The 56,660-nt window shown below is 61.2% G+C and carries 57 protein-coding genes and 1 pseudogene; 31 read left to right on the top strand and 27 right to left on the bottom strand.

The genetic code is table 11. The annotated features are described in order from the left end of the window. Positions 1–639 precede the first annotated feature (639 nt). Entirely contained in the window at positions 640–975 is a 336-nt protein-coding gene (locus tag ACLRGI_RS16460; protein ID WP_207597849.1) for a hypothetical protein, read from the bottom strand. A 225-nt stretch (positions 976–1,200) separates the two neighbouring features. On the opposite strand from ACLRGI_RS16460, the gene mobC reads away from it, so the two are divergent. From mobC to ACLRGI_RS16440, 4 genes are all read left to right on the top strand, one after another. After that, entirely contained in the window at positions 1,201–1,596 is a 396-nt protein-coding gene (gene mobC, locus ACLRGI_RS16455; RefSeq protein ID WP_419202642.1) for a plasmid mobilization relaxosome protein MobC, read from the top strand. Positions 1,597–1,600: 4 nt separating this feature from the next. After that, positions 1,601–3,229 (top strand): relaxase/mobilization nuclease domain-containing protein, encoded by a 1,629-nt coding sequence (locus ACLRGI_RS16450; protein WP_419202641.1) that lies wholly within the window; start codon positions 1,601–1,603, stop codon positions 3,227–3,229. A 27-nt stretch (positions 3,230–3,256) separates the two neighbouring features. Then, entirely contained in the window at positions 3,257–4,489 is a 1,233-nt protein-coding gene (locus tag ACLRGI_RS16445; RefSeq protein ID WP_207597850.1) for a hypothetical protein, read from the top strand. Between the two features lie 447 nt (positions 4,490–4,936). Next, a complete protein-coding gene (locus ACLRGI_RS16440; RefSeq protein WP_137320645.1) occupies positions 4,937–5,113 on the top strand; it encodes a CsbD family protein in 177 nt (58 codons plus the stop codon). Between the two features lie 344 nt (positions 5,114–5,457). On the opposite strand, the gene ACLRGI_RS16435 is transcribed toward ACLRGI_RS16440, so the two are convergent. The 4 genes from ACLRGI_RS16435 to ACLRGI_RS16420 form a co-directional block, all read right to left on the bottom strand. Then, positions 5,458–6,030, bottom strand: a complete 573-nt coding sequence (locus ACLRGI_RS16435; RefSeq protein WP_419202640.1) for an MFS transporter — start codon at positions 6,028–6,030, stop codon at positions 5,458–5,460. Between the two features lie 21 nt (positions 6,031–6,051). Next, positions 6,052–6,831: an MBL fold metallo-hydrolase gene (locus tag ACLRGI_RS16430; protein WP_079598570.1), complete on the bottom strand. Its 780-nt coding sequence runs from the start codon at positions 6,829–6,831 to the stop codon at positions 6,052–6,054. Between the two features lie 41 nt (positions 6,832–6,872). Further along, complete coding sequence (locus tag ACLRGI_RS16425; RefSeq protein WP_159636051.1) at positions 6,873–7,295, bottom strand: PAS domain S-box protein; 423 nt, start codon at positions 7,293–7,295, stop codon at positions 6,873–6,875. A 171-nt stretch (positions 7,296–7,466) separates the two neighbouring features. Then, a complete protein-coding gene (locus tag ACLRGI_RS16420) occupies positions 7,467–7,952 on the bottom strand; it encodes an Lrp/AsnC family transcriptional regulator (protein ID WP_166843131.1) in 486 nt (161 codons plus the stop codon). Positions 7,953–8,085: 133 nt separating this feature from the next. On the opposite strand from ACLRGI_RS16420, the gene ald reads away from it, so the two are divergent. From ald to ACLRGI_RS16405, 3 genes are all read left to right on the top strand, one after another. Further along, the gene (gene ald / locus ACLRGI_RS16415; RefSeq protein WP_159636054.1) at positions 8,086–9,201 is read left to right on the top strand and encodes an alanine dehydrogenase; all 1,116 of its coding nucleotides are present in this window, start codon (positions 8,086–8,088) and stop codon (positions 9,199–9,201) included. Between the two features lie 72 nt (positions 9,202–9,273). Continuing rightward, positions 9,274–9,531 carry a hypothetical protein gene (locus ACLRGI_RS16410; RefSeq protein WP_159636057.1) on the top strand — a complete coding sequence of 86 codons (258 nt, stop codon included), beginning with the start codon at positions 9,274–9,276 and terminating at the stop codon, positions 9,529–9,531. 528 nt (positions 9,532–10,059) lie between these two features. Beyond that, positions 10,060–10,557, top strand: coding sequence for an HtaA domain-containing protein (locus ACLRGI_RS16405; protein ID WP_207597852.1), 498 nt, complete (start codon positions 10,060–10,062; stop codon positions 10,555–10,557). Positions 10,558–10,780: 223 nt separating this feature from the next. Here the strand turns inward: ACLRGI_RS16405 and ACLRGI_RS16400 are convergent, their stop codons facing one another. The 10 genes from ACLRGI_RS16400 to ACLRGI_RS16355 all read right to left on the bottom strand — a co-directional run bounded on the left by ACLRGI_RS16400 (position 10,781) and on the right by ACLRGI_RS16355 (position 22,493). Continuing rightward, positions 10,781–11,545, bottom strand: coding sequence for a type 1 glutamine amidotransferase (locus ACLRGI_RS16400; protein ID WP_419202639.1), 765 nt, complete (start codon positions 11,543–11,545; stop codon positions 10,781–10,783). A gap of 264 nt (positions 11,546–11,809) precedes the next feature. Continuing rightward, positions 11,810–13,594 (bottom strand): helix-turn-helix domain-containing protein, encoded by a 1,785-nt coding sequence (locus ACLRGI_RS16395; RefSeq protein ID WP_419202638.1) that lies wholly within the window; start codon positions 13,592–13,594, stop codon positions 11,810–11,812. A gap of 4 nt (positions 13,595–13,598) precedes the next feature. Then, positions 13,599–14,759 (bottom strand): NAD(P)/FAD-dependent oxidoreductase, encoded by a 1,161-nt coding sequence (locus ACLRGI_RS16390; protein WP_419202637.1) that lies wholly within the window; start codon positions 14,757–14,759, stop codon positions 13,599–13,601. Beyond that, entirely contained in the window at positions 14,756–14,992 is a 237-nt protein-coding gene (locus tag ACLRGI_RS16385; RefSeq protein ID WP_142059642.1) for a ferredoxin, read from the bottom strand. Before ACLRGI_RS16385 ends, ACLRGI_RS16390 begins: the two co-directional genes overlap by 4 nt. A 5-nt stretch (positions 14,993–14,997) precedes the next feature. Beyond that, positions 14,998–16,191 (bottom strand): cytochrome P450, encoded by a 1,194-nt coding sequence (locus ACLRGI_RS16380; RefSeq protein ID WP_056331965.1) that lies wholly within the window; start codon positions 16,189–16,191, stop codon positions 14,998–15,000. Further along, positions 16,188–16,928 carry a gamma-glutamyl-gamma-aminobutyrate hydrolase family protein gene (locus ACLRGI_RS16375; protein ID WP_419202636.1) on the bottom strand — a complete coding sequence of 247 codons (741 nt, stop codon included), beginning with the start codon at positions 16,926–16,928 and terminating at the stop codon, positions 16,188–16,190. Before ACLRGI_RS16375 ends, ACLRGI_RS16380 begins: the two co-directional genes overlap by 4 nt. 1 nt (position 16,929) lies before the next feature. Continuing rightward, complete coding sequence (locus ACLRGI_RS16370; RefSeq protein ID WP_011777266.1) at positions 16,930–17,703, bottom strand: SDR family NAD(P)-dependent oxidoreductase; 774 nt, start codon at positions 17,701–17,703, stop codon at positions 16,930–16,932. Positions 17,704–17,764: 61 nt separating this feature from the next. After that, a complete protein-coding gene (locus tag ACLRGI_RS16365) occupies positions 17,765–19,210 on the bottom strand; it encodes a glutamine synthetase family protein (RefSeq protein WP_235008782.1) in 1,446 nt (481 codons plus the stop codon). Positions 19,211–19,422: 212 nt separating this feature from the next. Beyond that, entirely contained in the window at positions 19,423–21,129 is a 1,707-nt protein-coding gene (locus ACLRGI_RS16360; RefSeq protein ID WP_056331969.1) for a diflavin oxidoreductase, read from the bottom strand. After that, a complete protein-coding gene (locus ACLRGI_RS16355; RefSeq protein WP_419202635.1) occupies positions 21,126–22,493 on the bottom strand; it encodes an aldehyde dehydrogenase family protein in 1,368 nt (455 codons plus the stop codon). Before ACLRGI_RS16355 ends, ACLRGI_RS16360 begins: the two co-directional genes overlap by 4 nt. Positions 22,494–22,718: 225 nt before the next feature. On the opposite strand from ACLRGI_RS16355, the gene ACLRGI_RS16350 reads away from it, so the two are divergent. The 5 genes from ACLRGI_RS16350 (at position 22,719) to ACLRGI_RS16330 (ending at position 30,403) form a co-directional block, all read left to right on the top strand. Further along, positions 22,719–24,401, top strand: a complete 1,683-nt coding sequence (locus ACLRGI_RS16350) for an APC family permease (protein WP_419202634.1) — start codon at positions 22,719–22,721, stop codon at positions 24,399–24,401. Positions 24,402–24,605: 204 nt separating this feature from the next. Next, positions 24,606–25,970, top strand: coding sequence for an aminotransferase family protein (locus ACLRGI_RS16345; RefSeq protein WP_419202633.1), 1,365 nt, complete (start codon positions 24,606–24,608; stop codon positions 25,968–25,970). 151 nt (positions 25,971–26,121) lie between these two features. Next, complete coding sequence (locus tag ACLRGI_RS16340) at positions 26,122–27,237, top strand: Zn-dependent alcohol dehydrogenase (RefSeq protein ID WP_419202632.1); 1,116 nt, start codon at positions 26,122–26,124, stop codon at positions 27,235–27,237. Positions 27,238–27,444: 207 nt separating this feature from the next. Then, entirely contained in the window at positions 27,445–28,941 is a 1,497-nt protein-coding gene (locus tag ACLRGI_RS16335) for an aldehyde dehydrogenase family protein (RefSeq protein ID WP_419202631.1), read from the top strand. A 154-nt stretch (positions 28,942–29,095) separates the two neighbouring features. Further along, positions 29,096–30,403 carry a M20 metallopeptidase family protein gene (locus ACLRGI_RS16330; protein WP_419202630.1) on the top strand — a complete coding sequence of 436 codons (1,308 nt, stop codon included), beginning with the start codon at positions 29,096–29,098 and terminating at the stop codon, positions 30,401–30,403. Between the two features lie 1,059 nt (positions 30,404–31,462). Here ACLRGI_RS16330 and ACLRGI_RS16325 read toward each other — a convergent pair. Genes ACLRGI_RS16325 through ACLRGI_RS16275 form a run of 11 tightly spaced genes read right to left on the bottom strand, consistent with a single transcriptional unit; the run spans position 31,463 to position 42,866 of the window. Next, positions 31,463–31,891 (bottom strand): DUF4913 domain-containing protein, encoded by a 429-nt coding sequence (locus ACLRGI_RS16325; RefSeq protein WP_207597861.1) that lies wholly within the window; start codon positions 31,889–31,891, stop codon positions 31,463–31,465. Positions 31,892–31,906: 15 nt separating this feature from the next. Beyond that, positions 31,907–33,676: a type IV secretory system conjugative DNA transfer family protein gene (locus ACLRGI_RS16320; protein WP_207597862.1), complete on the bottom strand. Its 1,770-nt coding sequence runs from the start codon at positions 33,674–33,676 to the stop codon at positions 31,907–31,909. Next, the gene (locus tag ACLRGI_RS16315) at positions 33,673–35,268 is read right to left on the bottom strand and encodes a putative type IV secretion/conjugal transfer ATPase (RefSeq protein ID WP_207597818.1); all 1,596 of its coding nucleotides are present in this window, start codon (positions 35,266–35,268) and stop codon (positions 33,673–33,675) included. Before ACLRGI_RS16315 ends, ACLRGI_RS16320 begins: the two co-directional genes overlap by 4 nt. Further along, positions 35,268–36,776 (bottom strand): SCO6880 family protein, encoded by a 1,509-nt coding sequence (locus tag ACLRGI_RS16310; RefSeq protein ID WP_419202629.1) that lies wholly within the window; start codon positions 36,774–36,776, stop codon positions 35,268–35,270. The genes ACLRGI_RS16315 and ACLRGI_RS16310 overlap by 1 nt, the downstream gene beginning before the upstream one ends. Next, positions 36,763–38,100 carry a TrbL/VirB6 family protein gene (locus ACLRGI_RS16305; RefSeq protein WP_207597820.1) on the bottom strand — a complete coding sequence of 446 codons (1,338 nt, stop codon included), beginning with the start codon at positions 38,098–38,100 and terminating at the stop codon, positions 36,763–36,765. The genes ACLRGI_RS16310 and ACLRGI_RS16305 overlap by 14 nt, the downstream gene beginning before the upstream one ends. 1 nt (position 38,101) lies before the next feature. Continuing rightward, a complete protein-coding gene (locus ACLRGI_RS16300) occupies positions 38,102–38,839 on the bottom strand; it encodes a DUF8175 domain-containg protein (RefSeq protein ID WP_207597821.1) in 738 nt (245 codons plus the stop codon). Between the two features lie 27 nt (positions 38,840–38,866). Then, positions 38,867–39,136 carry a hypothetical protein gene (locus ACLRGI_RS16295; RefSeq protein WP_207597822.1) on the bottom strand — a complete coding sequence of 90 codons (270 nt, stop codon included), beginning with the start codon at positions 39,134–39,136 and terminating at the stop codon, positions 38,867–38,869. A gap of 18 nt (positions 39,137–39,154) precedes the next feature. Next, positions 39,155–39,757, bottom strand: a complete 603-nt coding sequence (locus ACLRGI_RS16290; RefSeq protein ID WP_207597823.1) for a DUF6668 family protein — start codon at positions 39,755–39,757, stop codon at positions 39,155–39,157. 33 nt (positions 39,758–39,790) lie between these two features. Further along, positions 39,791–41,236: a chromosome partitioning protein ParA gene (locus ACLRGI_RS16285; RefSeq protein WP_207597824.1), complete on the bottom strand. Its 1,446-nt coding sequence runs from the start codon at positions 41,234–41,236 to the stop codon at positions 39,791–39,793. Positions 41,237–41,280: 44 nt separating this feature from the next. Further along, a complete protein-coding gene (locus ACLRGI_RS16280; protein ID WP_207597825.1) occupies positions 41,281–41,790 on the bottom strand; it encodes a hypothetical protein in 510 nt (169 codons plus the stop codon). After that, positions 41,787–42,866, bottom strand: a complete 1,080-nt coding sequence (locus tag ACLRGI_RS16275) for a CHAP domain-containing protein (RefSeq protein ID WP_207597826.1) — start codon at positions 42,864–42,866, stop codon at positions 41,787–41,789. Before ACLRGI_RS16275 ends, ACLRGI_RS16280 begins: the two co-directional genes overlap by 4 nt. 264 nt (positions 42,867–43,130) lie before the next feature. Between ACLRGI_RS16275 and ACLRGI_RS16270 the strand changes: the two genes are divergently transcribed. From ACLRGI_RS16270 to ACLRGI_RS16210, 13 genes are all read left to right on the top strand, one after another. Further along, positions 43,131–43,868 (top strand): hypothetical protein, encoded by a 738-nt coding sequence (locus tag ACLRGI_RS16270; RefSeq protein ID WP_207597827.1) that lies wholly within the window; start codon positions 43,131–43,133, stop codon positions 43,866–43,868. Beyond that, entirely contained in the window at positions 43,865–44,626 is a 762-nt protein-coding gene (locus ACLRGI_RS16265; protein ID WP_207597828.1) for a hypothetical protein, read from the top strand. The genes ACLRGI_RS16270 and ACLRGI_RS16265 overlap by 4 nt, the downstream gene beginning before the upstream one ends. A gap of 9 nt (positions 44,627–44,635) precedes the next feature. Beyond that, entirely contained in the window at positions 44,636–44,935 is a 300-nt protein-coding gene (locus ACLRGI_RS16260; protein ID WP_207597829.1) for a hypothetical protein, read from the top strand. Between the two features lie 177 nt (positions 44,936–45,112). Continuing rightward, positions 45,113–45,349 carry a hypothetical protein gene (locus ACLRGI_RS16255; RefSeq protein WP_156784058.1) on the top strand — a complete coding sequence of 79 codons (237 nt, stop codon included), beginning with the start codon at positions 45,113–45,115 and terminating at the stop codon, positions 45,347–45,349. A gap of 148 nt (positions 45,350–45,497) precedes the next feature. Beyond that, positions 45,498–46,847, top strand: a complete 1,350-nt coding sequence (locus tag ACLRGI_RS16250; protein WP_207597830.1) for a hypothetical protein — start codon at positions 45,498–45,500, stop codon at positions 46,845–46,847. 366 nt (positions 46,848–47,213) lie between these two features. Continuing rightward, positions 47,214–47,411, top strand: a complete 198-nt coding sequence (locus ACLRGI_RS16245; protein ID WP_207597831.1) for a hypothetical protein — start codon at positions 47,214–47,216, stop codon at positions 47,409–47,411. Between the two features lie 12 nt (positions 47,412–47,423). Further along, complete coding sequence (locus ACLRGI_RS16240) at positions 47,424–47,774, top strand: hypothetical protein (protein WP_419202628.1); 351 nt, start codon at positions 47,424–47,426, stop codon at positions 47,772–47,774. A gap of 53 nt (positions 47,775–47,827) precedes the next feature. Then, positions 47,828–48,058, top strand: coding sequence for a glutaredoxin domain-containing protein (locus ACLRGI_RS16235; protein ID WP_207597833.1), 231 nt, complete (start codon positions 47,828–47,830; stop codon positions 48,056–48,058). A gap of 172 nt (positions 48,059–48,230) precedes the next feature. Then, positions 48,231–48,626: a sigma-70 family RNA polymerase sigma factor gene (locus tag ACLRGI_RS16230; RefSeq protein WP_207597834.1), complete on the top strand. Its 396-nt coding sequence runs from the start codon at positions 48,231–48,233 to the stop codon at positions 48,624–48,626. Positions 48,627–48,696: 70 nt separating this feature from the next. Then, positions 48,697–49,062, top strand: coding sequence for a hypothetical protein (locus ACLRGI_RS16225; RefSeq protein ID WP_207597835.1), 366 nt, complete (start codon positions 48,697–48,699; stop codon positions 49,060–49,062). Positions 49,063–49,155: 93 nt separating this feature from the next. Continuing rightward, positions 49,156–49,788: a ParA family partition ATPase gene (gene parA, locus ACLRGI_RS16220; protein WP_069695459.1), complete on the top strand. Its 633-nt coding sequence runs from the start codon at positions 49,156–49,158 to the stop codon at positions 49,786–49,788. Positions 49,789–49,800: 12 nt separating this feature from the next. Then, positions 49,801–50,028 carry a hypothetical protein gene (locus ACLRGI_RS16215; protein ID WP_045732620.1) on the top strand — a complete coding sequence of 76 codons (228 nt, stop codon included), beginning with the start codon at positions 49,801–49,803 and terminating at the stop codon, positions 50,026–50,028. Between the two features lie 89 nt (positions 50,029–50,117). Next, entirely contained in the window at positions 50,118–51,023 is a 906-nt protein-coding gene (locus tag ACLRGI_RS16210) for a hypothetical protein (RefSeq protein ID WP_207597836.1), read from the top strand. A gap of 13 nt (positions 51,024–51,036) precedes the next feature. On the opposite strand, the gene ACLRGI_RS16205 is transcribed toward ACLRGI_RS16210, so the two are convergent. Continuing rightward, positions 51,037–51,615: a recombinase family protein gene (locus ACLRGI_RS16205; protein WP_207597837.1), complete on the bottom strand. Its 579-nt coding sequence runs from the start codon at positions 51,613–51,615 to the stop codon at positions 51,037–51,039. A 207-nt stretch (positions 51,616–51,822) separates the two neighbouring features. Between ACLRGI_RS16205 and ACLRGI_RS16200 the strand changes: the two genes are divergently transcribed. The 6 genes and pseudogenes from ACLRGI_RS16200 to ACLRGI_RS16175 form a co-directional block, all read left to right on the top strand. Continuing rightward, positions 51,823–53,115: an abortive infection family protein gene (locus ACLRGI_RS16200; protein WP_207597838.1), complete on the top strand. Its 1,293-nt coding sequence runs from the start codon at positions 51,823–51,825 to the stop codon at positions 53,113–53,115. Positions 53,116–53,235: 120 nt separating this feature from the next. Further along, positions 53,236–54,177: a hypothetical protein gene (locus ACLRGI_RS16195; RefSeq protein WP_207597839.1), complete on the top strand. Its 942-nt coding sequence runs from the start codon at positions 53,236–53,238 to the stop codon at positions 54,175–54,177. Between the two features lie 356 nt (positions 54,178–54,533). Continuing rightward, entirely contained in the window at positions 54,534–55,265 is a 732-nt protein-coding gene (locus tag ACLRGI_RS16190; protein ID WP_242703680.1) for a hypothetical protein, read from the top strand. 112 nt (positions 55,266–55,377) lie between these two features. Beyond that, the gene (locus ACLRGI_RS16185; RefSeq protein ID WP_207597840.1) at positions 55,378–55,860 is read left to right on the top strand and encodes a hypothetical protein; all 483 of its coding nucleotides are present in this window, start codon (positions 55,378–55,380) and stop codon (positions 55,858–55,860) included. 91 nt (positions 55,861–55,951) lie between these two features. Then, a complete protein-coding gene (locus ACLRGI_RS16180; protein WP_207597841.1) occupies positions 55,952–56,278 on the top strand; it encodes a hypothetical protein in 327 nt (108 codons plus the stop codon). A gap of 162 nt (positions 56,279–56,440) precedes the next feature. Further along, a pseudogene (locus tag ACLRGI_RS16175) lies at positions 56,441–56,660 on the top strand (site-specific DNA-methyltransferase); the annotation flags it as partial.

Below are 56,660 nucleotides of genomic sequence, written 5' to 3'. Positions count from 1 at the left end.
GGCGGGCGGTCCGCCGCCCATGACGAACCAAGTTGCCACTCACCAGCGGCGGACCGCCATAAACGCGCCCACCCATCCTGAAAGTAAGTGCCGCGACTTCACGACAGTCCAACAACTTGTTCAGTTGTAATCATGCGTATGGCTTCAGCTAAGCTGAAGCCATAGATTTCCTTTTTTGCCGAAGGACACGAAGGGCCGGCTAACAAGCCGGCCCTTCGTGTTTAAGTCCGTCTTTCAAGAAAGTGGACCCTGCGCCGTTCCTGGTTGTGGTGATCCCCGCCAGTAGCTCGCTGGGAGCCCCCCTGTGCCTAAGAAGCCGGCCACACGGCCCCGGTTCCTGTGCCCTCCCACTCGCGGCCCGCACGGTAGATATGTGTCGTCCCGGCCGAAAAAGTCCCAACCGAGACGGTAGGGGAGACGGCAACGCCCAGGCCTGGACCATGGGAAACTTCGCCGGTATTTTCCCGCCCCTTATGGATGGAGGCTGTGCACGGCCACCGCTCGCGAAGGGCAAGGTGTGGAAGGTTGGTGACGTGGTGGTTGTGTGCAGCCGGTTCGGTGGGTCCTGTCGTCCACATGTGTGCGGGGCAAGCCCGGAGGAAATAGCTTGCGCCGTGCACATGCGGGCGAGGGGTGACGCTACCAGTTTTCGCTGGTTGTCCCGATCAGTTCCTTCTCACGTGCGGCATCATTAGCAGGCCTTGACTGGCGCGTCGTCCTAGTGCCCTTGGGACGCCCGCCGGCCTTCCTGGACGGTGCGTCCAACCCGAAGCCCCGCAGGTCAGATTCGGTCCAGTCGGCCCTGAGGGCTGCCTGGTAGTCCTTGGCATACTTCTGCTCTGCGGCTGTGAGCAACTGCACAGCTTCTTGCAGTTCAACGCTGCTGGCAGCAGCGGTCTTCACTGCATTGACTCTTGCGTCCCTGACGGCATCAATTTTCGCGGCCGCCTTTGCGGCAATGTTGTCGATATCCATGCGGACAGCCTAGTGGCTGAACGTGGCACCAGAAGCAAGGTTTTCCGGCGAGTTGCACAATTGGTGCCAAAACAGCCCAACGAAACCATGCGGAGCAAGCTATACATTTACACGGGTGTAAATGGTGTGTCGCTCACGGACCCTGCCGGGTTGGTGGGCGACACTGGCTTGTGGGTCCCCGGATATCGGGGTCGCTGCGCTAGGCCTTTTGGGAGGGGGATTGGAATGCCGGAAGAAGAAGGAAATACTGGCCGTCCGAACCTGTCCCGGCGGCGCCGGGCGAACAGTCCGGCCGGGTCGAAGAAGCGCCGTGACGTGTGGGTCACGGCGGAGGAAGAAGCAGCGCTCGTTGCCCGTGCCGAGCGGGAGAAAGTGACGGTCCCGAACCTGTTGGTGTCGACCGCTCTGGCGGAGGGTACTGATTCGCCGACGGAGCGGCGGGCCATCGGTGCCGAGTTGATGCAGTTGCATAACTTGTTGGCGCGTTCGTCGAACAACATCAACCAGCTCGCACGTCAGGCGAACGCGACGGGGGAGTTCCCCGTTGAGGCCCGTGAAGCGTTGAAGCATATCCGGTCGGTGGCGATGCGCATTGACCGGGCTATTGAGGGGTTGATGTGAGCGAATGATCCCGAACATCACCCGCGGTTCGCGGATGGCCGGCCTGATGGTTTATCTGGCCTCGACGGATACGGACAAGACGAAGAACGCGCACACCGACCCGCACTTGGTGGCCGGGGACGCGGCGGTCATGGCGTGGTACGACGACGGGGTCCTGGACCATGAGGATGCGGTCGCGATCGCGAAGCATTTGGATCAGCCACGGAAACTGTTCAGCGTTGAGGTCAGGGTCAAAGATTTTGGTTGGGATGCGGCGAAGAAGGAACGCGTTCACGTCGGGTACAAGGACGCGTCCGTGTGGCATTGCTCGCTGAGTTTGCGCGCCGAAGAGGGCGCCCTGACGGACCAGCAGTGGGGCGACATCGCCAACGACTTTGTCGACGCGATGGGCTTCACCGCGGCCAGCGGAAAAGCGCAGTGCCGGTGGGCGGCGATCAACCACGGCACGAGTGAGAACGGCAACCACCACATCCACATCGCCGTGTCCCTGGTTCGGGAAGACGGCACCAAAGCCTCCACCCACGGGGACTACAAACGAGCCCAGCAGACCTGCCGTGAGCTGGAGGTCAAGTACGGCCTCGAGCAACTGTCGGCCGTGTACGCGACCCGTGGTTATGACCGGGCCGAGAAGGCCACCGCTACCCGGGATGAGCGGGAGATGCATAGGGCGTCTTTGGCGCGGAAGGTCCGTGCCAGTGCCAGCGCCTCGGCCACCGAGGGGGAGTTCGTCCGCCGCGCCCGGGACACGGGCATGTTGCTCCGTCCGCGGTATGCGAAGAACACCACGGATGTCATCGTTGGGTACTCCGTTGCCGAACGGCCCAGGCCGGGGGAGCGGCCCATCTGGTTTGGTGGCGGCACACTCGCATCCGACCTGACACTGGGTGCGCTGCGGCAAGGTTGGATGGACTCGCCGCACGCCGCGAGTGAGGCCGCGGCCGAGTGGAACGCCGCGGCACGCAACAAGCGCACCGTCACCAGGACCGGACCCGAGAGGGCAACGCCGTCGCCGCAGGTGTGGGTGGAATACACCCGCAACGCGACCGCCCTGGCGGAGCAACTGCGCTCGGTCCCGCTAGATGATCACGCGACCTGGGCGAAAGCTGCGCGGGACGTTTCCGGGGCGTTCGCTGCGTGGTCCCACCGTCTCGAGCCCACGCCCGGGCCGTTGGCGGCCACCGCGGCTGAACTGTCCCGTACCGCGCAGCTCCGCGCACCACAGGTGCACACCAAGCCCGTGGCGTTGCCGTCCATTGCCGGCACGGCCATGCTGTTCCTGGCCGCCTCGTCCAAGAACAAGACAGCCGCGCAGGCTGCACTGATGGTGCAGCTGGCGAATATGGCGCACGCCATCTACCAGATGCATCAGCAATCCGGCCGGACACGGGAAGCTGAGAGGATCCGCGCCGTTGTCGCGACGCAGCTGAAGCCCTTTGCGGCCACCATGCCACGACCGGTTACCGTGGGCGGGCCGGCCCAGGCTCCGGAGCGTGGCCAGGACCGCAACCCCGTGGAGCTTGGCTTGCGTGGTCTGGCTCCGATCCGTCCCGGCTCCGCCGTTCCCGCGACGGCCATACCCGCCAAGACACCCACCGGGACAGGACGGGAATCCGGACCTGTACTTGACCGATAGAAACACCACTAGTGCGAGGGGAACACCATGAGTGAATCGGACGGAATGGACGACCTGCTGGACGGCGGACTGCGGCAATCGCTACTGATCGCGGCCCGTATTGCCGAAACACTGGCCCGACACCGGCAGGAAGCACAACGCCAACAGGAACACCACGACACCCAGGCGGCACACGAAGCCCAGGCACGCCTGGCAGCTGAGCGCAGCGCCGCCCACGCGGTGCTTGTCCCGGTGGAAAAGGACCAGTGGTGGGACAAGGCCCAGCCGTCCGATATCGCTACCGCGTACACCGTCGCTGAATCGTGGAAGGAGCACGACCCGACAGCACTTGCCGCATCGGAGAGGATCCATCAGGAAGTCCTGACACGCTACGGCATCGACACCCACGACGTCGGCCCCGACACCGAGTACCTGGAATCAGGTATCCATACCATCGCCACCGAAAAAGCACGCCAGGAAGCTCTGGCCCGCAGCCAGGAACAGACCCGTAAAGCTGCCGCCGAACACGAAAAAGCCATGCAGCTGCTCGCCGCCGCCCGCGCCGAAGAACTCCGTGCCCAGGCCGCGAAACTCGCACCCGAAATGGAACGGCACCATGTGCCAGTGGAATACCTTGCCAACCCCGAACTGGCACAAGCGCTCCAGCGGGCACACAACGCGAAAACCCCAAAAGCGCTGGAAGCCGCAGACGGCGCAATCAAAGAGCGCCTGTTCCTCATCAGCAAGGACGGAATCAACGGCCCCGACATCGACCAACTCCGTCGCGAAACCACCGCGAACGTCAACGGGGCACGGGAGGAACACTTCAAGGATCCTGCCTTCGTGGACGCCGCCAAGAACCTCCACGAGGCGAGACTCCTGGCCGAGGGCGGCTTCACTGGTGACAAGTGGGCGACCCAGGAGCAGCGGTACGGGCGGGCAGAGAAGGAACTCTTTGCCCGCATGGAAGGCGTAGGCCGAGAGATTGAAGAGCGCGTCACCGGCAACGACAGCGGCCGGCTCACAGACCGAGGGCTAAAGGCTGAGACGAGGTCGGCCGCCGGTTACGGCTCGGCCGAACGCCACAGCGCGTTTGCCGCATCACTGGCCACCACCGGCGCTAACGAGGGTCAGGTACGCGGACGGGTAGCAGCGGAACGCAGTGAAGCCACGCACCCCCGTGCAGGCCTCACCATAGGCAAAAAGGCCGCCAAAGCACGAAAGGCACCCACTGGGGCATCAAGAGGCGCCGAGCGAAGCAAGAACGGCCTGGGCCGGTAGCACTGCTGGCCGTCGTTCGATGGCTACGGGTACAAACCAGCCGTGGTCGCGGTGCTTGGGCTCCCGTGGCTCTGGCGTCTCGCGACCGTAAGCCTCGTTGGCGCCGGTGGTGGCCAGTCGCAGCGCGTCGGGCGAGCGGCTGGGTCCCGCCGCCACACCCGTGACAACTCCGCCGAACCAGGTTGACGGAATATAAGCTATCGGCTCTTTAATCCGATAGCAGAAGGGGCTATGGAAGCTCCCGATTCCACGGGGAAAGCCAGGGTTCTTCAGACGGAATCTGTGCCTACCGTGCGCGATACTTCCTGGTAATGCTGAGGCGCTGCAGTCAGCTGACGCATGATCCCACGCACTAGAACCAGGCGTGGACTTGAAAACAAGATCCTAAGCATGCTTATGCTGCTTGTAGCCGCGTGCGAACGGCTGCCAACCAGAGGAGGAAACACCATGGGATTGGGCGACAAGATTGAGAACGCCGCCGAGAAGGCCGGCGGTAAGGGCAAGGAAGCGGCAGGCGCTGCCACAGGCGATGAGAGCCTGCGGACCGAGGGCCAGGCCGACCAGGCCAAAGGCGATCTGAAGCAGGCCGGCGAGAAGGTCAAGGACGCCTTCAAGAAGGACTGACGAGACCACAGAGAAGGACGCGCCCAGCGAACGGGGCGCGTCCTTTTGTTTGCCCCGAACAGGAGCGGGTACGCGCCATTTCCGCCGTGTCAGCCGGAAGGCCCGGGCACCGGATGACGCCCACCCGAGGGTACTCCCCCTGGCTTATAGCGGCGAGTACCTAAACCCGAGGCGTGGCTCCGACCATAAGGCAGTAATTCACTCTGGCTTCGATGGCAGTTGACGAAATCCTTATATTATCGGCGTTTGAACGATCTGTGGGAGACGCGCGCATTAGCCCAGTAGGCGCTGGCGTTTGACAACGCCAGCGCCTACCAAAGGTTGTTATGTAGAGAAAGTGGCTCTCAGACTGTTAGTTCGTCAGTGCTTGTGTCGGAGTTTTGGGTTTCGGGTGTTGGGTGTCCATTGAGCGTTGTTAGGGCCAGTACTCCAGCGATGACGAGAATAGCGGCGGCGCCTAGCAACGCTGTACTGTATCCCGCTGTGAGGGCTGCCCCGGGGCTGACGCCGGCGTGTTCCTGCGGCACTGAGATGGTGGCCGCGACAGCGGCCAGTACGGCTAGGCCGAGAGCGACGCCGATCTGCTGGGCTGAGTTGAGCAGTGCCGAGGCGATGCCTGCCTTGTCCTGGTCAACGAGGTAAACGGCGGCCTGTGTGAGCGCAATGACGCCCAGGCCGAATCCGAGGGCGAGCACGAACATGGCTGGAGCCAAGTGGAGCCAGTAGCTGGCGTTCTCGGCGATGGCGGAAAACCAGAGCGCCGCGACGGCGCTGAGGAGTGCCCCGGTTGCAGCGACGAGGCGCGGCGCTATCTTCAGCAGAAGCTTCGGGGCGCTACCGGCGCCCAGTATGAGTCCGGCAGCGAATGGCAGCCAGGCGGCACCGGTCTGGAGCGGGTTGGGCTGCCAACCGCCCAACCTTCGATTCCATTCCTCCTGTTAGAGCCGGATGTCGGCAGACTCCCCCGGTTTCAGGGCGATGAGCAGATCGCTCAGCCCAGCGTCTGCAAAGAGTTTGCTGATCTGGTCCGCATTTTGGCTGAAATGTGCCCACGAATCCTCGTGCACTGGAACGACCTTTTTGGCTCCCATGATCTTGGCCGCTTCGAGGGCACGGTCATTGCTGAGAGTGATATACGCCCCGTCAGCAATCACATCGAATTTAGCGCCGCCGACGAAGAGCACAGCGATATCAATGGTTGGAAAACGGTCCGCGATTTCGCGCACGATATCGAGCTCGGAGTTGTCACCGCTGATGTACACCGTCGGCATGCCCTCCGCTTCGAGAACAAAGCCGATGACCGGACCAAGCGCGTCCCACACGCCCTCCGGGCCATGATGCGCCGGCACTGCCGTGATCTTCATCTGCCTGCCATCGGGAAGCGCCACGGTATGAACGTCGTAGTCGCTGATCCCCAGGACGTTGGGGCCAAAGCTCTCCGCGGCCTCCGTCGTTGTGAGGGCAAGCGGCACCATCGTGAGAAAACCCCGACCGGCCACGTCCAGATTGTCGATGTGCTCGTGGGAAGCGAGAGCCAGGTCAACTTGACCAAGCTCCTCGGGGGTGGCGCTCGGGCCGAGCTTCTTGGTAACGGGCCCGGCAATTGGGTGGTGGTAGACCTGGGGAGAATCAAAGGTCGGGTCAGTGATCATCCGGTAGCCGGCGATCTCGAGGAGCAGGGTCGGTCCTCCAACGAGGGTTACTTTGACGTCGTCCATAATTTCAGTCCTATCGGTTGGTGCGCCTGATTACGAGAAGTTCAGCTTTTGCTCATCATCTGAGCCGTGATGTCTTCCGCCCCGTGCAGGACGTAGACGAGCTTGCCCTCATCGTCGAACGCCGGGGCGTTCAGGGGCTGGAACCAGCGGGGCTCGAAAATTCCGTCCGAGTTCTCAATGTCATAGCGAACAGGCGGAAGAATGTCGATTTCTCCGGTCTCGACAACACGCTCGATGGAGCTTCGCAGAATCTCTGTTCCCTTCGCATCAGGGTTGTCCGGGTTGTCCGGAAAAGCGTCAAGGATATCCATGCCGACGATTCCCTCACGGCTCTTTCCCGTAGATGCAAGGAACGAGTCAGTGGCGGCGACAATCGTCCTGTCAGGGGCGACGATGATGTATTGGTTCGGCAGACTTTCGAAGATTCTCTGGAAGTCGGGGTTACGTGCATCTGAGGATGACACTTTCGGTTCCTTTCCTGATAAGCGACGTTTTCGCGTCTCGTAATGCCATTGGAGCAGCTGGCCGCGCCCCTAACTAGTGCAAGACATGGACCGGAACGTCCAGTTGCCTCGACCACGAAGCCGCGGGTGACCGTCAGCCTGGGCCATCTACGGCGAGGTGTCCCAGGCCAACTAGAGGCCGAAGGCGGTTCCGTGACCGTGTTCGAACACGAGGTTGGTCTGGGTGCCTGCGACGGCAGGATTCGAAGACAAGTGGTCCAGCACGAATTGACGGATGTGCTCAGTGTTTTTGGCCGTGATGTGGATCAAGAAATCGTCGGCACCGCCCAGTACGAAGAACTGCTTAATTTCGGGAAGGTCCCGCAACTCGTTACCGAAGGCGTTCATGAGGTGACGGGCACCAGGCCTAAGCCGCACGCTCACCAGGGCCTGGAGAGGCAAACCCATGGCTTCGGGTGCGACTTCGACGGTGAACCGCTTGATCACCCCCGACTCCTTGAGCGCCTTAAGGCGCGCAAGACAGGTTGACGGCGCAAGCCCCAGGGCTTCCGACAACGACTGATTGGTACGCCTCGAATTCTTGGACAACAGACCCAGAAGCCTCTGGTCGACTTCGTCCAGAGTCACCTGCTGCAGTTTCTGCGGGTCGGACACCATGTAACGCTCCTCACAACGCAGGAAGTGGCCAATAACTCCTATTTTGCCGCAGATTCTGCACGCAAAGTTGGATGTTTCGCAGTTTCTGTCATTCTTTTGCTCACAAACGTCAATCCCCTCAGAAAGCGTGAGCATGATCATCTCCGTCCCCAAGGAAATCAAGAACAACGAGTTCCGCGTGGCCATCACGGCTGCCGGCGTGCATGAATTCAAAGCAAACGGCCACGACGTGCTCGTGGAAACCGGTGCCGGCGCCGGTTCCGGCATTAGCGATCAGGAGTACGCACTCGCCGGAGCTGAGATCGTTCAGACTGCAGACGAGGTCTGGGCCCGAGCCGACATGGTGATGAAGGTTAAGGAACCCGTGGCGTCCGAATACCGCCACTTCCGCGAGGGACTGCTCCTTTTCACCTACCTTCACCTTGCCGCGGAGCCGGCACTCACTCAGGCGCTTGTCGACTCCGGCGTCACGGCCATCGCTTATGAGACGGTCCAGGAAGGCCGGGCGCTGCCGCTGCTCGCACCCATGTCCGAAGTGGCCGGCCGGCTCTCCGTTCAGGTCGGCGCGACCTCCCTTATGGCGCCCGCCGGCGGCAAAGGCGTGCTGCTCGGCGGCGTACCCGGCGTCCGCCCCGCGAAAGTGGTGGTCCTCGGTGCAGGTGTTGCCGGCACCAACGCCGCCGCCATGGCGCTGGGCCTCGGTGCCGACGTCACCATCCTGGACATCAACATCAACCGCCTGCGCGAACTCGACGCCCAGTACCAGGGCCGGCTCAAAACCGTGGCGTCGAACTCGTACGAGATCGAAAAGTCAGTGATCGATGCTGATCTCGTCATCGGCTCCGTTCTGATTCCGGGAGCGAAGGCTCCCAAGCTCGTCACCAACGACCTCGTGGCCCGGATGAAGCCCGGCTCGGTCCTGGTGGACATCGCGGTGGACCAGGGCGGCTGCTTCGAGGACACGCACCCCACCACGCATCAGGAACCCACGTACAAGGTTCACGAGACGATCTTCTACTGCGTGGCCAACATGCCCGGCGCTGTCCCGAACACCTCCACCTACGCGCTGACCAACGTCACGCTCCGCTACGCGGTTGCTTTGGCCAACTACGGCGTCAAGGGTGCTTTCGACCGGCTCCCCGCTTTGGCGGGCGGTCTGAACGTGGCGGCGGGAAAGGTCACCCACAAGTCTGTCAGCGATGCCCATGGACATGACCTCGCCGACTGGCAGGACCTCGTAACGGTTTAAAACAACGGCTGTGCCTGCCCGAGAGAAGGCAGGCACAGCCCGCTCCGCTCCATAGGAAGGGGACAGCATCAAATGGCATTTCACCTGCAACCCAAATGGCAGCCGCTGGTTGGCCAACTGGTCATCGTGAAACTTCTGGATAAGGAGATCCGCCGCGGAGTTGTCGATGCAGTAACCGACGATGATCAAATCCTGTGGCTCGACAGTGACGGCGCCGAGCCCCGCCGTCTCTTTCACCGGGCAGACGGTTTCAGGGTATGGGTCGACTATAGATGGGAAACCGACAGGGCCAGCCTCTGCCCTGGCTTCCAGCATGCTGCTGCACCATGAGGTGCGAACACTCCGCTGCGCCTGGACGCGTACAGCTTCCGGAACAGCTGCATGACGATAATGACTTAGCAAGAGCGATTACTCGGCTGCGCTCTGAAACAGTCCAGGATGAAGCGTCAGGCGTTCTTGTCACCTGGCACGGCCCCTGGTCCTACACCCTTGAGCTCAGCCACCAGATTCCTCCTGGACTCGTCTACGAGTGCGTCGCCCCTGAACAACTGAACTTCTCAGACTGATTCAGGACTCGTCTGACTGATCGAGCCCATCAGCGCCCCTCCCCTGGCGTTGGCGCGCCGACGGCGCCTCCAGCAGGCTGTCAACCTCAATGACGAGCCGACCGCGGTGTCCATCGTCCCCTCACGGATGGGCGCCAGGCACACAGCCGGCGCGAACGCTGTGCCAGCGGTACATGTCGATCATCTGTGCCGGCGCGAAAATGGTGGAAGAGGCGGTAAGCCGCTCCCATTCCTGGTGTGTCGGGAGCGGGACCCCGCCGGCCGTGTGCAACCTGGCAACGCGAAGGAACCCATGATGTCCGAACCTACTGTGGAAAGAGCAGATCTCGGCATGGCCTGGGCGGTGAAAGAGAGCTTTGTACAGTACGTGCAGTCTATGCGCGATGGACGCATACTCGTGCGCGAGGGTGCTGCCGTGACAAATACCCGGCAGTTCTATTTCCCGTTCAGAAGCCTGGATCATTCTGACGGGCACAACTTTGTGCTCCAGTTCGGTGGAGAGGCCCGCTTCCTCGCCCATCACGGGCTTATGTCGGTCTCGATTTGCAACCCAAAAATAATAGTCGGGCCCGACGGGGCATGCTTGTCCATCGAACAAGGAAACGAGATTGTGCACCTCGCCCATCTCGACTTGCCGGCGGTGTCCGTGGAAGACGGCATCAATATGTGGGCAAATGTCCCGGTAGCTCTGACCAGCGCAGGAGCGGCTGTTTTCGCAGATAGCTATTCAGCCGGAGAAACACTGGCTCCGCTGACCATGAGGGCACCATCCTTTGTGGAGGTATCCTGAACCCGTTCTGGGGTGAACTGGCGGTACCAGCTGGGACAAGGTCCTGGGCCTAGACATGAAGACGCCGTGCTTTGCCCCCGCTCCGTGCTGGTGGATCCGGGCACGAGGTACTGGCAAGGACCTGTTCCTGCCCGCAGACTCAATGAGTCCAGGGGCAGGAATCGCTGCATTGGCTAGTGTCCAACGTCCACCCCGCGGCCGCAGCGCCACCACGCACTGTTGGTTACTGAGTAGCCACCGTTGCCGTGGTTCGGACCAGGTGGGCGAAGCGTCGCGCCATCGCCTCGGTATGCTCCCTCACGATCTGGTCTTGTTTCTCGAATGCTTTCATTCCGCGGCCGGCCCGCTCCACGGCAACCGTGTCATTCTCATTGACTAGGGACAACCACTGGCGGTAGACCACCGGCGAGATCTCCGGGTGAAACTGAACTCCCCATGACATCTCGCCTACTCGAAAAGCCTGATGCGGATACTGGGCCGTCATCCCGAGCCATACTGCTGACGGCGGGAGTTGGTCGATCATGTCCCCATGCATGGCGCCTGCGAAGAAGGGATCCGGCAATCCGGCCATCAAGGGATCCTCGGCAGCATCGGGCCGTAATGCCACCTCGACGACCCCCGCTTCGAGGCCTTGGTCTCCTCTGGCCACGGTCCCGCCGAACGTCTGTGCCATCAACTGAGCTCCAAGGCAGATCCCTAGTGTCGGTTTCCTCTGGGTGGCGGCGGCCGCCATGAGGCGCCGGATGTCGGTAAGCCAGTGATAGGCATGGTCGTCCAATGAGCTCATGTCTCCGCCAAGAACCACCAGGGCGTCCTCCTGAATCACGTCCGGGATCACGTCACCACTGAAAGGCTGGATAATTCTGGTGGTTATTCCCTCATCGTGCAGCCAAACACCGAGCCGGTCCAGTGGGCAGTGGAAATCTGGCTGTATGACGAGTGCCTGCAGGGTACCGGTACCTCGGGGCAGGTTTGGCTGATTGGTCATTCTCGAATTCCTTATCGGGCGGTCAGGGTTTCAGCATGCGAAACCTGGGTTGTGAAGGGACGGTGGCATCCTGTGTGGTTAAGCCGGACACCGAAGCCCCATGGCCTTTAGTCCCCGGACCCAGGCGGACAACTTCAACGTAGCGAACAGCATGGCCGGGGTCGCAGTGCCGGTTGCACATTAAGATCCGAATGTGTGTGCCACAGCCTGGTGATCTTGGGATCATCCGAATATTTCCTCAGCGGACCCCGGCCGCTGTTGCCGTCATTGAAGAACAGTGCGGTGGCCTTCGCGCATAGCCAGTCGCGCAGCGATGCCCGTGGGCAGCCAGTCGCCGGCTTCTTCGAATGAATGACCGATGAGCTGCTCTACGCGCTGGAGCCGTTGCCGGAGTGTGTTGCGGTGGATGTGCAGCTTGGAGACCGTGTCGGCAATGGATCCTTTATTGGACAGGAGCATGGCGACGGTTTCGGCCAGCTGGGTTCCATTTTCCGCGTCGTAGCGCATGAGGGACCTGAGTTCGGCGAGCACGTCCCTGATCTCTGCAGACATCCCCTCCCCAACAAGGGGCAGTTCCTGCAGGTGTTCTATGTCGCTGAAAGAGGTGACCCGTCTCCCGGATGTCCTGCCTACCAGTTCTGTCCAGGCCAGTGCGGTTTCGGCGTCTGAGAGCGCTGGATGCAGAGAGGCGACGTCCCGCGCCAGGGGACCTACGCCGGCGAAAGCTGAGACGCCACGGTGTTCGTCGAGGTCAGAAAGAGTCGTCTCCAGCTTCGCCTTGATCTCTTCTCCGGAGCCGGAAGGGGTATCGATAAAGAGCAGGCTGAGGGGGCCTTCCGTGAAGACCAGGGATCGGGGGCCGGCCAGTTCCTGAAGGTAGGGGGCGATGCGTCTGGACACCGCGTCAGAGTCGAATTTCAGCCGTTTCACTCGCACCAGGACCGGCAGAGTGCGGCCCTTTGACCAGCCTGATTCCTCGAGAATGCGGGCGAATGTGCTCGTGCCGACGCTTCGGAGCAGGCGTGAAGCATGGGATGAGCCGACGGACTCCAGTTCTACTGCTTCAAAGAGGGCGGCCAGCTGAGAGCAAATGGCGCTGAGCCGATCGAGCTCTCTGGTGGAATAGCGGCGTGGACGATAGCACGTGACGATGCCCCGGGTGCTCGTCAGGCCAAAGGAGACAGATATCCGCTCGTGTCCGGCGAAGTTGGATTCAATGAATTCGGACGTTGCTGTTCGTGAGTGAGTGGTTCTAACTACGATTCCGCTTCGCTCGCCCTTGTCCATTGCGATGGCGGTGGGCGGCGATGTGGCTGCACCTCGCCCGAAATATTCAATGACGCAGCCGTCGGAGCTCATGTGCTTAAGAATCGCCTGGGTGGCCACTTGGGCGCATTGCAGGACGGAAGTGGCGGAGTTGATCGGGAAATCGACAAGGAAGTGCGCTGCTGCGGATTGGCGCCGCAAGTCATCAACTGTCTCAGCCTGCAGCAGGCCGCTGGCAAGCAGCACTCCCACCTCGTCAGCAATCAGCTTTGACTCCCAGGTGAAGGTTTCCTCCTCATATGACCAGAGGCTGAACACGCCAAGGAGGGTCCCGGTCGGTGCCACGATCGGGACAACCAGCATCGAATTGAAATCGTCTTCCTGCAGTTCGCTGATGCTGGCGAACCTCGGGTCCTGCTGAATGTTCTTGTTTAGGACAACCGACTGTTTGGTGAGCCCTGCCCAGCCAGTTACACCTTCGCCGAGGCGAAGGGTGATTCGTCCCATTTGCTGGCTTTGCACTCCAGGGGTGCCTGCGCGCATGACAAGGACTTGTTCCTGTTCATCCCACAGGTAGACGAAAACCCCTGCTGAGTTTGTTGCCCTGGCTACCAAGTCCACTGCTCTTTGAGCAAGCGCGAGTGGATCGGGTCCTTCCATCATGAGCTGCGTGAGCTCGGACAGGGTGTCTGCGCGAAGCTCTGCTATTTGGAGTTTGTGGCGATAGCCAGCGGGCAGGACCTCACTCGGTTGCGGGGCCGCAGGCTCAGCAGGGGGTTTCATCGTTTCAGCTTAGAAGGCTCATGCCCATGGAGGCCCGGCTGAACTGCCTTGGCGCGTTGACGCCGATCCAAGCCACGTCCTCCGCCGCAGATCCAATCCGGTACAAGGCGGCGTTGCGTTCCTCCGCAGCGTATACCTGTACAAGTTCACCTGCCGGCGGAAGCATTCCGTGCACCTGTACCTTTCGGCCGAACTGCTCCGTCCACCCGTACGGAGCCTGTTCCAGTTCGCTGGAGTCGAAGCCTGCAAAGTATTCAGCCAAGGCTGCGCCATGACGTTGGGCCTGGGTCCAACTCTCGAACCGCCGAAAGGTTCCGTCCTCAGCCCGCCGGGCCGAAACGTCTCCGATAGCGAAGATCCCGTCGGCGATTTCACCACTGGTCAGCAGGGCTTTCCCGTCCGCAGTGCAACGGACTCCGTTGGAAATGTCGAGCTCGCTGTAGGTCAGCCATTCGGTGTGGGGGCGTGCGCCGACAGCGCTGATAACCAGGTCCGCGTGCAGGTCCAGGCCGCTGACCCGGACCGTCCACTGCGCATCCGTTTTCTGAATGGATTCCACAGCAACCCCAAAATGAGTTACGACACCGGCCTGATGCATCCATGCCTTCGCTTCCTCACCCAGATGTCCTGAAAAGAAGCGCTGCATTGGTTGCGGAGCCAAATCCACTACCGTGACGGCAAGCCCACGCTGGGCGAGTGTAGATGCCAGTTCCGCACCAATGGTTCCGGCGCCGATGATGATCGCACTGGAAGCTCCTGCATCCACGGCGCTGCGCAGGGCAAGGGCGTCCTGCGCGGTTCTTAGGCTGAGAACGCCCGCTGGCTCGTTCGGCAGCCGGATTGAGCCGGCTCCTGTGGAGATGACGACGGCGTCAGCGGCTACTTCTCCGAGCTTGTCCGTCAGGACAGTCCGCTTGTCGGTGAGCAGCCCGATGGCCTTTGCCTTGAGGATCGGCGTAGCCTCCGGCCACCACTCGGCCGGTTCGACGGGACCGGTGCCAAGAAGGAATTGCTTGGACAGCGGGGGCCGGTCGTAGGGCGCGTTCGGGTCTGAATCAATGACGATAAATTCGCCTGCAAAGCCCAGCTCGCGGCTGCGTTCAATCAGCATCGCCGAAGCAACCGAAGCGCCAATGACCGCAACCCGGTCTGGCAGATGTGTCACGATGCCGAAACCTCTGATGCTTTCTCGCCGGCCTCGGCCGTTTCCCGTTCAAGGATCGCCCGTTCGGGGCAGTTCCGGATGGCCTTGCGGACGTTGGGTTCATCGCCGCTGTTTTCGCGGCCAGGAATAACGTGCGCGTAGCCTTCCTCGTCGATCTCAAAGGTTTCGGGTGCCAGAGCCCAGCACCGGGCGTGGCCTTGGCAACGCCCTCCGTCGACCCAAAGTTCTCCCATGGTGATCAAGCTCCAATCTTGAGGGTAAGCGGGCCGACGCCGTGCCACGGTTCGTCGTCGTTTGCCCGTTCGAAGTGAGGGACAGCCTTCAGGAATTCCTCCATGGCGATAACCATTTCGGCGCGGCCAAGGTTCGAGCCGAGGCACCGGTGGATCCCTCCGCCGAAGGCCAGGTGGCGGTTGTCTTCACGGTCGATCTTGATGTCGTTGGGTTCTTCGTAGACCTCCGGGTCACGGTTGCCCGCGCCGAAGACGAGCACAACGCGTTCGCCAGCCTTGATTTCCTGGCCCCGGACAACTGTGTCCTTCTTCGCGGTGCGGGCCATGGCCTGGACCGGGGAGAGGGTCCGCAGGAATTCTTCGGCTGCGGTGGGGATCAGGTCCGGGTCTTCCCGCAACTGCTGCTGGGCCTGCGGGTTGCCGGCCAGGTACCAGAGGGCGGAACGGATCGCCCAGGCGGTCGTGTCGAGCCCGGCCAGGAAGAGGAGGTAGCAGTACGACAGCAGCTCTTCCCGCGTGAGCTTCCGGCCTTTTACTTCCGCTTTCAGGAGCTGGGTGATCAGGTCATTGCTGGCGTCCGCTTCCGGTCCGGCCTTTTCCCGTTCGTCGAGAAGGCGGTCGAAGTAGTCGTTGAGTTCGCGTCCGGCCGCGTATGCGGTTTCCGGATGCGCGGTCCGCTCATAGATGATTTCGTCGATCCACCGGTCGAAGATTGGCCAGTCCTGTTCCGGATATCCGGCCAGGCGGCTGAAGATAATGGTCGGCATCGGGCGGGCAAGCTTTGCCGAGACATCAACGACGTCTCCGGCTGTGAGGACTTCCTGGCACAGCTGCTGGGCGGTCTCCCGCATTCCGGGTGTCAGCTTTGAGATGTTCATGGGGGTGAACATCGGCAGCAGGATTTTGCGGAAGTCAGCGTGGGTCGGGGGATCGATGTCGATAGGAATGAGGGGGACGTCAGTGCCGAACGCCGGGAGGAGCATTGAGGGTCCGACAGCGAAGGTGTCGGGGTCCTGCTCGGCGTTGAAGATATCTTCGCTCTTGGTGATGTACCAAAAGCCTCCATACTTGTTACTGTGCCCGACAGGTCCGTTGGCTAGGATGTCCTGGTATTCGTCGAAAATGTTGTCGAGCGACCGTCCGTGGAAGTCAAAGTCTGACTTGTTGTGGCTGAGTCCCCGCTCAGTTTCTGTGCTCATGAGAATTGCTCCTGAAGTGGTTTCTGTGACTGTGCGTACGCTGCGGCCTTCTCCACGAGATCGACGAAGAGGGCCTTCTGGGCTTCGTGGTAGTCGACCATGTGCTCGGGATGCCATTGGACTCCGATGAGGCGGGCATCGTCGGCTTCAATTGCTTCGATAACGTCGCCTTCCCGTCCCACGACACGAAGGCCTGTTCCGAGCTTTCCCAAGCCCTGGTGGTGGTAGCTGTTCACGGGAATGGTCAGGTCTTTGGCGATCCGGGCAAGTTCGGAACCGGGCTCCAGTTGTACCTGGTGCCATGGTTCATGAGAGGGATGGTCCTGCCAGTGCCCCCTGTCCGGGCTTACTTCCTGGACGAGGTTTCCGCCTCGAATAACGTTGACTAGCTGCATCCCCCGGCAAGTGGCCAGGATGGGCAGGCCGCGGAGCATGGCCTCGTTGTAAAGCTCGATTTCGAAGTCGTCCCTGATGTCGCACACGTCATAGACCGTCTCGGCCGGGTCCTCCCCATACAGCCGGGGGCTGATGTCACCGCCGCCGGTGAGGATCAGCCCGTCGAATCCTTCAAGCGCCGCATCGGGGATCGTTGCCGTGGACGGAAGAATGGCGGGACGGCCGCCTGCGGCAAGCACGCCGTTGGCGTAGGCCATGTTCTGGACCGTTGAAGGCATCGGGCCAAAGGCGGTATCGACGGTCTGCCGGGCCGCGGAAATGGCAATAAGGGGCGCCCGCATGTCAGTAAACCAGCCAACCGCCGTCGACGTGGATGGTGGTACCGGTCACCCAGCTGGCCTCGTCGCTGGCCAGGAACGCGACTGCGTTGGCAACGTCGGAGGGCCGTCCGATTCGTCCGAGCGGCGTGCGGTCGAGCAGGAACTTCACGGCGTCCTGGTTCTCCAGCACGGACTTGGTGAATGGGGTCTCGATGAAGCCGGGGGCGACAGCGTTGACGCGGATTTTGGAAGCTGCGGTTTCGATGGCCAAAGCCTTCGTGAACATAAGAAGTGCACCCTTGGATGCGTTGTAGTGGACCTGGGGGTGTCCGCTGCTGGCGATGACGATGTGGGCCTCGACAGAGGTGATGTTGACGATGGCACTGGTTGAATCGTCGCCCCGGGCGGCAGCGCCCTTCTCCAGCAGCGGCCGTGCGGCCTGGCTGACCAGGAACGGTCCGGTGGAGTTCACGGCGAAGACCTGGTCCCATTCCGCTACGCTCACGTCGTCGAAGTTGCTGCCCTTGACGATTCCTGCGTTGTTGACGAGGGTGTCGAGCCGGCCGAATTTTGCGTCGATCTCGGCCATGCCGCTGCGGACCGAGGCTTCGTCGGCGACGTCCATAACAACAGGCACCATTTCCGGGTGCTGGCCGATCAGACGTTCGAGCGCGGCCTCGTCACGGTCCAGGGCTACGACGGTGGCGCCCTCCTTGAGGAGCTTTTCTGCGATGGCAAGGCCGTTTCCGGACGCGGCTCCGGTGACTGCAGCTATCTTTCCGGGGTGAGTGGTCATTGGGTGCTTCTTTCTGAGTATTTAAAAAATGGAAATGGAGCTCTTAGCGCTGCACTCTGCGCTAGATGCGTTCCAGGTAACGTGCGATCTCGAAGTCGGTGACGCTGGTCTGAAGCTTGCGGAGCTCCCAGCGCCTCGTCTGGACGTAGTGGGTCACGAAGGTTTCGCCGAAGTACGCCTTGGCGACCTCGCTTTTTTCGAACTGTTCGATGGCCTGGTCGAGTGTTCCGGGCAGCTGCTTTACCTGGTGTCCTTCCTCCAGGGCGTAGGCGTTTCCTTCCACCCGCTTCGGGGCGGTCAGTTCCTGCTCCACGCCGTGCAGGCCGGCAGCGATGTTAGCGGCGATGACCAGGTAAGGATTGGCGTCAGCGCCCGGTACCCGGTTTTCAATGCGTGCGGCGCTGCTCTTTGACGGGATGGACCTGATGGCGACCGTTCGGTTGTCCAGGCCCCAGGTGGCGCTGGATCCGGCCCACTGCCCGCCTTCGGTCCGCTTGTAAGAGTTGATGGTGGGCAGGTAGAGGGCCGTGAGCTCCGGTGCCGTCTCGACGACGCCGGCCAGGTAGTTGTATCCGATGGCGCTCAGTTCGCCGGGCTCCTCGGCATTGGCGAAGGCGGACTTGCCCGACTGCGGATCCCAAAGGCTCTGGTGCATGTGCCCGGAGGAGCCGGCCCACTCCGGGTTGATCTTGGCCATGAATGATGCCGTGTAGCCGGCCTCAGCTGCAACCTCCTTGACGGTTGCCTTTAGCCGGAGGGCGTTGTCCGCGGCTGCGAGAGCATCCGAATAGTGGATGTTCATCTCGAACTGGCCCGGACCGTTTTCACTGTTGCTGGCCTCGATGAAAATGCCCTGCTCAGACAGGCGGCGTCGGATCTCACCGATGAGGAACTCGGTGCCTGTGTCCCTGACGAGGCTGTAGGTGTGACTGCCCGCCGTGATGGGGGTCAGGTCGCGCCAGTCCTTGGCGGCAAGGTCCGTCGGGGTGCCTTTGAGCAGGTAGAACTCGAACTCGTAGGCGCAGACTGGCGAGTATCCAAGGTCTTCGGCTTTCTGCACGACTCGCTTGAGAATGCTCCGGGGACAGATTGCCGCAGGCTCGCCCGACATCTCGTAGGCGTCGCAAATGACGGAAGCCACGCCGGGTTCCCCCGGAACGACCTTCAGGGTACTGAGATCGGGGAGGAGCGTCACGTCAGGGTAACCCGTGTCCCACCCCGTGTAGCTGAGATCAGAAATGATTTCGTCCTGAATGTCCCAGCCGAAGATGATGTTGCAGATATTCGTTCCGCGCTCAGCGACGCTTTCCAGGAAGTACCTGGCAGGGATGCGCTTGCCGCGCCATACGCCGTCCAGGTCCACGACGCCCACTTTGAACGTTTTGATGTCGTTGTCGGAGACGAACTTTTGCAGTTCGTCATGCGCTGACGCGGCTGAGGATTGATCCTGCATGTCGATGGCCTCGAGTTCGTGGAGGTCCTCCGGGACCTGTGTGATGGGATTCACTATGTACCTCTTATCCTCATTGATATTGGTTACTAAAAACACTAAGAGCGGGGTCCTTTTGGCGTATGTGCAAGGTGCACATCATGATTGCCGGCTACATGCATTCGGTAAGCCAGGTCACATTCCTGTGCGGTAGGCAGGCCAAGGCTTTTCCGTGTTCTGCCCAGTACCCAGGACACGAAAGCCATGGTGCTGGGCAGGTCGAGCGGGGCCTAGTAGACGTCCTTGACGTAACGCCCTTCGCTCTTCAGGGACTGCAGGTAATCGTGCGCCTTTTCGGGGGTCATTGCGCCGTGGCTTCTGAGCACCGCCAGCAGGGCTTCGTCGATGTCAGGTGCTATTTGTTTGCCGCCGCACACATAGACCGAGGCTCCACCCGATAGCCAGGCAAAGATGTCTTCTCCTTCTTCGCGGATCCGGTCCTGGACATAGACCTTGCCCTGTTGATCCCGGGAGAAAGCCACGCTGAGGCGGTTCAGCACGCCGTTGCTTTGCAGTTCTTCCATTTCCTCCTGATAAAGCCAGGAAGGCTTTTCATGGCGGTCCCCGAAGAACAGCCAGTTTCGTCCCCGGGCTTGTGAGACTTCGCGGTCACGGAGGAAGCCACGGAACGGGGCAACTCCGACGCCCGGACCGACCATGATCACGTCAGCTGAGTTGTCGTGGGGCAGGTGGAACTCGTGCGCCGGCAGCGGGAAGACTTTTATGGTTGTCTTGGTCTGCGCGGCGGACTGGAGGAATCCGCTGCATGCACCCGAGTGCCGGCGGCCGGCGGTCTCGTATTGCACAGTGGAGACCGTCAAGTGGACGCGGTCGCCGTCAGCGAGGGGACTGGAGGCAATGGAGTACGACCGGTGCTGCAGGGGCCTCAGCATTGAGAGGAACTCGCCGGGATCGACATCCGTTGTCCGGGTTTCCTGCAGCACGTCCAGCATGTCCCGTCCCCACAGCCAGTCTTCCAGCGCATTGCGGTCACCGGACTCGACCAGGTTCCGCACGGGATGATCCGGGGCGAGATTTTCGACGAGCCAGGCCACGATGCCCAGATGGGGCAGCCGAAGCTCATAGTCGTTTTGAAGCGTCTCGCGTACGGTCTTGCCGTCTTCACCGAATACCTCGCTGCCCGCGAGGCCAAGGAATCCGAGGAGGTCTTCCACGAGTTCGATGGAGTTGGTGGGGATTACGGCAAGTGAGTCACCTGGCCGGTAGTTGCGGCTGTCGCCGCTGACCTCAAGCTCATAGTGCCAGACCTCTTTTTCGGACTCTGGAGCGCTGAGGAGGCGGGCCTCGACGACGGTGGCAGTGTCAGGTTCCCGGCGAGTGCCTTTAGGCTGCTCGGCGGGGTTTGCTCCTGGAACAGTGGAGTCTTCCGGGTTGTTGTCTCGCTTCTTGGGAACAACTGTCTTGAAGGTCTCAAGCATGCCCCTGATCCACTTGCCTGACGTCAGGTCATAGTCGACATCGCAGTCGAGGCGGTCAAGGATTCTCTTGCCGCCGAGTTCGCCAAGGCGCTCGTCAAGATCGCTGCCGGCTTTGCAGAAGTCTTCGTACATGGAGTCGCCAATGGCAAGGACTGCGAAGGGAACGTCCTTGAAGAGGTCTGAACCGGCGCTTTGAAGCTGGTCCCAAAACGGTTGCGCATTGTCCGGCATGTGGCCGTTGTCGTGTGTGGCGGTAACGATCAACAGGCGGTCCTTGCGTGCCGCATCTTGCGGGGTCAGCATGTCCAGGCTCATAAGCTCGGCTGCGTAACCCTGGCCGTTTGCCTTGTCCACGATCTTGGACGCAAGGAACTCAGCGTTCCCGGTCTGGCTGCCGTAGAGGACGCTGAGGGTCTGCACGGCGGTACCTGTCTCACTGGATACTTCGGATGAGGTGCCTTGGTTGGTCCGAACCAGCTCCCCTGTGTCAGTTGTCACGGTTCTGTCCTTACAAATACGGTCTTGAGTTCGGTGTATGCCTCGATGGCAGCCTGGCCCAGTCCGCGGCCGATGCCTGACTGTTTGAAGCCGCCATAAGGTGTCTGGATTCGAATGGATGAGTTTGAGTTGACCGACAGAGTCCCGGACTCAAGTGCCCGCGCCGTCCGCAGGGCCTGTCCGACATCGTTGGTCCAGATGGAGCCGCTCAGGCCGTAAATTGAGCTGTTGGCCAGCGCGATGGCTTCCTCTTCGGTGTCGAAGGGAATCACCGAGGCGATGGGGCCGAAAATTTCATCGGTTGCCACCCGGCTCTTGGGGTCCGGGGCGATGACGATTCTGGGCGCCATCCAGAAGCCGGGGCCATCCGGTGCTTCACCGGCGGTGACGACGTTGAGACCGTTTTCGAGGAAGCTGGAAACGGTGTCGCGGTGGGCAGCCGATACCAGAGGTCCCAGATTGGTCTTGCCGTCCAGCGGGTTACCGATTTTCAGTGCACGCGTAGTCTCGATGAATCCCTCAACGAACTCGTCGAAGATTCCCCGCTGCACGAGAAAGCGGCTGCGTGCACAGCAGTCCTGGCCCGTGTTGTCGAAGACCGACATCGGGGCTGCCTGCAGACACTTGGCGAGGTCAACGTCGTTGTAGACGATACTGGCGGACTTCCCGCCGAGCTCAAGAGAAACCCTTTTCATCGTCGTTGAAGCCGCCTGGACGATGGACCGGCCGACCTCGGTGGAACCAGTAAAACTTATCTTGCTAACATCCGGGTGTTCAGCGAGGGCATTGCCGATCCGGGCGCCCGAACCAGTGAGAACCTGAAGCGCGTCCCCGACGACGCCCAGTTCCTTCACGATCTCACCAAATCGGACAGTTGACAGGGGGGTAAGGGCCGCGGGTTTCACAATTACCGAATTACCGCTGGCCAGAGCCGGGGCGATACTCCAGGATGCGATAGGCAGAGGGAAGTTCCACGGGGCAATTACGGCCACAACACCCAGCGGCTCGCGGAAAGTCATGCTGACGCCGCCGTCGACCGGAATGGTGTCCCCGAGGATCTTGTCCACCGTTCCGGCGTAGTACTTGAAGCACTCGGCGACACCAAGAACTTCCTGTCGGGCCGCCGCCAATGGCTTACCAACGTCGGTGGATTCGAGCAAGGCCAGTTCGTCGCTGTGAGCGATGACAGCATCGGCAATAGCCCAGAGGGCATCACGGCGTTCAGCCAGTGGCTTGCGGATCCAGGCGCGCTGGGCGGCCCCTGCGCGTTCGACCGCTGCATTTACGTCCGGCAGGTCGTAGGCGGGCACCTCGCCTATCTGTTCTTCTGTAGCGGGGTTGTAGACCGAAATAACGCTGCTCATAATCGGGTGCTCCTTCAGGAGAAGTGGGGTTCATCGAAAATTTCCTAGTCCCGTATGGACTCTGGGAAGCTCCGTTAGTTCCGACAATGCCTGAGGAAACTGCGGCCAGCGAGTGCTGGGAGCACCACGATAAGTAGCTGTATGTGCGCGGTGCACATTCCATAAACTCCTCGTTCATAGGACCGCGTCCATTCTTTTGCCAGCGAATAGCTGTGCATCAAGACCATGCGCAGGACGGATGTATGTGCAGGCTCAACACCGCAAACTCTGGGGCAACTCCTACGCTGTAATCCAACTCACAGTGACGTTCGGCAAGGGGGCCGGCCCGATTGTGGGTTCCGCGATGCCGCTCAATTCCGCCTTGTCGAAGGCATCGCGATGACACTCAGCTTCTACGTCCAGGAGGGACGAATGGCAACTAAAGATGTTAAATTTGAGCCGGTGGATGCGGGACCCAACGGAATCTTGAGCCCAGACCGCTTGCTCAGCAGGGGCCTGGGAGTCCGGTCGATTGTGTTCATGGTTGTGGCGGGAGCTGCGCCCATGACAGCTGTCGTGGCTGGCTGGCCTGTTGTCGTTTCTGCATCGGGAAGCACGGGCGGTCCGCTGTTCTTCCTTATCGCGACCGCTATTCTGTTTCTGTTTGCCGTTGGTTTTACGAGGATGACGCCCTTTGTAAAAAATGCTGGAGCGTTCTATTCCTACATCCAAACGGGGCTGGGCCGAGGTGTTGGCATGGGGGCTGCCACCTTTGCGCTCGGAACATACTTGCTGCTGTTTCTTGCGCTGTGTTCATACCTGGGGTCAGCGGCCCAGACCACGGTTCACGATCTGGGCGGTCCGGAACTTCCTTGGTGGCTGTGCAGTCTGGTGCTGATGGCAACCTGCGGTGCTCTTGCGTACCGGGACGTCGAGCTATCCGCCAAGGTGCTGGGCGTGGTCCTGGTCATCGAAACAGTCGTTCTGCTGGCAGTAAACATCGGGGTGATTGTCCACGGCGGCGCGGAAGGGTTGAGTGCTGACTCGCTGTCCCCCGCGCGTTTGGGTGAAGGTGTCCCGCCTCTGGGCGTCATGTTTGCCTTCTTCTCATTCATCGGCTTTGAGGCCACCGCCGTCTTCCGGAACGAAGCACGTGACCCCGACCGCACTATCCCGCGGGCAACCTATATCGCCGTTATCGGCGTCGGCATCTTCTACACTTTCACTGCCTGGGCACTCCAGGCGGGAGTCGGAAGCAGCCAGATAGTCGAAGTCGCGACGAACGACCCCACCAGCATTGTTGTAGGGCTCGCGGGACAGTACGTGTCCCCGCTCCTTGCCACCCTGCTCCAGGTTTTCCTCATCACCAGCCTTTTCGCCTGCATCCTCACCTTCCAGAACGTACTGACCCGGTACCTCTTTACCCTTGGTACGCAAGGTGTTCTTCCGTCTGGACTTGGTGCAATCCACCCACGTCACCACGCTCCATCCAGGGCAGCCTTGATCGTCTCGGTAGTTGCGATAGCACTGCTTGGTGTCGAGGCGATCATCGGGCTCGACCCGGTAACGCAGGCCTACACCTGGTTCTCAGGCTCGGCCACATTGGGCATCGTTGTTCTGATGGCTCTCACGTCACTCGCGGTGATCGTGTTCTTCCGGAGGAATGCACACAACAAGAAGGTCTGGGGCACGTTGCTGGCCCCCGCGCTTGCCCTTCTCGGACTCGGGGGAATTGTCTTTCTGGTCCTTCAGAACTTCGGGCTTCTCGTCGGCGGCGACTTGGCGGCGGGAATACTGTTGACGCTCATGGCTGCACTCTTCCTGGGCGGCGTGACTACCGCGCTGGTTATGCGATCCAAGCGGCCGGCGACGTATGCCGCACTGATCCCGGCAGGTTCCAGCAGCGAAGAAAGTTCCGCAGGGATTTAGGAACAAAGACTCATCTCCGTAGCCGCCGTCGCACGAGCCTTCTTGGGAACGACGGTAATGGTGGCCGGCTGCGCAAGGCGCGGCCGGCCACTCGCGCCCATGGACAAAAGATCTTCCAGAGATTTCCCTACCCGTCACTGCAGATAGTGAGCTGCGAGAGCAGCTGCCGATATTTAGGAGCTTCCCATTTCCGACAGCGCACTGTTGAAGCAAATCATCGACAAGAAGTACCCGACAGTTGCCTACGGCGAAGGCATCTTCCTGTATGACACGGAAGGGCGCCAGTACCTGGATGGTTCAAGCGGCGCCATGACCGCCAGCATTGGTCACGGCGTGGACGAAATTGCGGAGGCGGTGAAAGAACAGTGCCGCCGCGTAGCTTTTACGTATAGAACCCAGTTCACCAACCTGCCCGCTGAAGAACTCGCCCGCCGGCTCACCGACATCGCTCCCGGGGACCTCGATATGGCGTTTTTCGTTAATAGCGGGTCCGAAGCATCCGAATACGCCATCCGCACCGCAGTGAGCTACTGGCGCGAAAGGGGGCTCCCAGGCAAAGTCAAAATCCTTGGCAGGACCATCAGCTATCACGGCATGACAATGGGCGCCCTGTCGATGTCCGGGCATGCAGCACGCCGCCCCGATTACGGATCCTTGCTCCATGCGTTCTCCTTCGCCCCGCCGGCCTACGCCTACCGCTTCGCCCTGCCAGGCGAGAGCGAGGAAGTGTACGCTGCGCGGGCTGCGAAAGCCTTCGAAGACGCCATTCAGAACGAGGACCCCGGCACAGTCGCGGCAGTCATGGTCGAACCAATCGTAGGAGCCGCCGGCGGGGTCCTGACGCCGCCGGCCGGCTACTTCGCCCGCCTTCGCGACATTTGTGATCGGCTGGACGTGCTGCTGATCATCGATGAGGTCATCACGGGAATGGGGCGCACGGGCGACTGGTTCGCGAGTTCCTACGAGGACGTCGTGCCGGACCTTCTTCTTATCGGCAAAGGAATGAGTGCCGGATACTCCCCTGTTGCTGGCGTCCTGCTGCGGAGCCACATCGTCGAGGCGCTCAGAGAGGGCAGCGGCGTCGCTCCGTTCGGGCACACCTTCTCGGGGAACCCACTGGGGGCAGCGACCTGCCTGGCGGTCCTGGACTTCATGGAACGCGAGGATATCCTCGCGAACGTCCGGCAACGGGGGAAGCAGCTTGAAGAGGGTCTGCTCTCCCTGACAACAAGGTACCGCTGCATCGCCGACGTCCGTGGGCGGGGCCTGCTTTGGGGCTTCGAGTTCGTTATGGACCAGGAAAGCAAGCAGGCACCCGATCCTGCGCTGGGAGCGGCTGGCCTATTCGTCGATGAATGCCTGGACCAAGGGCTCATTGTCTACCCTGCCGGGATCGCCCCGCTGAACAATGCCGTGATTCTGTCCCCGCCCTTGGTGATCACCGAAGAGGAGACACGGGAACTGCTGGTGAAGCTGGAAAAAGCCCTCCGCGCCATGGAACGTCACGTTAAGCGCTGGGCCGCTGTAGGTGAGAACCGGCATGGATCCCGAGTTGGAACCGGAAGCTGACACTGATCCCGGCCGTTCCAACGTCCGCGCTGGTCAGGTTGCACATAGTGGTCGTAAAGGCTGTTCCGTCCACACACTTTTGAAACTCGACCAGGGCTGAAGATGGTCGAAGCGACCCATCTGCCAGCACCTCAACCACCAAGGAAGCCAAGTGACTACACCGATTCTTGCCGCCGTGCTGGAAAAGCCCGGAGCCCCTCTTCAGATCCGCGAACTGCTGCTTGATGACCCGGAGGACAATGAGGTTCTCATCCGGACCGAGCGAGTGGGCCTTTGCCATAGCGATCTGCACTATCTGAAGGGGTCGCTGGATATCTCCCTGCCGGTGGTCCTCGGGCATGAAGTCGCAGGCATTGTCGAGCGCGTCGGTTCTGCAGTCACAAGAATTAAGACTGGTGAAAGGGTCGTGGCAACGGTCACCCCCTCCTGCGGGGCATGCCGCAACTGCATAAGCGGGCGCCCGACCCAGTGCGAACGAGTCGACTCGATGCGTGAGCGGCAGCGACCCAGGCTGCTCTCACCTGATGGATCAAGCGTTGAGTCGCTCGGCGGTATAGGCGCTTTTGCAGAGGCCTTCCTCGTGAAGGAGGCATCCGTTGCAGTGGTCGGCTCGGATCTGCCTCCCCAGGTGGCGTGTCTTCTCGGTTGCTGCATTAGTACAGGAGTCTGCGCGATTATTCACGGCGCAAAGGTAGGGCCAGAGGATACTGTTGCCGTAATCGGTTGCGGCGGTGTCGGAATAGCGGCCATTCAAGGTGCCAGGCTGGCTGGGGCACGACGAATCATTGCCATTGACGCTGTGCCGGCGAAGCTGGAGCTCGCCCGTAACTTCGGTGCCACGGACACTGTTGTCTCATCATCCGACCCGACAGAAACACTCATCCAGGTCCGATCACTTCTCCCCCAAGGTGTCAGCCATGCAATCGAGGCGGTGGGCCGCAGCCAGACAGCGGAACTCGCCTTTTCGCTCCTGCGCCCGAACGGAACTGCCACCATCCTCGGTCTCATGCCCACAGGGTCCGAACTGCGTATCCCCGCAGATGCACTCGTATACGGCGACCGACACCTGCAAGGCGCCTACATGGGAGCGAACAGGTTCCTCAGCGACGTCGACATGTTCACGGACCACTACCTGAACAACCGACTGGATCTCGATGCAATGGTCACCAAGGAACTGCCCTTCGAACGTATCAACGAGGGATTCGAAGCGATGTCGGAAGCCTCGACGATCCGAGTTGTGCTGAACATGACCGACAGGCAACTGTGATCCGGACAACTTTGAAGACCGTTTGGCAGCTGACTGTCAGGCCGATCACGATCTGATCTTGCGCCACGGCCAGCGCCGGAACGAAAGCTGCGCACTGTGGCGCTGCAAATCCTCCCGAACATAAACGGTCAAACGTCAATGCCCAGCCCCTGCCGTCGCTGGTCCTGGACGACAAAGACAACAACGAAAACCAGAGGAGCACCTTGAATGACTGCTGAAGGACTAGCACAACTGACCGCTAACACCCCCGACCTTGTCGAGCAACGCTCCTTTGTCGATGGCGCATGGCTGCAGCTCGACGAAAACGGCCGCTACCTTACCAACCCAAATACGGGCGAACCCCGGCAGCCGATGCGAAAGACCGGAAAGGCTGACGTCGAGTGCGCACTCGCCGCAGCGGCGACACTGCACGAGTCCGGGAAACTTGAAGACATCAAACTCCGGGACCGTCTTGAGCTCCTGACGAAGGTAGCCGCATCTCTGGATGCCCAGAGCGAAGAAATCGCGCTGCAGGACAGCATCAACACGGGAGTCCCTATCCGGACCACTCGCCTGATTGCAGGTGCACTTGGGGACAGAGTCCGGGGAACTATCGCTGAAGCGGAGCAGCTTGGCGAGTCGGAGACCCTTGACGGCGGTGACCGGTCTGTGGTCATCCTGCGCAAGCCCCTCGGCCCGGCCCTCATCGTTGGCCCCTGGAATGCTCCAACCTTCACCGTGGTAGGCAAGGTAGCGGCAGCAATGGCGGCTGGTTGCCCGGTCATCCTCAAACCCTCTGAGAACGCCCCCGGCGGTTGCCAGCTCTTCGCCGAATCGATCGTCGCCGCCATGACTGAACTCGACTACCCAAGCGCCGCGTTTCAACTGGTTCATGGGAATTCGGAGACAGGATCACTGCTGACCTCGGATCCCCGCATCGAGGCTCTTTCGTTTACAGGGGGCGACTCGGCAGGCCGAACGGTTGCGAAGGCTGCGGCGTCCAATCTGGCTGTCATGCAGATGGAGCTCGGATCCAACAATCCCGTGATCATTCTGGACGATGCCGATGTCAGCTCGGCGGCACAGTCCATTGTGCAGGGCATGACCCGTCTCAATGGCCAGTGGTGCGAGGCTCCCGGCAAGGTACTGGTTGACGAGTCGATTCACGACCGTTTCGTTGAAGCTATGAAGTTCGAACTCAGTAAGCTTCGGGTCGGAAATGCCTTGGATGAGACAACGCAAGTGGGCCCCCTGGCGTTTGAGCGACAGCGTGATGGTTTGAAAGCCGCAGTGAATCGACTCCTCGAACTGGGGGGAACGCTGGTCACTGGCGGCGACCTACCCGATCTTGACGGCTGGTTCCTGGCACCGGGGATGATCGTCGGATGTCCCGCCGGAGCCGCCACGGAAGAACTCTTCGGGCCACTGGTCACGGTACATCCCGTGCATTCCGTTGAAGAGGCGCTTAGCCATGCAAACGGACCGGCAACCGGTCTTGATGCCTACGTATTCGGCGGTGACGAAACACGGGCCATCGACGTGGCATCCCGTATTCGTGCCGGGGAGGTCCGCATCAACGGCACGTTCATGAGCGACCTGGCCGGCAATTCGCGGCAGAGTTTCTGGGGTACCAGCGGTATTGGAGGCCACGGTCCCCAGTACGGCGTTCGCTTCTTTACCGGCGACCGCGTGGTTGGCGTGGACAGGACGGATTTCCCGCTCTAGGCGCCATATGCGACCCCAACAAGCGTAAGCGAGGCCCTGCGAGACCTGCGACAAACATCCCGGAACGTGACGCGTGCCTAAGACGGGGGCCTCCGCGTCCTCTCGGGCAAGCAGCAGGCCAGGGCCTGGCAACATGAGACGAGAAAGTCCTTCAATGACAGATACTTCAACGACAGGTACGGTGCGGTTTTCGCCGCTGAGTTTCCTTGAGGGCGCCGCAGCGGCGATCCCGGCCTTTGGAAGCGACCTGGTCGATTTCCGTAGGGAAATGCACGCCGATCCTGAAGTCGGCCTGTATCTGCCCCGCAGCCAAGCCCGGGTCCTTGAGGCACTCAAGGGACTCGACCTCGAAATAAGCCTGGGGAAAGCGGCCTCGTCCGTGGTTGCGGTACTCCGGGGCGGGGCCACCCAGTCCCCCGTTGGGAGCCGTCCTGCTGTACTGCTTAGAGGGGACATGGACGCCCTTCCTGTGGCAGAAAAAACGGGTATACCCTTTGCCTCGACCAATGGCGCAATGCATGCCTGCGGTCATGACCTGCATACAGCGGGCCTGATTGGTGCCGCCCGCCTGCTCTCGTCCGTACGTGACAACCTGACCGGCGACGTCATCTTCATGTTCCAACCGGGGGAGGAAGGACATGACGGGGCCCGCATCATGCTGGAGGAAGGCGTTCTTAACGCAGCCGGCAGGCGACCGGATGCTGCCTACGCCCTGCATGTCGTTTCAGACATGCCGTCAGGCGTGTTCACCACCCGGGCCGGTTCCTACATGGCAGCCTTCGGAGATCTGTCCGTCAAGGTTATCGGGCGTGGTGGGCACGGTTCGCGCCCCTTCCAGACTCTGGACCCCATACAAGTAGCTGCTGAAATGCTTGGCGCGCTACAGACGTACATCACCCGGCGATTCAACGTTTTTGATCCCGTGGTCCTGTCCGTGGGCCAATTCCATGGCGGTTCCGCCTCTAACGTCATACCTGATTCGGCGGAATTCAGGGCAAGCGTCAGATCTTTCAGCCCCGGTGTCGAAGCACGGCTCGCACAGGAGTTGCCGGATCTCGTCCGGCAACTGGCGGCCGCTCATCAACTGACAGCCGACGCAACGTTCACTCCAGTTATGCCGGCCACCGTCAATCACGACAGTGACGCGGAACTCTGGGGCAGGACCGCCCGGACGTTCTTCGGAGAGCACCGGTTCGTGCCCAGCCCGTCCCCCAGGACCGGCTCTGACGATTTCTCCCGTGTCCTCGTGGAGGTCCCCGGAGCGTACGGGCACCTCGGAGCAGGGTCTCCAGATATCGACCCCATGGAGTGGGCTCCCATGCACTCACCCAGGGCAGTGTTTGACGACAGTATCCTCGTCGATCAGGCACAATTCATGGCGGGTGTGGCGCTTGGAAAGCTCCAGGAGTTGGAGGTGCGGGGAAGGCTCGGAGGGCCTCCCGAACGGCCACACCTCACTTGAAGCAGTGGACCTAGCAGTACCGGTCTCGACGCCCATGGATGGCACTTCACCACTATCAGGTTGCCGAAGCTCCGGACCTGACGCTCCAGGATCAAACAGATCCTCAATTCTTTGTAGGACAAGCCTCCCTAGAACTTAACCACATGTGCGGGTTGGAGGCGATTGCGATTTCTGACGACTCGACTGCTTAAGGGATACCCCTGGAACTAGTTGAGCGATAACTACGGCCGGCGCCGCCGGTCAACCAAGCTGAAGGAGGATTTGTGTCCCACCCTGAGCATCTCTTGATTTCGAACGTTGCGCTCCCAGTGATGGGAATAAACCTGAGCCAGAGACCAACACCTCCGCTTTCCATCGAGGTTACTGTAAGGCGGCCCCAAAACAGGGACGAAAAACTAAGCCGTGCAGTCAGCAACCTGATACCGGTCGCTTTGGAACGCAGGCAAGGAATCCTCGTCATTCAACGTGATTACGGCGAGTACACCGTTCGAGTCGACCCCGAAGTTCCATGCGGCACGACTCTCGAATCCCGTCGTCCCGACTCCGCAAGGCAACAACAAAAGCCCACCCTGGATCCCACAGACTTTCAGATTAGAGAACCTGAAGCTGTATACCTTGTCCTTTGAGATACACCCGAACCTGACGTCAGGCAGCAAGGAAAAGAACGTCAGAATAGGGTCGGAAGGCGGTTCCTGCACATGCTCCCCGAACAATCTCAGATTCAAACCTGACAACCAGCGCTGCTGTTCAGCTTGCGCGGGCGGGTGACTGGCAGATATGCAACAGCCTGTTGCCCGATTGTCCAGAGAGTGTCTGGACGATCAGTTCCGCTGCCCACAGCCGGGGACAATCCTCATGGGTTACCCACCGCTACTACTGCCGAGGGAGCTCCCCAATGGCTCCCGATTCCAGCCGTGGATAACCCGGATTGCCCCCAACTGTGGATAGCTCGCAGGGGCACGCGTCTAGCGGAAATTGCTGATTTGAGCCCGGCGCAGCGGCATCAGGCAAACGAAACCGCCCGCTGATCAACACAAGACAGCAGGTCGCGGACTGCCGCTAGGCAGGCAGTGCCCGCACGTCGGGGAACCAACCCGTTGGAGCCTTTTTTGGTTCCAGGTGTTCAGGGTCCCGGTGTTCTTTCATGTCGCAGTTGTAGAACGGCCCTTGGGGATCCAGGAGCACCCGCATGTGGTGGTCCGCGTGGTCTTTCCACCAGACGCTCATGCCGGTCGCTGGATCCAACCGTAGGTGCTCCCAAGCTCTCCAGAGCGCTGCTACACGGGAGACTGCCTCCGGATGGAAATACCATTCGATGCACCACTTGGCCGATTTTCCTGTGACGCTGCGAACATAGGTGGGCAGCAGCTGCTCATGGAGGAATTCTTCGGCGGATCCGTAGACGAGCTCCGGTGTCCTCTCCGCATCCTGGGCCTCCGTAGCTGGTGGGAGTGTGTCCGTGTCGTACAGGTCGAAGTCATTCGCCATGAGACCAGGTCCTTCCTACTTTGTAACCCAGGGGTTAGCCACCGGCTCCGCGGGCGCCGAAAGGGCCGGCTCTTCGGGGCGCGGGCTGTATTTCTTGATGGAGGTCTCCACGGCAACCTTGTGGGGTCCGGTGTACCAGGGCATGGTCCGCACCAGGGTGGCGGGCGCACCGGAGGCGAGCACCACTGCGCGGCCGCGGTCCAGCTCGGCGAGGTTGGAGACGTCGAAGATTCGTTCCTTGGCTTCCTGTCGGGAGCGGCTGGAACCGGACTTACCCGAGGATGTAGAGACGTTGATGTAGCTGTAGTCCCCGATCAGGTCGGACAGGGCGCGGAGGAATCCTTCTTCGGCGACGCCGCCGCCGTAGACCTTGATGTTCGCTGCTGACCAGATTTTCCGCATGTTCGCCTCTCCCCACAGCTCCACGCCTTGGGACCAGGACTGCAGGATGCCCATGACGATCAGGCCTTTGGAGCCGTAGTGGCTGAACTGGTCCGGCAGCCCGGCCCACCGGACAACGTTGGCCAGCTCGTCGAGAGCGAACAAGGCCGGCTTGGGAAGCCGGCCGCCGTTGCGTTCGGCGCGTTCCTCCATTGCCTCGGCAATCGCCACGGTCAGGGCCGTGGTCAGAGGGGCGGCGGATCCGGCACCTTCCTTGGAGAGGATGTAGATGGTCTCCTGTGACGCGGCGAAGGCGTGCGGGTTGAACTGGCGGCGGGTATCCGTGGCCACGGTCACCCCGCCCGTGGGGGCGACCCACCGCAGCGTGTTCCGGCTTTTGAGGCACTGAATCATTTTCTCGGCGGTACCGAAGATGCCGTCACGCTGCTTGTCAGCCAGCTCCAGCGTGGATTCCAGTCCCTTGTACTGCAGCTCGTAGTCGTACTGCTTGAGGATGTTGATCGGTTCCCGGTTCACCTGCTCGGTCACCCACAGATACACCTGCGTTATCGGTAGCTCCCCGAGAGCGGCGGCGAGGAAGTAGGAGGACAGAATGTCCTCTGCCTTGGGGTCGAAGTAGGCGTCAGGCTTTGACCCAGGCACGCGGGAGCCCACGGAGAAATGCTGCGTGAGCTTGTAGGCCTTCTCTTCGTCGGTGACGTACGATAGCGGGTTCCACCACCAGTCCGGCTCTTCCTGGGCGATCTTCTGCGGATCGAACACCCACACCGGCGCGGTGCGCTCACGGACTCCACGGGTACCGTCCACGACGTCGCGCTTATTCGACGTCGACACCACCGCACCGGGTGCGTCCAGGATGGCCGGCATGACCCGTGAGGTTGATTTACCGGTCCGAGGCCCCCAGATGTCGAGGCTGAGGTCTTCCCAGGACTGAATGAACTTCTGCCCTGTGGAGACGACCTTGCCGACGACGATGCCTGGCGTGTCCGTCACGCCCAGACGCTCAGCGGTCGCTTTTGCTCCCTTCTCGGAGAACGCGGCCAACGCCTTGCCGCGGCCCAGGTAGCGTGCGGCCTTGTCGACCCGGGCACGCTTGGACGCACCTTGCCGCCACGCCACGAGCACGACGATGGCCAACGCCAGGACGAGCCCGGCCATGACGCAGACAACGATGGTGGCTTCCGTGGGCCACGGCACGCGGCCTTTGATCAGACCTGCGATCAGATCGATCGGGTGCGCCGGCGGGGCGGCGATGCCAGCCATCCACGAGCCGACGTGCAGGGCGGCGTAGGTGCCGCCGACGAAGACGACGAGGAAGCCGATGGCCAGCCAGACCAGCAGGGCATCACCGACGCCGATTCCTTTGCGGTTGGGTGCGCTCATTCTGATGCTCCTTCACTGTGCAGGGCCGGGGCCGCCGGTTCAAGCAGGGCTTTGGCTGTGGTGCTCCATTTGGCATTGGTGTCGTTGATGCCTTCGGGGCCTTTCTCCAGGGATGTGAGTCCGACCTGGACGGGGATTCCGGGACGGCCGCCGACCTTGATGAGGAACTTTCCCCGGCCCGGGGGCTCAGCATCGACGCCGCGGGAGTCCCACGCGGGCGGGTCCTGCCAGCCGATTAGCTTTTGTTGCTCCTGGCGCGAGAGCGGGATGGCGGAGGTCAACTGGGGCATTTCCGAGGCGGGCAGGCCGCCGCAGATCACCATGCCGGAGCGTTCGACGAATCCGCGGGCTTTCATCCGGTCCTCTTCGGCCGGTAAAGCCAGCAGGTCGGACATGGTGTGGGAGATCATGATCTGTCCGACGCCGACGGAGCGGTTGAGCCGGGTCAGGGCGTCCACCCGGTCCACCATGCCTTTCCCGGCCCGCAGGGCCCGCCACAGTTCGTCCAGGACGACGAAGTAGTTCCTGCGCGGTTCAAGCCCGGCGTCGGCCAGGGCATTGGCGACGTTGACGGTGCCGAAGCCGTAGGACCAGCACGCCAGCAGTACCGCGGCCTGCAGGTCCGTTTCGGTCTCATCAATGCTGGAGACGTCAAAGACCACGGCACGGTCGCGCACCATCGGCTCGGAGGTTTGCCGGGAGAAGATTTCCCCGAGCTTCCCGCCTCCGGTCAGACCCAACAGGGTGGCCTCCAAGGCGCGGGTCTCCCTCAGGTAGACAGACTTGTCTCCCCGGTCCAGGGCGACCTGACGCAGCTCATCCGGTGCGGACACGATCACGTCCAGCAGGTCCTTCAGCACCGGAACTCCGTCAAAGCGCTCATCGAGGACCCGCAGGGCGCGGTCCAGGATCGTCTGTTCCTGGTCGGTGGGCGGGCTGTTCCGGCTGATCGTGATCAGCGAGACGACCATGGTCAGGCGGCGGCCATGAGCATCGGCACGGACGCGTGCCCCGTCCTCAGGATGGCCGTTCTCCTCGAGGAGCTGGGCTGCCTCGACAGCCTGGCCGGGGTCCAGGATGTTCAGGTACCCGACCCCACGGCCAAGCCGGATGACCTGCCCGCCGAGCGCACGGACGGCTTTGACATGTTCACCTTTGAGGTCTCCCAGGATCAACGGGTGGACCCCTTGGGCGGAGAGTCCGATGAACATGCGACGCACGACCGTGGATTTGCCGAGCCCTGGTTTTCCGAGGATGAAGGCGGAGGGGTTGGAGATCAGGCGGGCGCGCTGGAACCAGCTGATCGGGTCGCAGCAGACCGTGGCCTGGGTTTCCTCATGGCGTCCCAGCGGGACACCGATCATGGGCGAGGACGCACCGGAGGAGAACGGCCACAACCCGCACACCTGCACGGTGGTTCCCCGGTACTCCTTCACGGACGGGACGAGCCGGGCCATGCCCCCGCCACGGCCGGACCAGCCACGAGCACCCGGACCAACTTCACGCGACTGCTTCCCCGTCCTTTTCTGCTCAGGCTTGACTGGGGTAGCGCCAGGATTTTTGTGTCGGGAGAAGAGTTTCAGACCGGCCATTACAGGGCATCCCTAATCCCGGACGGGACCATGCTGTGCTGGGGCAGCACCAGCCCCAAGGGCAGGGACGCGGCAAACGCGGTGTCCTGGGCCCCGTAGGCCCGGCGCAGCAACACCCGCGCGGTGCCGGAGGTCTGCTCGACAGCCGCGACGGCATCAGAGAGCCGCTCCCTATCGGTCACGGTGGCGGTGACGACCATGCCGAAGTTCACCAGCCCGGCGCCTTGGGCTTCTTCCTGCGCGGTCTGCGCCGCTGAACGGGCGTCAACCAGGGCACGGGCGGAGGGGCGGTTTCCGGAGGTGATGCGGACGTTGGCGTTGTTCTGGTCTCGCTCGACGACGGCCGCGGCGCGTGCCGAGTCCATCGGACGGTACAGCAGCGAGACGCGTTTGCGGTCAATGTCTCCGTGCGGGGCCAGCAGGCGGGACAGGACCGAGGAGTTCACTGACCCGCGCGGGGCGGCGGTCATGGTCCAGGAGACCGAGTACGCGGAATCGTGCCGGTAGTCATCCCAGCTGGCCTGTGTCGCGGTGGGGCCGGCTTCGCCCCAGGTCAAGGATACCGGGGAACCGGCGGCGTGGGCTTCATCGATGATCAGTGCCGCCGGCGGGTCGTAGGCGATCCGGACGACCTCGCAGAGTTCCTGGGCCGTCATCGGCCGGGCGATCCCGGCGCCGGTGGACTGCAGCCGTGCTGAGAGGCCCGGGATCCGGGAGGCCAGGTCGCGGGCCACGTCTTCCGGGGTCCGTTTCTTGGCCCCGGCCCGGATGGCGGCGTTGAAGGTCAGGGACACCCAGGCCCGTACCGTGGCTGATCCTTCCGGGTACGTGTCCACGACCTCGTGCAGCATGTCGCGGGCGAACTCGGGGGCGTCTGGGTCGATGTTCATCATGACTTCGTTCCGCAGCCGGTACCCGGAGTCAGGCGCGGTCTCGACCGTGACGGCTGCGGCGTCCAGGCCTGCTTCGTCGGCCAAGGAGGCGAGCCAGCCGCCCCAGTTCGCCACCCAGGCATCGACCTGTTCCGGGTCAACGAGGGAGGCTCCGTCGGGTTCAGTCGAGAAAATCACGGTGAAGTGACCCGTGGCGGGGACGTGCAGCATGGCGAAGGGGCGCTTGTAGGAGTCGGTGAACTCGTACAGGGTGGACTTCGCTGCCAGACCGGGCAGCTGGTACATGCCCCACTCCGTGACGCCAAGAGGGCCGGAACGGTAAAGGTTCGTCCCGGAGGCCCGGGAGAGCTTGAACGCCGTCCGGGTGCCGAGGCGGTCTACGGCGGACTGGCCGTGCTTGTCCTTGACTGTCAGCAGCAAAGCCATGACACCGGCAAGGGCAAGGACGCCCAGGCCGGCGAGCAAGCCCCACAGCGCGAAGCTGACGATGCCCATCAGGAGCCCGGCAAAGACAATGGCGGTACCGATCGCCCCGAGGTTGGCCAGGCCAGCTGAGCGCGGTAGGCGCCAGTTGCCGTAGGACGGTTCCTTGTACTCGGTGTTAATTGCTGCCACTGGGGCCCTCCCCTGCTGAATCCTGCGCTGTCTTTTCAATTGCCTGCGACGTCCTGGACGCCAACTTCGCACCTGTGGCTACAGCCACTCCGGCGGGCCCAGCTGCCGCTGCACCGCCGCCGGCTCCTGCCGCTGATACCGCTCCGCTGGAGCCAGCGGCTGCTGTCGTTCCGGCGGTTGCTCCGGTACCTGCCTTGGCTGCTGCGTCAGTGCCGGCGGCACCGCCCGGTCCGCTGCTGCCCGGAGTGGGTTGCCCACCTCCGCCCCGGGGTCCGGCGGGTCCGTCGCTGCCCTTCGGCGAACTGCCGCCCCGCATGCTTTGGGTGTTTGACGTGCTCGATGACGATGCGGGAACGGGGGATGCATTGCCCCTGCCGCTCCCACCCCGGCCAAGCGAAACCGCACCGGTTGCGATCGCTCCCACAGCTGCTCCCGCCCCCGCGCCTCCACCAGAGGCAACCGCACCAACCATCGGGGTCACGAACCGCATCAACGCCGGCAACGCGAAAAGTGCCACGACCATCAGCGTGAATCCGGTGATGGGCTTCACCAGATTGGCGCTGCTGCTACTCCCCTTGCCCATCAGCAGGAACGCGACCGAATACACGATCGCAGCGGCTGGTTTGTAGAGGATGAAGGCGATCGTCCAGCCAACAGCCTTCTGGAACCACTGCCGGCCCATCTCCGTGTTCGTGAACGCGGCCGTGGTTGGGAGGACCCCGGCAAGGATCACCAACATGCCGCTGCGCACCACCATCAACACGACCTGAACCAGAGACGCGATCAGCCCGATCAAGCCCAGGACGATCAGGACGAACACCCCGACGCCGGTCTGGTTCGTCATCACAAGGATCTTCAGGGACTCTGCGAAACCCTTACCCTCGGTGGCACGATTGATCACCACCGCGGAGAAGGCATCAGCGGCGACCACCAGAATGGAGATGACGCCCAGACCGAGGCCGGAGACAAGCGTCAAGGTCAGCAGGGCCCGGAGCAGATCCTTCAGGGGCGCACCCCGCTGCTCCCAGATCAAGCGAATACCACCCAGGATGACCGCCAAGACAGCAAGGGCCAGAGTCCACGGCATCAGCTCACTGTTCACCACCGAAACAACGGGGCTTGCAGTTCCGTCCTGGCTGGCCAAGTTCACGGTTGGCATTGAAACCCAGAAGGTCGACAGCGTGGTCACCATCTGGCTCATTCCCTCCATGATGGCTTTGGCGAGGTTGTTGATGGCATCGTCTGCAATACCGGCGGCAACATTGCTCGCACCCTGCTGGGTCCAGCACAGAGCGTTCCAAACTTCGCACTCTTTCTCTGCCATGTCAGACGCCGGCCCAAGGGATGAATGAACTCAGGTCACTGATCTGGCGGACTGCATTTCCACCGGCGGCGGGGATGTCCATCTTCCAGTCGCCGTCTTCCCACAGCAGGGATGTCGAGAAAGCGCCGTATCCCCCGTCACTGCTCTTGATTGCTAGCTCTACGACCGCAGCTTTGGGCGTATACGAGTGGATGATGAAGCCGGCGATCTGTACCTTCGGAATGGTTCCCCCTCCGACGTCCTTCCCTTCCCTTATTGCCTGTACCGCTTTGTCCCGAGTGGGACTGTCAGCTGAGAGTTCCAGGTAAACCTGCTTCGCATAGCCATTGAACGAGGCAGCCCAGATGTTCGCCGTGGCATAGAGCGCTCCGGTGGGCGACTGCGCGAAGCAGGACCTCAGACCGTCCTTGCCTACCGTTCCCGGGCCTGCGGTGGTTGGGTCGGTTGGGACGGCCATGATTCCCACCAACTCCCACTTGGACTTCGGTGCGGTGCCCAGCGCTGTGTGGTTGCTGGCAGGGAGTCCGCAGACACTCTTGTCAGAGGCAGTAGACGTGCTGGGGCTTGCCGGGGCGGAGCTGGCCTGCGTGGGTGCTGGTTGGGCGTTTCCCTGTTCTTTGGGGAGCAGGAAGATGACGACTGCTGCTGCGATCAGCGCCACCACCAGCGCGGCCGCGATGATGAAACCGGGTTTGGTGAACGGATTGCTGTTGGTGGTGTTCTCTGGTGACTGGCTCACGATGAACCTCCCGTTGTCGGTGCTGGTTTAGACGAAGGCGCGGACGATACCTGAGGAGCCGGTGATGATGATGCAGCCCATCAGGACCCAGCCGAGTTTGGCGATTGATTCGCCGCCTTCTCCACGACGGAGCTGGATGACCATGCCGATGCCGACGATGATCACGCCAAGGACGCCAAGGACGAGGCCGATACCGGAGGCCCAGTTCAGGACGGTGAGCAGTCCGCCGGCTTCGGCGGGCACGACAGGGGTCGGGTTGGGGATGACGCTCGCGGCAAGAGCGGAGAAGGAGTTCATGGTGAGACCTTTCAGTGGTTAGTGCTTTGGGTTGGGTTCCGTAGCCAGAGCAGCTACGTCGGTGATGAAGCGTTGATATTCCTTGCCCGGTGGTGTCGTCGTGGAGTCGCCGTGCCGCCATGCCTCGACCCAGGGGAGGATCCAGAGGCGCGGTGCTCCCCCGCCGATAATCGCTGCGAAGTCACGCAGCGCCTTGGGGGTCTTTCCTGGTGCATCTGCCAGAACGGCGAGGCCGATAAGTTCAACCTTGGGTGTTGCTCCTGATGCCCATTGGGTCAGGGCGCTTTGCGCGCTGGTGAGGCCACGCATATCGTTGCGGCAAACCAGCAGCACCCGGGGCTTGCTGCCGTCCTGCATAACAGGCCAGCAGTGCCCGGCAGGGCGTGCCCAGCCGATCAGGTCCGCGGTGCGGCTTTCACCCGCTCCCCCGTGGCTACCAACAATCCACAACAGCGTGGACCCGGACACTACGCGGTTGGCCAGCCGGTCCGCGGTGTCCGGTTCGACCATGCCCCTCAGCGGTGTGCTGATCGCGGCAGCTGGCGGGACGTGCACCTCGGGTGTTTCCTCGTCGTCGCTTTCGGCTGGGCTGGTGATCCAGGGGTTCAGAGACAGTTGCATCGTTCCTCCTTTCCGTCGTTCGCTGTTGGGTGTCTAAAAGCCCTTGGCGACGGCGGCCGCGGCGGCCAGCCATGCCCGCTGGGTCGCGGGCTGCAGGGCTTCATAGCGGATGGGGCCGTTGACCAGGGCCGGGTCGTAAGGAATCCGGACGACAGTACGGACGAATGGCTCGAAACCGTCTGCGATCCGCTGCGCCTCAGCCTTTGCCCGCTTCAGGGCATCCCCAGTCATGCTGCGCTTGGCGTCGGTGGACTCGGAGACGATCACGACGGCGTTGCGTGCCAGCTCGGCGTCGTGGCCGCCACGGGATTCGAGAGTTTGCAGGGTCAGCCGGGCTGCTTCCGCTCGATCCTCGATGGCGGTGACCGGGACGACGAGCTGGTTGGTGTGGTCGATCATCCGGCGCCAGTTGGCCGCACGGGCGGTGTTGCCGGAGTCCATGATGACCAGCCGGTAGTAGCGGGTGAGGACCTGGTGGGCGATGTCCACTTCCTCGGCGGTGACTTCGTGGTCGCCTTCTTCGTTTTCGTCTGAGCGCAGCACGTCGAACTTGTCGGCCGTCTGGTGGTGGACGAACTTGGCGATCTCGGCCGCGTTCGTGGACGGTGACAGCAGCTCGGTGGAGGAATCGATCAGGTCCAGGACGCTGCGGTCGTGGGCGCCCTTCTCGGTCCTCCAGCCCAGGGTGCCCTGGGACTCGTTGTTGTCCCAGGCGACGGTCGCGGCCCCGCTGTAGCGGGCAAGGATTGCCGAGAGCATCACCACCGTGGGTGTCTTGTTCGCCCCGCCCTTGCGGTTGACCACGGCGATGGTCCGCGGACCGGGCCAGTGCTGGCTGACGGTCCGAATATCCTCCCGCTCGGATAGTTCTTCCGCTGAGGGGTCCATTCGGAAGCCCATCCGGGTCAGGGCTCCGCGCCAGCCCTGCGTGGCTGGTTCCAGCACCGGGGCGCTGACCAGGAAGGAAGTCTCCTTCAAACTCCGCCGGGTCACCGGAGCATCAGCCTCAACAGCTTGCTGCGGTGCCTCGCTAGCAGGGGCAGCTTCTTCGGCCGCCAGAGTATCCACGGCCAGAGGCGGCCAGGTCTGCCGTTCAACCACGGGCTGGGCCGGCTCTGGTTTCACCAGAGGCCCTGCGGCGGGAGCGGTGTCGCTAATCTTCGGGGCGGCCGCTACGGATGCGCCGGTGCGGCGGCGGGCGGGCCGCGGTTCGTAGGAGACGGATTCGACGTTCCCGTCTGGGTGGACGATCAGTTCGCCGTGGCCTTCGGGATCTTCAATGCGGACGCGGACGGGGCGCTGCAGCGTCCTGGCTTCGGCCACGACCAGTGCCAGAGCGTTGTCGCGCAAATCCTGCAGCGTCTCCCCTGCAGGGACGACGCGGGAGTTTCCTGCGACGGTGACCTCGGCGGTGCCGTTGTCGCTGATGATGGCCTTGATGTTCGGGAAGGCCAGGACATCGCTTGGTGTGGTGCTCATAAATCTGATTCCTTACGTTGACGGAGTGAGTGAGGCACGTACGGTTAGGACGCGGGCGGGGTGAGCCGGTTGACTTTCCACGGGGCTTCCGTGCCGGTGCGGAGCAGCTGCAGGGTGTAGGTGCCGGCATCGGTGGGAACGGCAGCCATGACGCCATAGCCATTGGCTTCATCGACCGTCAGCGTCGCGGGGCCGGTGACGCGGGTGGCGGGGACGTTGGCGGGGTCCACGGCTGAATAATCGGCTGTGGCCTGCGGAGTCAGCCAGCGGGCCAGATCGTTGGCCCACTGCTTGTCCTCCACGCCCGGGCGGGCGAAGTCCGTCATGGCCTTCTGCGCGGTCTCTACGGCGGCGTCCTTGCTGGCCTGATCCCAGCTGATGCCGATGGTGGCCGGGACGGTGCCGCCTGGAGCCTGCGGGCCGCTGCTCGCGCTTAGGGAAACCGGTGCAGAAGCGGCGGCTGCACTGGTCGCCGGCGCTGGTGTAGTGTTCGCTGCCGGCGCGCAGGCCGTGCACAGCAGAACCATCGCGGTCAGTGGCAGTGACTTCTTCACTTCTTCTCCTCTTGGGTGGGCAGGTACAGGAAGGCTGACGGGATCGTGTTGCTCACGGTGCGGGTGTAGTAGTTGTGGTCATCCGGCGGCGGGTTGCCGTTGTAGCCCTCTTCGACGTAGGTCCCGTCGTTCTTGACTTCCTTGACCACCGCCACGTGGCCGAAGGTGGGGTCTGACCCGCCGACGCCTGGCGCGTACCAGACGACCGCACCGACCCGGGGCGTGCTGCCGGTGGGCCAGCCCTTGGCGTCCCATCCGGCCTTCCACGTCACCGCGGAACCGAGGCCCTGCCCGTCCGGGCGGAAGTTCCCGTTCAGGAACTTGAACGGGGCACTGGTGGACCCCATCTGCTGGTTGACCCGCCACAGGGCGAAGTCCACGCACTCGCGGTAAAACATGCCCAACGGCGAGGCGGCCGCGGAACCTGCCCCTACCTGCAACCAAGTCGGAGAGTCCTTCCACGGGTAGTCATCCCCCGCACCGGACTTCCCTGGGATGGCGCAGTCACTGCCCTCGAGGGAGAAGCTCCCGCCCGAGAGCGCCTGGACGAGCTCGACGGCCTCAGGCCAATACTTCTGGTAGTGGTACGGGTCCGCGTTCCGCTGGACCTTGTTCCCGGCGATAGTCGGCTCCAACAGCTCCCAACCCGGTACAGCCTGCAGCGCCTTGATGAAATTGGTGGCACTGATCGTTGGATCCATGCGATCCGCGTAGGAGCCCCACGCGCCGTTGTCGCGCTGCTGAAACAACCCACGGGAATCCGGGCCGGGACCGTCGCCGTAGTCCAGCACACGCAGTCCCGACTCCCCTAGAGCCACCATGACGCTGATGGTCTGGCCCTTCACGGAGAGGTTCAGCGCCTTACCGGCGCCCATCACAGCGGCAGCGTTCTTCAACTGCTCCGCGCTGTATCCCTCCACGTTCGTGTTTCCGTCCAGGGCCACAGCTGCCGGGCCACAGTCGGCCGCCGCAGGTTTCGCAGGATTCAGCAGAAGGATGAATGAGAAGACCAGCCCGAAAAGCAGCCCGGGAATGACGATCAAGGCCACAAGCACCAACGACTTCCGTTGGTTCATCGTGTGGTCCGTTCTCTGACGAACGACCTTAGGTCTTGCATGACCGTTCCCTCCCCCGTGTGCCGAAACTCGCGTCTTCGACTAGGCGTCCTGGCCAAGATGCCGGGGGTGCGTACCTGATGGGCCGAACCCCTACCCGGCTAAACTCGGCCAAGAAGCTAAAATAAAGATAGATACCAAATATTGAGTATTTGAAAATATTTAACTATTGGTAGCAGTTTAGCAGGTTCATTGTCATGCGTCCTGTCACGTCAAGGAGTGTTTGTGCCCGTCTCAGCCAAAGAGTTCAAGAGCTGGCTGGACGCTGCGTCCATCAGCACTTCCCCGGCTGCCCTCAGTGCACTGACGGGCCTTAACCGCGGAACCCTGGGAAACCAGCTGCGGAGAGGGAACGTGGCTGAATCGACGGTTGTCGCCGTAGCACGGGCAGCCGGGTTAGGGGTGCTTCAAGCTCTCACGGCCTTCGATGGATATCGCGACGTTCTCTCCCGGCCCGTGGAACCGTCCGCTGCCGAAGTTTTGAGCCAGGTCCACCACGCGGATCTCATGGGAGAGCTGCAATTCCGGACCTCAAAGACCCATTACCCCCGCGAACTCAGAAGCCACATTCCACTCATTGAATTTCCGCACGATGGTTCTCACCGTGCCTGGGTGGACGCCCTGGATCCGGGAGACCTACGACACCGCATGGCCGCGGAATCGGGAATGGCATTGACGTACATCATCACGTCCCTCACGGAGAACCGTCTCTCGCCGCACCTTGCCGTAGCGGCGTCCCGGGCGACCGGAGGGTCTTTCGCCTCAGGACTCGTCGTTGTCGGCCTGATAACGCCGGCAGAAGGCGGCTGGCAGGTGCGTGCACGCGAAGACGAACTGCTGGAGGTTTCCGACGACGCCCTTGTGGAGCTGATTTCAGCGCGCATTAACCTCCTGCAGCGCCGAGTGAAACAGCGCAAAGAGGCCCGGGAATACGCAGAGAAGATGACGGAGCTCCTGGGATGAAGGTGCTGGCCGTTGTACCCACTCTGATGCTCATTCTCTTGGGGAGCCTGACGTTCAAACGCCTCAATGCCCCTACTACGGGATATCAGCATGCACTCAAGGGAAAAGGCAGAAACGTCGCGCTGTCAGGAATATTCCTCACACTGGCTTACCTGCTTCTTGTACCACCCGTGTATTACGCAGTCGACTCCATCATGCCCATCACGAACGCGACGGACTTGCTTTCGAAATACTGCGCTCTGGTCGCCGTGGCGTTTCTTGGAGGCCACCTCAGCCAGGCCTACGGTTCAACGTTCGCCAGACGCTGGACTGTAGGCATGCCCGGTGCGGTCATGCTTGGCCTCACCGCTACAGGCCTCCTGTTGACGGTTCTGGCCACGGACGGCCCGGCCCCCTCCCCACAACTGCTTGATTATGCAGCGCAGCCCAGCGTCCGCCTTAACACCTGGCTGGTCCTGATCTATGTTGCCTACGTCGTAACACCCCTGATTCGGCCGGCCTACTTGGACGCCCGTCGGAACCCTTTGGCCATTGGGAAAGTGGCGTCTGGGATGATCGCGGGAGGCTTCACGCTGTCCTTGCTGCGGGCCGGTAGCTATCCCGCGGAATGGTATGGGTCCAAAGACCTCGCCTATGTGTACATGCTCATCTCCTACGCCTCGACCGCCTTGGTCGTTATTGGCCTTGCGCTGTTTGCATATGCGCGACGCCAGAAAAAGCCAGAACGTGAGCTGGGATCCGCCCTGTCGATCGACTAGAAGGACGCTATGACGACTCCCCAACAGGCAAAGACAGCCGTGCAGAAGGTACTGGCAGAGGTCCCACGTGAGCACGAGGCGGCGTACCAGGTCATCTACGCCGCAGTCCGTGTCTGTGTGGAGGCTGGCATGGAGCGGAAGGCGGCCGCGAGATTTCTCGGCATCTCACGTTGGCGCATCGACAAACAAGGCCGTTACTTCCGCTCGCTCAGAGCTACCCGGGATCTGTTCCGCGGGGCTTTTAGCGCTACCTCCGCGCAGACGGCCGCCGGGCCCGTCGATGAGATAGTGCGGCGGGCATGGTCGTGACATGCAGGCTCGACCCATATCCAAAATTTTTGGAGTTTATGACATATTGGAGTCATGGACTTTTCACCACGTGTCATGAGGGCCCGCGAAGCCACGGTATGGACGCCGAGCAAGATTAAGCTCGACACACCCGCGCGGATCCCTGCGTATGCATTCGTCGCGTGACACGTTAAAGCCATGAGTGCACAACCAGGACGCGTCCGTCACCCTGACGGCATAGATCTGGTGCTCCTGCAGGGCCGAGTGAGGCCGGAGCGCCGCAAAGCCATAAACAGCGCAGCTGCGAACTCTGGCCGGTCAGTCGGCCTTTACCTTGAGGACCTGGTCCTCTACTTGGAGAAGAACGGCGGACTGCCGGTCTTCCCCAAGATAAACCGACAAGCTGAGGAGCTGCCTATACAGGCCGCTTCTTAAACGAAAGACCCCGCACTAGGTGCGGGGCTTCCGAAATCCTTCCATCACCGTCTCTGTTTGGCGACTGTGCCGGCGATGGATACCAGAACCTTCCCGCGAGGGACGGTCCCTTTGTGTTCCCTTCAAACTGAAAGGTCTTGTCCCCCTTATGGTACCGGACCCTGCCCGGGCGTCAACGCACGTCCCGGCCCGAGTTGTGCCCTGCGGCGAGCAGGGAAAGGCCACGCCGAGAATCCCCGGCTATGTGGCGGTGCAGGGCTTGCCTGGCGTCTGGAAGCAGCGCGACCACGCGCTACTAGGCGAGCATTCGAAACGCACCGAAGCCCCCCGGCGCCTTAACCGGATGGTGGAGCGGAACGAGGAAAACGTCCTTCGCGCCGTCCCTGAGGGCAGCTGCGCGCTGACGATGGACTTCGACTGGCTGGAAGCTATCCGCCAACACCCCAAGCTCACTTGGCGCAGATCCGACTTCCGCCGAAACCTCCTCGCCGTGGCCTCGCTTTTACTTCTGGGCTTCGACTTCAATAGCCACACGGTGACCCCGGGCAACGCCTACCTGTTGGCCTCAGCCGGTATCGGCCAAGGCACCCTGGGGCGCATCAAACGCTGGCTGATGCGCCACGGATTCCTCGCCATCGTCGCTGGCGGCCGCTCAGCGATCTACACCCCCAAAAACTGCAGCGGAGAGACCAACCTCTTCAAGGTTGGCGAACGCGAAGAACGGATGGCCGACAGGGCCGTCTACGTCCTCTGCCGTCCCGCCACCGAAGAGGAACTGGCCAGGTTCGGTGAAGAAGAAGTCCAGCGCATGGAATCCAAGTGCAAACTGGATCCGCTTCTGGGCATGTTCGGATTCGCTGTGGACATAAATGGCAACCCTAACCTGTCCAAAGGAAAATCAACCCCCAAAGGCATAATGGCGTGGGCTTCGCCCACACTGAAATCCTATTTTGAGGCGGCCACTAAATGGGTGGCCGATATGACGGCCGCTCGTACAGATCTGCAATGGCCAGCTGATAAAACGACAAGCGCCAATGACAAGGCAACCCGCGACTTCAACGAGTTGCAAGCGGCCCGTACCGTCCAATGGAACTCACCGCCACTCCGTAAGCTGCGCTCACGCCACCTCGCCCGGATCCTGGCGCCCTTTTTCCGTGCCGGTTACACACCAAGCGATGTCCTGCACGCTCTCGACACCAAACCCGACGGCACCGAGCACCGTCACGATGGCTTCCACGGCGCGTTGAACCTTCCCGCGCTCCTGCAAAGCAGGCTCAACCACTGGCGGGTTAACGGCCAGCCTGTCTACAGCCGTCGGCAACGCGCCTTGCAGCGCTCCGAGGCGGCAAAAGCCCAAGCGAGGGCCGAAGCCCAGCGGATCCAGCAGCAAGCAGCTGAACGCCGCTCAGACACTGTGCGTGCGTCCTGGCGAACAAGGTTCGCTGATGACTACCAAAAGGGACTTCAGGAGGCTGCCGTACGCGGCACCACGCGCTGACGCCCAATGTGGACCGCTTTGAGATTTATCCTCCGGTCTCCACCCGGCCCACAGTAGGGACAGCGCAAAACCGAAGCACTTCCCCATGGTCCAGGCCTGGGGGTTGCCGTCTCCCCTACCGTCTCCGTTGGGTCTCTTTCAGCCGGGACGACACACATCTACCGTGCGGGCCGCGAGTGGGAGGGCACAGGAACCGTGGCGGCGTGGCCGGCTTCTTAGGCACCGGGGGGATCCCAGCGAGCTACTGGCGGGGATGACCACAACCAGAAACCGCACAAATCGAGTATTTCTCCTAGGGGGGCTTGAATAAAAGTTCCTAGGTGGACTAGAGTGGAAGTGTTAGCAGCCCAACGAGAGGAACTGAAAATGCTCACCGAAACCACCTATCCAAGCGGAAACACCGTCACCTTCGACCACGAAGACAAGTGGTTTCAGACCTTCGGAGCCGCCAACAACATCCTCAGCGGTGACTACGTGGCCGCCGGAGGAACCGGGCGCCAGCACTTCTGGATCGATAAGGAAAGCCTGCAGGCATACGTCCCCGCTGCCATCCGCCACGAATGAAGGAGCGCCGCCATGATCCGCAAGTGCATTGCCCTCGTCATCCCCGCGCGACTCAACGACGAAGTCACAGCCAACCGCCAAGACGTCCGCCACGGCACCCTTGAAGCGCTGTACGGACAGCTGGACTGCATCGTCAATGGGGACTGGCAGGTCTACCTCAGGGCTGACAGCCGGAACGTCCACCCCAACGTACGAGCAGGGCAACTACTTCGGGAGACAGGCCTCTACCTGCCCGAGGTAGCAGGCACCGCTGTTTACCTGGGACGCGCGGAACACGGCTGGGACACCGACGCCCCAACCCATCTGATCCGCGTCGCAGAAAAGTTATTCGACACCCGCCTAGCCGCAGTGGAATTCGTTTAGCCAACCCATGGTGGCCGGAAACCCCGGCCACCCCTCCCTAGGAGCCCGGAACCATGAGCATCACCGTCTACACCATTACCGATGAAACAGGCCGTGAGTGCGGTAACTGCACCGCCACCAAGAAGGCCATGGACCGCCAGAGAATCACCTACCAGGTAAAGGAGATGACAGAGATGGAGCGGGACATTTTCCGGCAGGCCGGCCACATGGCCGCGCCCGTCGTCGTCACCGATTCAGATTCATGGTCAGGCTTCCGCCCCGACAGAATTCTCACCCTCAAATGAGTATCTACTCATTTACTCAGTTGAGTATCAATCGCGAAAGGAAAGATCATGACGGAGTTAGCCGGCCAGCTCAACGAGGAATCCTGCTAGCACCCCTGCGATAAGTGCTCTAGGGGGACTAGCGTAGACACGGACAGCTGCCCGGGCCGCCAGGAAAGGACTCCCCCCACGCATGAAAAACAAACGTGAGTTTGAAGCAATCGCCCATAAAGAGGGCAAATGGTGGGAGATACGTATCCACCAGATCAACCAGGCAGCCCGCGCCAGCCGCGCAAAAGACATCCAGGACATCGCTGCTGACCTCGTGGCCACGACGCTCAACCTCGATCCAGAAGACGTAACGGTGCACGTCACCCTCAGGGCACCTGGAAACATCATGGAACGCTGGACCCAAGCCCGGAACGATCTGGAGAAGGCCCAAGAACTATCGACAAAGGGAGCCGCGGAATCCCGCGCCGTCATCGCCGAACTGAGCGAGGACTTCACCATCACCGAAGTGGCCCGCATGCTCGGCATCTCCACGCAACGCGTATCCCAGCTGAAAGCGAAGAAGGCACCCACCGCATAAGCCCGACATAGGCAGTCAGACCACAACCGTAGGCTGACTCAGAAATGCCCATCCCAGAGAGGAACGCACCATGGATGGCGAGACCCCCGAAGTGATCCGCGCGGCCGATGACGCCTACGAGGCCATTCGCTCAATCAACCACCTGACCATCACGCAGATCCACCCGGCCCCTACCGTTTATAGCGTCTTAGGAAATCTCAAGGGCCTAGGCCACATGCTGCCGCAGGCGTGCACGCAGCTCGCCAAATCCCTCGGCCGCTCTCTGGACGAATACGACGTGTACGAGGATGACGGCCGCGATCCCATTCAGAGCGTGGCCGCTGCTACTGACCATCTCACAAGGGCCGCGCAGTTGGCCGCCGAACTGGGCGCCGAGCTGGAGAAAGCGCAGAGCGCCATTTCCCGCCAAGGTTACAGGGACACGCCGCTCCCCTAGCCTCACTCAAGCACTCATTTACTCATGAAATACTCAAATGAGTATTAGCTCAAATACTCATTTGAGTATTTCGCGTAGAACAGGACGCCGCACATGAAAGTCATCGCAGTTCTCAATCAAAAAGGCGGGGCCGGCAAAACAACCATTGCCACGCATGTCGCCACGGCGCTTAGATTGGCCGGCCATACCGTACTGCTTGTGGACTCAGATCCTCAAGGCAGTGCGCGGGACTGGGCCGCAGCCCGCGAAGATCATCCCATGCCCGTAGTGGGGATGGACCGACCAACGATTGAACGGGACCTTAAGAGCATCGCCCCCGTGGACTTCGTCATCATCGACGGCGCCCCACAAGCCGCAGACCTAGCCGTGTCGGCCATCAAAGCCAGCGACTTTGCCCTCATCCCCGTGCAACCGTCGCCCTACGACATCTGGGCCACATCCGACCTCGTTGACCTGGTGAAGCAGCGAATCGAAATTACAGACGGAAAGCTGCAGGCAGCTTTTGTTGTCTCCCGCGCCATCACTGGAACGAACATCGGAAAAGAAGTCTCCGGGATCCTGGAAGGCTACAACCTTCCCGTTCTGCAATCCCGGGTGCACCAGCGGGTTGACTACCCAGGAACCGCAGCGGGGGGATCCACCATCCTGGAGGACTTCCCGGGGTCGCCCGGGGCCAGGGAGATCCAAGAGCTCACCAACGAACTCCTTACGCTTGTGAGTAAATGAGGAAATGAGTAAATGAGTAGCTTCTCTAAGCTGTCCACTGGGCGCCCCAGCCAGTCCGCCACAGCCAAAGCCAAACTGATGGAAAGCCTTAAGGATGAGGTTCCAGCTGAGCAGCTTCAGCGGGTGAACTTTGAAGTCCCCAGAAGTAAGCATGCCAAGCTCAAAATCCTCGCCGCCAAGCGCAACCAGAGCGTCAAGGAGTTCCTGACCGCCTACATAGATTCGTTTCCAGATGAGTAACTACTCATTTGAGTATTTGAGTGGGGAAGTGGATCCCAGAACACTATCTAGTTTTGCTTGGAAACGTGGGACTTGGCATGAATGATCGCATGACGCTGCCCATCTGGGAGAGCCTTGTCGCCGAAACCCAATTCGCCTCCGATCTGGCCTTGGCCGGGCTTCGTAGACTGTGCTCCGTCCCGACGGCTCCCGATTTGTTCCCCTGGGGCAGCAAAGATCAGAACTACGCACTTCACGTCGGGATGCACTCGTATTCGTCCGGGTTGGAGCGCCTGTGCAAGTTGGCTATCGCCTGCAACGGGTACGCGGTCGCTGGCGAGTTCCCGAGGCTGCGTGACTACTCCCACAAGATTGGGAACCTGCTCAACGCGGTTGAGGAGTTGCCGCTGCCTCAGTCGGGCCCCAGCGTCTCGCCGCGTAAGATGGGGTACCTCGTCCGCCCGCTGGACGCCCTCGACCCCGATGTCACGAACATGGTCGAGCGGTTCGCCAATGGGGCCGGCAGATACGAGCACCTAGATTCGCTTTCGAACGATGACACCGAGGTCAGTACGTACAAGGAATGGTCTGCACTTGCTGCAAGGGCTTCGGTCTCGGAAGACGTGCGCCGACTGATCTCGATCAAGGAACGAGCGGCCGACGCAATCCAATCTGAGCTGGTTGACAACGGGCTCCTATGGACTTCGCAGCGAGTGATACAGGACCTGGCTCTTGACCTGTACAAGCCGTCAGTCGGCGTAGTGATGAGCCTTTTCCGGAAGGTCCGGTGGGTGTCCGCAAGCCTTGATGTGGCCACTTGCTACACACGACAGGAACTGCCACTGCTGGGGGAGGTTGTCTCTCGTATCTTCATCCACACTTCCGCGGACTTCTTCAACTACCACATCGCCAGAATCGGGGACGAGGAAGCCGTGGGCGAAGAGCTCGAAGCGGCGCACGAACGGATTCGCTTACGTGAGGCGGAAGCGGACGATGAAGGCCCCCTGGCGCCATGAGCAAACTTATGTCTTAGTCCTTATCGTCCTGGCGAGGCGGTAGGTGGCGGTACAGCGTTGTTCGGGCCAGTCCCGTTTTGCTGACAATTTCCCGCATCGGGATGCCCTTCTCCCGCAGCATGGCGGCGTGTTCAAGCTTGTCAGGATCGACTACGGAAGGCCGGCCCGTCCGCCGGCCATGTGCCGTGGCCACCGCCCGCGCATGGGATGCCCGTTCGGACGCGTAAGTTCGTTCCATCTCTCCGAAAAGCGCCAGCATTACTACCGCCAGCTGCGCCATGGGGCTGTCCGGGTTCGATGTGTCGATTGGCAGGGGATCAGCCAGCGTCCGGACACCCACCCCGCGCCCTTTGAGCTCGTGCATTAGGTTCAGAGTGTCCCGCACCGTGCGCCCCAGCCGGTCCAAGGTATGCACAACGATCACGTCGCCGGCCCTTGCATGGTCCAACGCCCCCCGAAGGCCGGGCCGGTCCCTTGTGGCTCCGGACTTCTTATCAGCGAACACTTTGGTGATGCCGGCGACCGCCAGCGCATCCAGTTGCCGCCCTAGGTCCTGTTTGGCGGTTGAGACTCGCGCATATCCGATTTCCATCCGAGCACCGTACCGAAAGTTGCGTCTGTGACCTCCTTCTATGGCGGGCGTTTTGGCATAACATGCGGGACACGAAGATTACGCGGAACGGTGCGGATCAGATTGCTGGGGGAGTGTCCCACTGACAGGTGTCCTGATTCCAAGGAAGTGGGACGACGGTATGCGGCTGCGTCCTCTGGTAGTCAGTGGTGACTGAGAGAATCAGCTATGGCCTCAGTCGAATACATCCCTGCACGGCTCCGAAGCGCTTTTCGTGAGCAGGCGCGGGGGATTGTCGTCCATGACATCGAGAGAATGTGGCGGGATGAGGGCTTTGCGCCCGGGTCGGGTCAATCATTCAGCGGCGTGCGCATGTCCCTTTGGTCTGATTATGAGGCTTCGGTGCAGTGGTCAGACTGGGAGCACATTGTCAGAGTCCTTAGGGTCTATGAGGGGACTATTGCCCTGGCTACGCCGGATGATCGGGAAAAACTTGCTGGATTGCTGAGCCGTGAAGGGTTCCGACTGGTTAGTTCGGGTCGGATTGAATACATCGGTGCAGGCAACAGAATCACCGAAGTGACGCGGACTCGAATTTTGGAGCATTTGAAGAAGACACCCGGAGGAAGAAACTGGGCGGGTCGCTTTGATCCACCCGAGTTTCTGAAGAGACTCTACGACCTTGCGGCAATGCCCAGTGAAGACCCGCGATTCGAAAATGCCGAGCTGGAGGTTTGGCAACATTGTGTCAACAACGATGACTGGGACTTCGACTGGGTGTTCTACGATGCCAGGTTCGACCTGGCGACTGATGGCATGCTGTTGAGGTTCCTTGCAGAAATGCTGCATCCAGCAGTCCGGACTGACCCGGAAGACGTTGCTGCTCTTCTTGGCGGTTTAAACGATGCACTGAGACCGGATGGGTACGAGCTTTACGAGAAGTCCAGCATCAGCGGCCGACCCCTCTATGCATGGCGGAGCATTGCGGGATTCCATGGATCGGCACCCTTCCATCTCCTCCAAAACCGTCCAGCAATCACTGATCCCGCGGTCCTTCAAGAACACCTTGACCGGATAAAGAGGGTTATCGAAATTGACCCATCTGCGGCGATTGGTTCTTGTAAGGAGCTCATTGAATCTTTGTGCAAGCTCATTCTTGAATACAGCAGCGTGGAGTACACAAGGAACGATGACCTTCCTAAGCTCTACAAGAAAGTTGCCGCGTTGCTGGCCCTGAACGCGGAGTCGGTGGAGGAGAACGTTAGGGGAAGCGAGGCCAGCCATTTGGTTCTTCGAGCCCTAACGACAAGTGTGCAAGGCATAGCAGAGCTTCGTAACCAGCTGGGACTCGGACATGGACGAACGACCCGCAGCACTCTGCGACCTCGCCATGCACGCCTTGCTTTGAACAGCACGGTGACGGTCGCCGAATTCCTCCTTGACACATGGCACGCACGCATTGAAGCCGGGAAGATTCCGACACCGGGGGATGATCCTAGTACTGGCGCTTGTAAACAATAAGCAGGAGCCTCCGTTTTTGGAGGGAGCCTACGTCTGTGCCACTGGATAGGACAGTCCCACTAGGGAAGTGGAACGCTAGCGTGTTGGTCCAGTCCAAGTGGTGCCCGGTAAGTTTTGGAGATGCCTACCGAATTATCTGAAATTGCTGCGCTCCTGGGAATCGATCTTGGTACTGAACGGACTAAAGATCGACTCCTAACGGCCATCGATAGTGAACTCAAAGACCTGCAAGTGCCCCAGACCACAGCAGCGCAGCACGAACGGCAAGTTGCTCTCATGGCTGCGCGCGCCGAACTTAGAGGCCCAGGGAGCAGCCATACCGATCCGTCTACGGATTTAGTTCCTCTGTCGCTTGTCAGCCAGGTGGTGGCAGCCATGCAGGCAGGCGCAGTGAAGGATCAGATGGGCACGGCGCCCCGGCCGGACCCAACCCTGACTATGAGGACAAACGTCAAAGCCGCAGCGACCCAGGCGTCGGCTGATTTTTCAAAGGCTCGCTCATGGCCGTTTGCCACGGCAGGTGCACTATTGGTCTCGGTATACGGCCTCAGAACGTACTTCAACGTCGGTGATTTGCAGCTCCCCTCGGAACTCTTCTACCCGTTTCTAGGCATAGCAGCGTTCGCGATTGTTATTGGCTTTGGCCTGTCCACAGCGGCCCAGCGGCGAGCCACCCTTTTCTTGCGTAGGCTCTACGATCCAGACGTCCAGGAAGAGGCATTGAACCGTCTGAGCGACGAATCGGGAGACTTTTTCGGCAGCCATGGGGAGCGGGAGTTTGTTCGCCGCGACCACCATGGAAGGTCACCCCGGGCTGTGGACGATGGGGGTGGCATAATCGTCAACCGGCCCATGTACAGGGACGCTCTGCAGGCTACCGCTCACGGTGGACGCTCAGCCTTCATAAGTCTTCTGTCCACAGTAGACCTGGAGGCAGCGGCTGATGACGCCGCAGGTTTGGCTTTGGACCGTCTGAGCGATCTGAAGATAGTAGAGCCCGTCGTTTACCAGCGCCGCCAAGCATTCCGGCTCGTACCTGAGCAGGCCTTAGAACGAAGGTGACTACAACAGCCGATGGAGGATATTGGCGCGTCCCGTTTGTAAGAAAATGGAACACTCGCGTGGCGCACTTATGCACGTCAATGCAGGAGCTGGTTCCTGGTCATTCTGTAGGACCGCAAGCTGCTTCCTTCTCCGAGCCGGTTCACGAACACACGACGATGACGGAGCACAAAAAAAGCCTGCAGGCGCTTTTCGTCCTGCAGACCTTTTTAATCTCGTTGATGAGAGACCCTGTCCTCACCTTCTATGCCCACAACACTACACATGCGTAGGGCGTTATGACAACCATGTAGTACACGTAGATGGTGTGATGTCTACTTCATGGGTACAGAGCCCGATCTGGCAAGATACAGTCCATGGCAGACAGACGGCAGACTCGTGGCGCAATTATTGATTCTTTTCACCGCTCACGCCTAGAGCCGTATTTGAAGGCCTCGGCAGGTGATGAGAAGCTCGCCCTTTCGCTATATGGCTGGAATCTCCAGCTGACCTCAGCCTTTCAAGAACTGCTTAGCGTTACGGAAGTGGTCCTCCGGAACGCCATGGACGCCGAGCTACAGAAATGGAATTCTGCCGAGCTAAAGGTTGACCAGAGCTGGCTCCTGAAAGACCCGGCCGCCCCGCTTCGCAGCCTAAGCCAAGGGAAGAGGGTGGAAGCGCTTAAGCAGGCCAATTCGGCCAAGAAGAAGCGGGATGCGGCTCATTGGCGTCATGGCATGGATGTAACGCATGACGACGTCTTGGCGCAGGTGACGTTCGGACTTTGGAAGGACCTGCTACCCAACCACCTCAACAATGCTGCTGACAATAGAGAAAACCGAAATCGTCAACGGATGTGGAAAGAAGCGCTGGTGAACGCCTTTCCGAATGTTGTTGACCCTGACGGGGAAACGACCTTCTGGCGTGTGTACCGGCTTCATGGGCTGCGTAATCGCGTATCGCACATGGAGACACTGCTAGAGGTAGATGCAGCGGAACGGACTCGCGATGTATTCAACCTCGTCAATTCGATCAGCTCGCCCGTACATGACTGGTTGACCGGCCTGAATCGCGTTCCCGCGGTGATTAAGGCGCGTCCTTCAGCATAGGGGCTTGGACCGGGCACGCGGGGGTATGGAGAATCACTAGCTCCAATAGGACAGTAACGCCCTTAGACGTGTCGCCCAGAGGAGCCTCAGCTAGGCCCAACTTAGGAGATACGTGGCCGACTTCAATGCCCTGCTTGCGCAGGTCATACCTGTGCTGCTGCTCGCCGCCGCCTTTGAGTCACGATGGCTACAAAAGAAGCCAAGCAGGTATGGTGCGGGGGCCGGCCTCAAAGACGACAGCACTAATGAACCTGGCCGTCGTGTCCACTGGGACACAAATCCATTTCAATCCCCGGTGCTGTTGTTTTTCACCCTCTTCATTGGGTTGGGTGAGGCTCTGGCGCTTCTGGCTGTCTATCGGGGTACCAGTGAGCCATGGATGAACGCCTGTGTTCTGCTTGCAGGCTTTCTGGCGTTGTTCTTGGTGGTCTGGCCTCTGATGTCCCTGCACCTGAAGGACATCATCGAAACCCTTCGCCGCCAGGGGATTGACGGCATCACGATTGTCCTTCACATCATTGTGATCGGAACCCTCGCCTACCTCGCATATAAGGGAGTCGGCTGGCTGACGCCGGTTCAATCCGGCGGGAGATAACGCTGGGCCCTTTGCAGGCGCATAAGGTGGTCCGACAAACTCCTCCAGGACCATCACCTACTATCTGCCTCTCGCGCTGCCAGTAAGATCGATGCCTGTGTACGACGAAGCTTCCTCACTCTTCGAGATCGACGAGCCTGCCCCATCTCCAAACGTCATCGCACCGCTTCCGATCAAAGCAGAACAAATACAAGAGATCCGTGATGCCTTCGAGGAGGCCGGAGTGTCAGGTCAGGCCGATCGCAAGGCCCTGATCGAATCAGTTGTCGTTCGTGAAGTATCCAGCCTCCGGGAGCTTCAGGCAGTGGAGGTTCGGAGGATTCTTCAGCGCATCCACGGCCTGCGTGGATCCAAGCCAACACGCACGGGATCTGCCTGGGATAACCGCGAAGAAGACACCTGGATCGACAAGCTTTAGCGGCGTCTTTTCGCCATTGACTCCCTCCATTTCGACATGTCCTGTAAGCCCTGCCCCGAGGTCTGAACCACCCAAGCCGCGCGGGTAGGGTTGGAGTTGAGTTCGCGCCCGCGCAGTTTGCGTGTGACGCGGACTCACTCATGTCTCAGTAAGGATGGGGAAATGTCGCGGCTCACGGACCTTTTGCGCGCTGCCAAGCAGCTTGACGAGCAGCTTGGCAAAGATTTGGAAGACGAGATTCTTCCATTGCAGAAGCGACTGCCGTTCGGGCTCAATTTTGAAAGACATGCTCCCGAGGCCGTCGAACTCGCAGGACATAAGATCCGCAAGGGAAGCAAGGTACGGATCCTGCCTCCGAGAGGATCGACCGGTCGTGGTGACC

Source organism: Paenarthrobacter sp. PPS72 (genome assembly GCF_048537125.1).
Classification (GTDB): domain Bacteria; phylum Actinomycetota; class Actinomycetes; order Actinomycetales; family Micrococcaceae; genus Arthrobacter; species Arthrobacter nitroguajacolicus_E.
This window is presented reverse-complemented; position numbering and strand designations above follow the sequence as displayed.

Coding starts and splice junctions, on each gene's coding strand:
- ACLRGI_RS16225 (WP_207597835.1), top strand. CDS start 48,697: ATGGATGGCGAGACCCCCGAAGTGATCCGCGCGGCCGATGACGCCTAC.
- ACLRGI_RS16325 (WP_207597861.1), bottom strand. CDS start 31,891: ATGGCGAATGACTTCGACCTGTACGACACGGACACACTCCCACCAGCT.
- ACLRGI_RS16395 (WP_419202638.1), bottom strand. CDS start 13,594: ATGAAACCCCCTGCTGAGCCTGCGGCCCCGCAACCGAGTGAGGTCCTG.
- ACLRGI_RS16355 (WP_419202635.1), bottom strand. CDS start 22,493: ATGAGCAGCGTTATTTCGGTCTACAACCCCGCTACAGAAGAACAGATA.
- ACLRGI_RS16190 (WP_242703680.1), top strand. CDS start 54,534: ATGGCAGACAGACGGCAGACTCGTGGCGCAATTATTGATTCTTTTCAC.
- ACLRGI_RS16460 (WP_207597849.1), bottom strand. CDS start 975: ATGGATATCGACAACATTGCCGCAAAGGCGGCCGCGAAAATTGATGCC.
- ACLRGI_RS16195 (WP_207597839.1), top strand. CDS start 53,236: ATGCCTACCGAATTATCTGAAATTGCTGCGCTCCTGGGAATCGATCTT.
- ACLRGI_RS16205 (WP_207597837.1), bottom strand. CDS start 51,615: ATGGAAATCGGATATGCGCGAGTCTCAACCGCCAAACAGGACCTAGGG.
- ACLRGI_RS16180 (WP_207597841.1), top strand. CDS start 55,952: ATGCCTGTGTACGACGAAGCTTCCTCACTCTTCGAGATCGACGAGCCT.
- ACLRGI_RS16370 (WP_011777266.1), bottom strand. CDS start 17,703: ATGACCACTCACCCCGGAAAGATAGCTGCAGTCACCGGAGCCGCGTCC.
- ACLRGI_RS16320 (WP_207597862.1), bottom strand. CDS start 33,676: ATGAGCGCACCCAACCGCAAAGGAATCGGCGTCGGTGATGCCCTGCTG.
- ACLRGI_RS16235 (WP_207597833.1), top strand. CDS start 47,828: ATGAGCATCACCGTCTACACCATTACCGATGAAACAGGCCGTGAGTGC.
- ACLRGI_RS16440 (WP_137320645.1), top strand. CDS start 4,937: ATGGGATTGGGCGACAAGATTGAGAACGCCGCCGAGAAGGCCGGCGGT.
- ACLRGI_RS16305 (WP_207597820.1), bottom strand. CDS start 38,100: ATGGCAGAGAAAGAGTGCGAAGTTTGGAACGCTCTGTGCTGGACCCAG.
- ACLRGI_RS16200 (WP_207597838.1), top strand. CDS start 51,823: ATGGCCTCAGTCGAATACATCCCTGCACGGCTCCGAAGCGCTTTTCGT.
- ACLRGI_RS16335 (WP_419202631.1), top strand. CDS start 27,445: ATGACTGCTGAAGGACTAGCACAACTGACCGCTAACACCCCCGACCTT.
- ACLRGI_RS16445 (WP_207597850.1), top strand. CDS start 3,257: ATGAGTGAATCGGACGGAATGGACGACCTGCTGGACGGCGGACTGCGG.
- ACLRGI_RS16400 (WP_419202639.1), bottom strand. CDS start 11,545: ATGACCAATCAGCCAAACCTGCCCCGAGGTACCGGTACCCTGCAGGCA.
- ACLRGI_RS16420 (WP_166843131.1), bottom strand. CDS start 7,952: ATGGTGTCCGACCCGCAGAAACTGCAGCAGGTGACTCTGGACGAAGTC.
- ACLRGI_RS16285 (WP_207597824.1), bottom strand. CDS start 41,236: ATGAGCACCACACCAAGCGATGTCCTGGCCTTCCCGAACATCAAGGCC.
- ACLRGI_RS16385 (WP_142059642.1), bottom strand. CDS start 14,992: ATGGGAGAACTTTGGGTCGACGGAGGGCGTTGCCAAGGCCACGCCCGG.
- ACLRGI_RS16405 (WP_207597852.1), top strand. CDS start 10,060: ATGATGTCCGAACCTACTGTGGAAAGAGCAGATCTCGGCATGGCCTGG.
- ACLRGI_RS16240 (WP_419202628.1), top strand. CDS start 47,424: ATGATCCGCAAGTGCATTGCCCTCGTCATCCCCGCGCGACTCAACGAC.
- ACLRGI_RS16260 (WP_207597829.1), top strand. CDS start 44,636: ATGACGACTCCCCAACAGGCAAAGACAGCCGTGCAGAAGGTACTGGCA.
- ACLRGI_RS16215 (WP_045732620.1), top strand. CDS start 49,801: ATGAGTAGCTTCTCTAAGCTGTCCACTGGGCGCCCCAGCCAGTCCGCC.
- ald (WP_159636054.1), top strand. CDS start 8,086: ATGATCATCTCCGTCCCCAAGGAAATCAAGAACAACGAGTTCCGCGTG.
- ACLRGI_RS16275 (WP_207597826.1), bottom strand. CDS start 42,866: ATGAACCAACGGAAGTCGTTGGTGCTTGTGGCCTTGATCGTCATTCCC.
- ACLRGI_RS16380 (WP_056331965.1), bottom strand. CDS start 16,191: ATGAGCACAGAAACTGAGCGGGGACTCAGCCACAACAAGTCAGACTTT.
- ACLRGI_RS16245 (WP_207597831.1), top strand. CDS start 47,214: ATGCTCACCGAAACCACCTATCCAAGCGGAAACACCGTCACCTTCGAC.
- ACLRGI_RS16410 (WP_159636057.1), top strand. CDS start 9,274: ATGGCATTTCACCTGCAACCCAAATGGCAGCCGCTGGTTGGCCAACTG.
- ACLRGI_RS16255 (WP_156784058.1), top strand. CDS start 45,113: ATGAGTGCACAACCAGGACGCGTCCGTCACCCTGACGGCATAGATCTG.
- ACLRGI_RS16430 (WP_079598570.1), bottom strand. CDS start 6,831: ATGGACGACGTCAAAGTAACCCTCGTTGGAGGACCGACCCTGCTCCTC.
- ACLRGI_RS16290 (WP_207597823.1), bottom strand. CDS start 39,757: ATGCAACTGTCTCTGAACCCCTGGATCACCAGCCCAGCCGAAAGCGAC.
- ACLRGI_RS16295 (WP_207597822.1), bottom strand. CDS start 39,136: ATGAACTCCTTCTCCGCTCTTGCCGCGAGCGTCATCCCCAACCCGACC.
- ACLRGI_RS16210 (WP_207597836.1), top strand. CDS start 50,118: ATGACGCTGCCCATCTGGGAGAGCCTTGTCGCCGAAACCCAATTCGCC.
- parA (WP_069695459.1), top strand. CDS start 49,156: ATGAAAGTCATCGCAGTTCTCAATCAAAAAGGCGGGGCCGGCAAAACA.
- ACLRGI_RS16250 (WP_207597830.1), top strand. CDS start 45,498: ATGGTACCGGACCCTGCCCGGGCGTCAACGCACGTCCCGGCCCGAGTT.
- ACLRGI_RS16375 (WP_419202636.1), bottom strand. CDS start 16,928: ATGCGGGCGCCCCTTATTGCCATTTCCGCGGCCCGGCAGACCGTCGAT.
- ACLRGI_RS16315 (WP_207597818.1), bottom strand. CDS start 35,268: ATGGCCGGTCTGAAACTCTTCTCCCGACACAAAAATCCTGGCGCTACC.
- mobC (WP_419202642.1), top strand. CDS start 1,201: ATGCCGGAAGAAGAAGGAAATACTGGCCGTCCGAACCTGTCCCGGCGG.
- ACLRGI_RS16265 (WP_207597828.1), top strand. CDS start 43,865: ATGAAGGTGCTGGCCGTTGTACCCACTCTGATGCTCATTCTCTTGGGG.
- ACLRGI_RS16330 (WP_419202630.1), top strand. CDS start 29,096: ATGACAGATACTTCAACGACAGGTACGGTGCGGTTTTCGCCGCTGAGT.
- ACLRGI_RS16230 (WP_207597834.1), top strand. CDS start 48,231: ATGAAAAACAAACGTGAGTTTGAAGCAATCGCCCATAAAGAGGGCAAA.
- ACLRGI_RS16350 (WP_419202634.1), top strand. CDS start 22,719: ATGCGCAGGACGGATGTATGTGCAGGCTCAACACCGCAAACTCTGGGG.
- ACLRGI_RS16450 (WP_419202641.1), top strand. CDS start 1,601: ATGATCCCGAACATCACCCGCGGTTCGCGGATGGCCGGCCTGATGGTT.